The sequence below is a fragment of the Ruegeria sp. CDSA033 genome (genome assembly GCF_059612305.1).
This window is the reverse complement of sequence record NZ_JBXWQI010000007.1, coordinates 1-57066: the sequence shown is the minus strand read 5'-3', so window position 1 is coordinate 57066 and position 57066 is coordinate 1. Positions and strand designations below refer to the sequence as shown.

53 protein-coding genes and 1 pseudogene (1 of these 54 only partly in view) are annotated in these 57066 nt (G+C 57.3%); 24 read left to right on the top strand and 30 right to left on the bottom strand.

The window, feature by feature from the left end:
- From phnK to phnG, 5 genes are all read right to left on the bottom strand, one after another.
- Window positions 1-153 carry the 5' end (the start) of a phosphonate C-P lyase system protein PhnK gene (gene phnK / locus AC2FLA_RS11275; protein ID WP_496722246.1) on the bottom strand. It extends 618 nt beyond the left edge of the window, so 153 of the gene's 771 nt are visible here — the first part of the coding sequence; it begins with the start codon at window positions 151-153; the stop codon falls past the left edge of the window.
- Complete coding sequence (locus AC2FLA_RS11270; protein ID WP_496722244.1) at window positions 150-1010, bottom strand: alpha-D-ribose 1-methylphosphonate 5-phosphate C-P-lyase PhnJ; 861 nt, start codon at window positions 1008-1010, stop codon at window positions 150-152. Before AC2FLA_RS11270 ends, phnK begins: the two co-directional genes overlap by 4 nt.
- A 366-nt stretch (window positions 1011-1376) precedes the next feature.
- Window positions 1377-2468, bottom strand: a complete 1092-nt coding sequence (locus tag AC2FLA_RS11265; protein ID WP_496722242.1) for a carbon-phosphorus lyase complex subunit — start codon at window positions 2466-2468, stop codon at window positions 1377-1379.
- A gap of 3 nt (window positions 2469-2471) precedes the next feature.
- Window positions 2472-3047 (bottom strand): phosphonate C-P lyase system protein PhnH, encoded by a 576-nt coding sequence (phnH, locus tag AC2FLA_RS11260; protein WP_496722240.1) that lies wholly within the window; start codon window positions 3045-3047, stop codon window positions 2472-2474.
- Window positions 3044-3505, bottom strand: a complete 462-nt coding sequence (gene phnG, locus AC2FLA_RS11255) for a phosphonate C-P lyase system protein PhnG (RefSeq protein WP_496722238.1) — start codon at window positions 3503-3505, stop codon at window positions 3044-3046. The genes phnH and phnG overlap by 4 nt, the downstream gene beginning before the upstream one ends.
- 103 nt (window positions 3506-3608) lie before the next feature.
- Here phnG and phnF point away from each other — a divergent pair, with 103 nt between their 5' ends.
- From phnF to AC2FLA_RS11210, 9 genes are all read left to right on the top strand, one after another.
- The gene (gene phnF, locus AC2FLA_RS11250; protein ID WP_496722236.1) at window positions 3609-4319 is read left to right on the top strand and encodes a phosphonate metabolism transcriptional regulator PhnF; all 711 of its coding nucleotides are present in this window, start codon (window positions 3609-3611) and stop codon (window positions 4317-4319) included.
- Between the two features lie 206 nt (window positions 4320-4525).
- Window positions 4526-4780, top strand: a complete 255-nt coding sequence (locus AC2FLA_RS11245; RefSeq protein WP_108860908.1) for a hemerythrin domain-containing protein — start codon at window positions 4526-4528, stop codon at window positions 4778-4780.
- An 8-nt stretch (window positions 4781-4788) separates the two neighbouring features.
- Window positions 4789-5850 (top strand): glutathione S-transferase C-terminal domain-containing protein, encoded by a 1062-nt coding sequence (locus tag AC2FLA_RS11240; protein WP_496722234.1) that lies wholly within the window; start codon window positions 4789-4791, stop codon window positions 5848-5850.
- Window positions 5851-5916: 66 nt separating this feature from the next.
- A complete protein-coding gene (locus AC2FLA_RS11235; protein ID WP_496722232.1) occupies window positions 5917-6993 on the top strand; it encodes a PLP-dependent cysteine synthase family protein in 1077 nt (358 codons plus the stop codon).
- Window positions 6994-7297: 304 nt separating this feature from the next.
- Window positions 7298-8737, top strand: coding sequence for an alanine/glycine:cation symporter family protein (locus tag AC2FLA_RS11230; RefSeq protein ID WP_496722230.1), 1440 nt, complete (start codon window positions 7298-7300; stop codon window positions 8735-8737).
- The gene (locus AC2FLA_RS11225) at window positions 8715-9674 is read left to right on the top strand and encodes a glutaminase (protein WP_496722228.1); all 960 of its coding nucleotides are present in this window, start codon (window positions 8715-8717) and stop codon (window positions 9672-9674) included. Before AC2FLA_RS11230 ends, AC2FLA_RS11225 begins: the two co-directional genes overlap by 23 nt.
- Window positions 9675-9929: 255 nt before the next feature.
- Window positions 9930-11597, top strand: coding sequence for a sulfatase-like hydrolase/transferase (locus AC2FLA_RS11220; RefSeq protein WP_496722226.1), 1668 nt, complete (start codon window positions 9930-9932; stop codon window positions 11595-11597).
- A gap of 62 nt (window positions 11598-11659) precedes the next feature.
- Window positions 11660-12904, top strand: a complete 1245-nt coding sequence (locus tag AC2FLA_RS11215; protein WP_496722224.1) for a DUF3179 domain-containing (seleno)protein — start codon at window positions 11660-11662, stop codon at window positions 12902-12904.
- A gap of 105 nt (window positions 12905-13009) precedes the next feature.
- The gene (locus tag AC2FLA_RS11210; RefSeq protein WP_113790019.1) at window positions 13010-13705 is read left to right on the top strand and encodes an outer membrane protein; all 696 of its coding nucleotides are present in this window, start codon (window positions 13010-13012) and stop codon (window positions 13703-13705) included.
- 20 nt (window positions 13706-13725) lie between these two features.
- Here AC2FLA_RS11210 and AC2FLA_RS11205 read toward each other — a convergent pair whose 3' ends face one another.
- The 13 genes from AC2FLA_RS11205 to AC2FLA_RS11145 form a co-directional block, all read right to left on the bottom strand.
- Window positions 13726-14451 (bottom strand): MbnP family protein, encoded by a 726-nt coding sequence (locus tag AC2FLA_RS11205; RefSeq protein WP_496722222.1) that lies wholly within the window; start codon window positions 14449-14451, stop codon window positions 13726-13728.
- Entirely contained in the window at window positions 14451-15572 is a 1122-nt protein-coding gene (locus AC2FLA_RS11200; protein WP_496722220.1) for a cytochrome-c peroxidase, read from the bottom strand. Before AC2FLA_RS11200 ends, AC2FLA_RS11205 begins: the two co-directional genes overlap by 1 nt.
- Window positions 15573-15587: 15 nt before the next feature.
- Window positions 15588-16886 carry a hypothetical protein gene (locus AC2FLA_RS11195; RefSeq protein WP_472723047.1) on the bottom strand — a complete coding sequence of 433 codons (1299 nt, stop codon included), beginning with the start codon at window positions 16884-16886 and terminating at the stop codon, window positions 15588-15590.
- A 163-nt stretch (window positions 16887-17049) separates the two neighbouring features.
- On the bottom strand, window positions 17050-17607 hold the full coding sequence (gene comE, locus AC2FLA_RS11190) for a sulfopyruvate decarboxylase subunit beta (protein WP_058275427.1): 558 nt from the start codon (window positions 17605-17607) through the stop codon (window positions 17050-17052).
- Entirely contained in the window at window positions 17604-18110 is a 507-nt protein-coding gene (gene comD / locus AC2FLA_RS11185) for a sulfopyruvate decarboxylase subunit alpha (RefSeq protein WP_058275426.1), read from the bottom strand. Before comD ends, comE begins: the two co-directional genes overlap by 4 nt.
- A 48-nt stretch (window positions 18111-18158) precedes the next feature.
- Entirely contained in the window at window positions 18159-18569 is a 411-nt protein-coding gene (locus AC2FLA_RS11180; RefSeq protein WP_058279409.1) for a universal stress protein, read from the bottom strand.
- Window positions 18570-18592: 23 nt separating this feature from the next.
- Window positions 18593-19573, bottom strand: coding sequence for a zinc-dependent alcohol dehydrogenase (locus AC2FLA_RS11175; RefSeq protein WP_496722218.1), 981 nt, complete (start codon window positions 19571-19573; stop codon window positions 18593-18595).
- Entirely contained in the window at window positions 19570-20331 is a 762-nt protein-coding gene (locus AC2FLA_RS11170) for an SDR family NAD(P)-dependent oxidoreductase (RefSeq protein ID WP_496722216.1), read from the bottom strand. Before AC2FLA_RS11170 ends, AC2FLA_RS11175 begins: the two co-directional genes overlap by 4 nt.
- Window positions 20324-21631: a histidinol dehydrogenase gene (gene hisD, locus AC2FLA_RS11165; RefSeq protein WP_496722214.1), complete on the bottom strand. Its 1308-nt coding sequence runs from the start codon at window positions 21629-21631 to the stop codon at window positions 20324-20326. Before hisD ends, AC2FLA_RS11170 begins: the two co-directional genes overlap by 8 nt.
- A 12-nt stretch (window positions 21632-21643) precedes the next feature.
- Window positions 21644-22972: a TRAP transporter large permease gene (locus AC2FLA_RS11160; protein WP_496722212.1), complete on the bottom strand. Its 1329-nt coding sequence runs from the start codon at window positions 22970-22972 to the stop codon at window positions 21644-21646.
- Window positions 22973-22983: 11 nt separating this feature from the next.
- Window positions 22984-23496 carry a TRAP transporter small permease gene (locus AC2FLA_RS11155; RefSeq protein WP_496722210.1) on the bottom strand — a complete coding sequence of 171 codons (513 nt, stop codon included), beginning with the start codon at window positions 23494-23496 and terminating at the stop codon, window positions 22984-22986.
- Window positions 23497-23607: 111 nt separating this feature from the next.
- Window positions 23608-24753 (bottom strand): TRAP transporter substrate-binding protein, encoded by a 1146-nt coding sequence (locus tag AC2FLA_RS11150; RefSeq protein ID WP_496722208.1) that lies wholly within the window; start codon window positions 24751-24753, stop codon window positions 23608-23610.
- Between the two features lie 24 nt (window positions 24754-24777).
- Window positions 24778-24963 (bottom strand): hypothetical protein, encoded by a 186-nt coding sequence (locus tag AC2FLA_RS11145; RefSeq protein WP_113789729.1) that lies wholly within the window; start codon window positions 24961-24963, stop codon window positions 24778-24780.
- A gap of 139 nt (window positions 24964-25102) precedes the next feature.
- Here AC2FLA_RS11145 and AC2FLA_RS11140 point away from each other — a divergent pair, with 139 nt between their 5' ends.
- Entirely contained in the window at window positions 25103-26128 is a 1026-nt protein-coding gene (locus tag AC2FLA_RS11140) for a LacI family DNA-binding transcriptional regulator (RefSeq protein WP_496722206.1), read from the top strand.
- On the opposite strand, the gene AC2FLA_RS11135 is transcribed toward AC2FLA_RS11140, so the two are convergent.
- Window positions 26125-27096: a LysR family transcriptional regulator gene (locus AC2FLA_RS11135; RefSeq protein ID WP_496722204.1), complete on the bottom strand. Its 972-nt coding sequence runs from the start codon at window positions 27094-27096 to the stop codon at window positions 26125-26127. The two genes, AC2FLA_RS11140 and AC2FLA_RS11135, sit on opposite strands and share 4 nt — an antisense overlap.
- Before the next feature lie 89 nt (window positions 27097-27185).
- Window positions 27186-29621: a GcvT family protein gene (locus tag AC2FLA_RS11130; protein WP_496722202.1), complete on the bottom strand. Its 2436-nt coding sequence runs from the start codon at window positions 29619-29621 to the stop codon at window positions 27186-27188.
- A 185-nt stretch (window positions 29622-29806) separates the two neighbouring features.
- On the opposite strand from AC2FLA_RS11130, the gene AC2FLA_RS11125 reads away from it, so the two are divergent.
- The gene (locus tag AC2FLA_RS11125) at window positions 29807-31327 is read left to right on the top strand and encodes a trimethylamine methyltransferase family protein (protein ID WP_496722200.1); all 1521 of its coding nucleotides are present in this window, start codon (window positions 29807-29809) and stop codon (window positions 31325-31327) included.
- Between the two features lie 71 nt (window positions 31328-31398).
- Window positions 31399-32367: an agmatinase gene (locus tag AC2FLA_RS11120; RefSeq protein ID WP_496722198.1), complete on the top strand. Its 969-nt coding sequence runs from the start codon at window positions 31399-31401 to the stop codon at window positions 32365-32367.
- On the opposite strand, the gene AC2FLA_RS11115 is transcribed toward AC2FLA_RS11120, so the two are convergent.
- The 5 genes from AC2FLA_RS11115 to AC2FLA_RS11095 all read right to left on the bottom strand — a co-directional run bounded on the left by AC2FLA_RS11115 (window position 32364) and on the right by AC2FLA_RS11095 (window position 38170).
- Complete coding sequence (locus tag AC2FLA_RS11115; protein ID WP_496722196.1) at window positions 32364-33338, bottom strand: arginase family protein; 975 nt, start codon at window positions 33336-33338, stop codon at window positions 32364-32366. The genes AC2FLA_RS11120 and AC2FLA_RS11115 overlap by 4 nt on opposite strands.
- A 54-nt stretch (window positions 33339-33392) precedes the next feature.
- Window positions 33393-34982: an ABC transporter permease gene (locus tag AC2FLA_RS11110; RefSeq protein WP_282169049.1), complete on the bottom strand. Its 1590-nt coding sequence runs from the start codon at window positions 34980-34982 to the stop codon at window positions 33393-33395.
- A complete protein-coding gene (locus AC2FLA_RS11105; RefSeq protein WP_058275713.1) occupies window positions 34975-36012 on the bottom strand; it encodes a quaternary amine ABC transporter ATP-binding protein in 1038 nt (345 codons plus the stop codon). The genes AC2FLA_RS11110 and AC2FLA_RS11105 overlap by 8 nt, the downstream gene beginning before the upstream one ends.
- 78 nt (window positions 36013-36090) lie before the next feature.
- Complete coding sequence (locus tag AC2FLA_RS11100) at window positions 36091-37041, bottom strand: ABC transporter substrate-binding protein (protein WP_058279528.1); 951 nt, start codon at window positions 37039-37041, stop codon at window positions 36091-36093.
- 256 nt (window positions 37042-37297) lie between these two features.
- Window positions 37298-38170, bottom strand: a complete 873-nt coding sequence (locus tag AC2FLA_RS11095) for a LysR family transcriptional regulator (RefSeq protein WP_496722193.1) — start codon at window positions 38168-38170, stop codon at window positions 37298-37300.
- Window positions 38171-38255: 85 nt separating this feature from the next.
- Between AC2FLA_RS11095 and AC2FLA_RS11090 the strand changes: the two genes are divergently transcribed.
- The 5 genes from AC2FLA_RS11090 to AC2FLA_RS11070 are packed head-to-tail and all read left to right on the top strand — an operon-like array spanning window position 38256 to window position 44025.
- Window positions 38256-39719: an aldehyde dehydrogenase family protein gene (locus AC2FLA_RS11090; protein ID WP_496722191.1), complete on the top strand. Its 1464-nt coding sequence runs from the start codon at window positions 38256-38258 to the stop codon at window positions 39717-39719.
- Entirely contained in the window at window positions 39719-40696 is a 978-nt protein-coding gene (locus AC2FLA_RS11085) for a membrane dipeptidase (protein ID WP_496722190.1), read from the top strand. The genes AC2FLA_RS11090 and AC2FLA_RS11085 overlap by 1 nt, the downstream gene beginning before the upstream one ends.
- Window positions 40693-42378 carry a hypothetical protein gene (locus AC2FLA_RS11080; RefSeq protein ID WP_496722188.1) on the top strand — a complete coding sequence of 562 codons (1686 nt, stop codon included), beginning with the start codon at window positions 40693-40695 and terminating at the stop codon, window positions 42376-42378. The genes AC2FLA_RS11085 and AC2FLA_RS11080 overlap by 4 nt, the downstream gene beginning before the upstream one ends.
- On the top strand, window positions 42375-43004 hold the full coding sequence (locus AC2FLA_RS11075; RefSeq protein ID WP_496722186.1) for a DUF3726 domain-containing protein: 630 nt from the start codon (window positions 42375-42377) through the stop codon (window positions 43002-43004). The genes AC2FLA_RS11080 and AC2FLA_RS11075 overlap by 4 nt, the downstream gene beginning before the upstream one ends.
- A gap of 10 nt (window positions 43005-43014) precedes the next feature.
- A complete protein-coding gene (locus AC2FLA_RS11070) occupies window positions 43015-44025 on the top strand; it encodes an Ldh family oxidoreductase (protein WP_472723036.1) in 1011 nt (336 codons plus the stop codon).
- 18 nt (window positions 44026-44043) lie between these two features.
- On the opposite strand, the gene AC2FLA_RS11065 is transcribed toward AC2FLA_RS11070, so the two are convergent.
- Window positions 44044-45072 (bottom strand): LacI family DNA-binding transcriptional regulator, encoded by a 1029-nt coding sequence (locus tag AC2FLA_RS11065; protein ID WP_496722184.1) that lies wholly within the window; start codon window positions 45070-45072, stop codon window positions 44044-44046.
- A 113-nt stretch (window positions 45073-45185) separates the two neighbouring features.
- Here AC2FLA_RS11065 and AC2FLA_RS11060 point away from each other — a divergent pair, with 113 nt between their 5' ends.
- The 5 genes from AC2FLA_RS11060 to AC2FLA_RS11040 are packed head-to-tail and all read left to right on the top strand — an operon-like array spanning window position 45186 to window position 51123.
- Window positions 45186-46697 (top strand): tripartite tricarboxylate transporter permease, encoded by a 1512-nt coding sequence (locus tag AC2FLA_RS11060; protein WP_496722182.1) that lies wholly within the window; start codon window positions 45186-45188, stop codon window positions 46695-46697.
- Complete coding sequence (locus AC2FLA_RS11055; protein WP_282118880.1) at window positions 46694-47149, top strand: tripartite tricarboxylate transporter TctB family protein; 456 nt, start codon at window positions 46694-46696, stop codon at window positions 47147-47149. Before AC2FLA_RS11060 ends, AC2FLA_RS11055 begins: the two co-directional genes overlap by 4 nt.
- 44 nt (window positions 47150-47193) lie before the next feature.
- Window positions 47194-48153, top strand: a complete 960-nt coding sequence (locus AC2FLA_RS11050) for a Bug family tripartite tricarboxylate transporter substrate binding protein (RefSeq protein WP_496722180.1) — start codon at window positions 47194-47196, stop codon at window positions 48151-48153.
- Window positions 48154-48208: 55 nt separating this feature from the next.
- The gene (gene sauS, locus AC2FLA_RS11045) at window positions 48209-49630 is read left to right on the top strand and encodes an acylating sulfoacetaldehyde dehydrogenase (protein WP_496722178.1); all 1422 of its coding nucleotides are present in this window, start codon (window positions 48209-48211) and stop codon (window positions 49628-49630) included.
- Window positions 49627-51123, top strand: a complete 1497-nt coding sequence (locus AC2FLA_RS11040; RefSeq protein ID WP_496722176.1) for a class I adenylate-forming enzyme family protein — start codon at window positions 49627-49629, stop codon at window positions 51121-51123. The genes sauS and AC2FLA_RS11040 overlap by 4 nt, the downstream gene beginning before the upstream one ends.
- A 61-nt stretch (window positions 51124-51184) precedes the next feature.
- On the opposite strand, the gene AC2FLA_RS11035 is transcribed toward AC2FLA_RS11040, so the two are convergent.
- On the bottom strand, window positions 51185-53197 hold the full coding sequence (locus AC2FLA_RS11035; protein ID WP_496722174.1) for a DEAD/DEAH box helicase: 2013 nt from the start codon (window positions 53195-53197) through the stop codon (window positions 51185-51187).
- Window positions 53198-53775: 578 nt separating this feature from the next.
- Window positions 53776-53892: pseudogene (locus AC2FLA_RS11030) on the bottom strand (phosphonate ABC transporter ATP-binding protein); the annotation flags it as partial.
- A 164-nt stretch (window positions 53893-54056) separates the two neighbouring features.
- Between AC2FLA_RS11030 and rpe the strand changes: the two are divergent.
- Window positions 54057-54746 (top strand): ribulose-phosphate 3-epimerase, encoded by a 690-nt coding sequence (rpe, locus tag AC2FLA_RS11025; RefSeq protein WP_282120770.1) that lies wholly within the window; start codon window positions 54057-54059, stop codon window positions 54744-54746.
- A gap of 25 nt (window positions 54747-54771) precedes the next feature.
- Here rpe and AC2FLA_RS11020 read toward each other — a convergent pair whose 3' ends face one another.
- The gene (locus AC2FLA_RS11020; RefSeq protein WP_496722172.1) at window positions 54772-56124 is read right to left on the bottom strand and encodes a tetratricopeptide repeat protein; all 1353 of its coding nucleotides are present in this window, start codon (window positions 56122-56124) and stop codon (window positions 54772-54774) included.
- 431 nt (window positions 56125-56555) lie between these two features.
- Between AC2FLA_RS11020 and AC2FLA_RS11015 the strand changes: the two genes are divergently transcribed.
- Window positions 56556-56897 carry a RidA family protein gene (locus AC2FLA_RS11015; protein ID WP_058273105.1) on the top strand — a complete coding sequence of 114 codons (342 nt, stop codon included), beginning with the start codon at window positions 56556-56558 and terminating at the stop codon, window positions 56895-56897.
- Between the two features lie 95 nt (window positions 56898-56992).
- On the opposite strand, the gene AC2FLA_RS11010 is transcribed toward AC2FLA_RS11015, so the two are convergent.
- A partial coding sequence (locus tag AC2FLA_RS11010; protein WP_296514147.1) for an EF-Tu C-terminal domain-related protein occupies window positions 56993-57066 on the bottom strand: 74 nt, incomplete at its 5' end.

The following is a 57066-nucleotide window of genomic DNA, read 5'->3' as shown; positions in this document are numbered from 1 at the left end:
GGCCATGCAATTCAACAGCGTCGACTTGCCCGATCCGCTTTCACCCACGATCCCCATTACTTCTCCAGGGAAGAGATCAAAACTCACATCTGAGCAACCGATCCGCGCGCCATAGCGCTTTTCGATGCCTTTGACCTGCAACAAGGGGGTCATGCCGCATTCTCCTCGGCTAGTCGGCCAACATGGCCCGCCTCGCGGCGAGACCGGCAATAATCGGTGTCCGAGCAAACAAACATCCGGTTGCCGGCATCATCCATGATCACTTCGTCCAAATAGCTGTCCTCGGCGCCGCACAAATCGCATGGGTGGTCGGCTTTGGTGGCCTCGAACGGGTAGTCTTCGAAATCAAGGCTGACGACCTTGGTATGCGGCGGAACTGCGTAAATCCGCTGTTCCCGCCCGGCACCAAACAACTGGATCGCGTCCATCTCAAGTTTTGGGTTGTCGAATTTCGGGATCGGCGACGGATCCATCACATAGCGGTCCGACACTTTCACCGGATAGGCATATGCGGTCGAAATAGCCCCGTGCTGGCTGATGTCCTCGTACAGCTTCACATGCATCAACCCATATTCTTCAAGGCTGTGCATCTTGCGTGTCTCGGTCTCACGCGGTTCCAGAAAGCGCAGAGGTTCCGGGATCGGCACCTGATAAACGATGATCTGGTCCTTGTGCAGCTTCGCCTCGGGGATGCGGTGGCGGGTCTGGATGACCGTGGCCTTTTCGGTTTCCTCGGTCGTTTTCACACCTGCCGTGTTCTCAAAAAACTTGCGGATCGACACAGCATTGGTGGTGTCATCGGCACCCTGATCGATCACTTTAAACGTGTCCTCGGGTGTCAATGTAGCGGCTGAAACCTGCACTCCACCGGTGCCCCAGCCATATGGCATCGGCATTTCACGACTGGCAAAAGGGACCTGATAACCGGGCACAGCCAGACCTTTCAGAATGGCGCGACGGATCATTCGCTTGGTTTGTTCGTCCAAATATGCGAAGTTATACTCATTCATTTTGATGTATCACTTTGTTTTTGGTGTTTTTGTGGACGTATTTCTGTTGGGCGCATTGTTATTGGCGCTATTGTTGTATCTTTTCTTTCACTCTCGTCATGCGAAGCGACGACGTCGTGCGCAAAAGCGGGATCCAAATGGCGAATGGAGTTCGGTTGGCGCGCGCGCGGACTCGCCACGCGGTAGAAAACTGCGACGCCCGTAAGGCGGGTTTGGCAATTCGTCAGCCTCGTTTGCCCAAGTGGGGATGCAGACGCAGTCCTGCTCATAAGCGACCCCTTGCACACAGCTCGACCGCCAACGCCTTGACCCGTGCGTGGGGCTGCCAGTCGAGCGGCACACCCCTGATATCGAACACGGCAGCCATCATTCTGCGGCCTCCTTTGGCGTGATCCGCTCTTCGGCCTCACGGCGCAGTTTGCGGACCAGTTCCAGTTCGGACTGAAAGTCGACGTAATGCGGCAGTTTGATATGTTCCAGGAATCCGGTCGCCTGAATGTTGTCCGCGTGGCTGAGGACGAATTCCTCGTCCTGCGCGGGTGCGCCCAGATTGTCTTCGCCCAACTCTTCCCAACGCAGGGCGCGATCCACCAAAGCCATCGCGATGGATTTCCGTTCAGACTGACCAAACACCAAACCATAGCCACGGGTGAATTGCGGGGGTTCCGTCTTGGAACCTTTGAACTGGTTCACCGTCTCGCATTCGGTCAATTCGATTTCGCCGATGTCGATGGCGAAACCCAGTTCCGGGATGTCCATTTCCACTGCAACCTTTCCGATCCGCAACTCACCGACGAAAGCGTGATTGCGGGCGTAGCCGCGTTGGGTGGAATAGGCCATGCCCAGCACAAACCCCTCGTCCCCGCGGGTCAGGGATTGCAGACGCAGGGGGCGGTTCGACGGAAACTCCATCGGTTCGCGGGTCAGATCACCCGGGGTGGTGTCACTGGCGGGTTCATCCTGAATGATGTCCTCGCCCTTCAGGAACTCAGTGATATGCGGCGTCGCCTCGGTGCGGGGTTGCGCCGTAGGCGCCGCCGGAACCTCACCTTCTGCGGCCAGTTTGAAGTCCAGCAGGCGGTGTGTGTAATCAAAGGTTGGCCCCAGCACCTGCCCGCCCGGCGCATCCTTGAACGTGGCCGAAATCCGGCGATCACACGCCATCTCATCAGTCTTAACCGGGTTCGAATAGCCAAATCGCGGCAATGTCGTCCGGTAGGCTCGGATCAGAAAGATCGCTTCGATCAGATCACCGCGCGATTGTTTGATGGCCAGGGCCGCCAAATCGGGGTCGTACAAGGACCCCTCGGCCATCACCCGATTGACCGCCAGACCCAGCTGTTCGCGGATTTGGACGATGCTCAGTTCGTCAATGTCGGTTGCGCCGCGTCTTTCTTCCGCCAACCAGGCATGTGCGTTTTCGATGGCCGTCTCGCCACCCTTGACTGCAACATACATTGCCTAGGCCTCCACACTGATTTGGGTACTGCGAGGCAGGGCCGCCACCCGGTCGCCGCAGGTAAAAAAGAAGTCACATCCAAGCGGGTACAAAGCCGCGTTGACCTGCAATGCCGGGACATCCGGCAGGGACAGCCGCGCAGTGTCTTTGATCCCCGGGCCACATAGAATGGCACCTGCTTGTTGCAGCGCGTCACATTCAACAATCAAGGTGGCCGAGCGATCCGGGTATTCTGCGGTACCGATACGAAATGATCCCAGTGGGCTGAGGTCGGCCCAGCTCCCTACGGCAAAATCTGCACCGGCGGCCTGTGAAAGGGGCGCACCTGTGTGAAAGGTCAGCCACTCGCGCACCGCATCGGTGTTGAACGCGCCCGCCAGATGGACCTTTGTCTCGGGGTCACACAAAGTCAGCAGCAAGGTTCCCGCTGCGATCGACAAGGGCTTTGGCGGTTGCGCACCCTTCAGGTCACGGATTTCTCCGGGTCGGGCCATCACGGTCATAGCGGCGCGGAATGCATGCGCGGCCTGTACAGGTGCGTTCTGAAAACCCCCGGAAAACTGGGTCTGCGCCGTCATGTGTCCTCTCCCCTTACCATGGTGAAAAACTCAACCTTCGTCGCTGCGGCTTTGGAGGCGCGATCTGTTCTGGCAGACTGCATCTGACCCTTGAGCGGCGCGATCACTTGGTCATGAACTGCACCGGCAGCCGAGGTCTGCATCAAAGCATCAATCAACGCGGCCGCCTGGGCCTTGGGCTTGGACCGGCCCTGCACGTATCCATGCCCAACCGTTCCATCCTGCAACACCAGGGAACACCGCGTGACGGTCATTTCGCCAAGGTTGAACCGAGCACCAGTGCCGCCAGTACACCCGCGCACCATGACACCACCCACTTCGGGGCTGCGCAGCCATTCAAAGTGCGGGCGTCCTTCGTACTTATCCCAAAGTGTCATCAGCGCGCTTTCAGGCGCACGCGCCAGCAGGCCCATCCAGCCCTGCCGCGCCGCCTTAGAATTATTTGTTTGATCTGTCATCAAAGCCTCTTGGCCGGGTTGTCTACGTGATCTATACAACTAGACAAATACTACATCCCGATGCCTGGGCTGGCAATCCGCAACCTTGTGAAGATTTGATGACATGAGAAAAACACCTGTCTGGAAAAGCATCGCCCTGAACCTGACATCCGACATTGCGGAAGGTCGGTACAACACTGGCGACCGCCTGCCGACCGAGGCACAAATGGCGGCAAAACACGGGGTCAACCGCCATACGGTACGGCGCGCGTTGTCGGATCTGGCGGACCAAGGTCTGGTGCATGCCCGTCGCGGCGCCGGTGTCTTTGTCGCAGCCCGTCCGACCGATTATGCCATCGGCAAGCGCGTCCGATACCACAAGAGCATCTCGGCCAGCGGTAAGATTCCTGGCAAAAAGATACTTACGCTCACAACGCGCGCCGCAGATGAAACAGAAGCAGAGGCCCTGGAGATCGCTTCAGGCGACCAGGTGCACGTTTATGACGGACTGTCTCTGGCGGATGGGCAGCCAATCGGGCTGTTCCAAAGTGTCTTTCCCGCGAACCGCTTGCCCGGCATTCTTGAGGCACTGTCCGAGACAGAATCGGTAACGAAGGCTTTGCAGCACTGCGGTGTTAAGGATTACACCCGCATCTCAACGCGCCTGACTGCGCGCGCGGCGACGGCAACACAGGCCCTGCACCTGCGACTGACAGAAGGTGCGCCTGTTCTGTATTCCGTCGGCATAAACGCAGATCCCAATGGTATGCCGGTTGAATTCGGGCGAACCGTATTTGCCGGAGATCGGGTCACCCTGACCCTGAACGAGGAATAAACCGCGACATTCCCGCCTGTCTTCAACCTCTTGGCGGAGGTATCATCCCGCTGGGCATTGTCCCAATAACACAAGGGTAGGTCCCTCATGCGTTCGGCGAAGACGTTGTCGTGACGGTTAGCGCGTCAGCTCATGCTGGGTTCCAGACTATGCTGGCACAGGAACGCCTGCCAATCTCGGCCAGTGAACTGGGAGCCCTGAATTGAGTGGGCGGTGACCTTGCCTGCGGACTGAAGGTTTTGGAAAAGGACCATGCCGACCTCGATCTGGTCCTTGACCAATACACACGGACGGCCAATCGTGTGATCAAGCTCATTCAATTGGATGAGGCTCAGGCCCGATCCGAAGTCGGATCTCTGCGCGACACCTCAGAGGCCATCGAGGCCTTTCTGAAACGCCACCTGAGCGATGAGGAAGACCTTGCGGTTCCAATCATCCTGCACCACCGCCTAAGAGGATAAGGCCACGCATGACCGACCATTCCAAACAGGAAGATCAGGCCCATGCCTCAGAACGCCGCGCACGAGGAGAGTTCGTGCGCGGCGTCAGTAGATTTCGACATGCTATCGGCGATCCAGAGTTCCCGGCTGAACCTGGGCGCTATCACCTGTTTGTTGCGCTGAATTGCCCGTGGTGTCATCGGGTGACGCTGGCGCGCAATGTGTTGGGTTTGCAGGACAGCATTTCAATGGATGTGGCCTTCCCCAATCGCACTGGCGAGGACGACCCCGAGGGTCCGAACAACTGGCAATTTTCCCCCGAGCTTGTTGCTTCGGCAACTGGGGCGACGTTGCCTGAATGCACCTTGGAAACCGCAACGGGGCAAGGTTTCAGGTTGGTTCGCGAAATTTACCGGGTTGAAGGCTCAGAAGAACGTTCAGTCCCAATCCTGTATGACAAAATAGCCGGCCGTATCGTCAACAATGAAAGCGCCGAGATCATTCGAATGCTGAATGGCAATGCGGCGCTGCTGGGCAGCTCCTGCAATGAAGCCAACCGGCCCAACCTCTACCCGGATGATCCTGCGCTCCGGGCTGAAATTGACGAACTGAACGAGCAAATCTACGTCGCAATCAACAACGGGGCATACAAGGCCGGGTTCTCGTCTGATCAAAACGTCTATGCCGCCAGTTTCGGGACTTACTTTAAAACATTGGCGCAGTTGGAAGATCGCTTGGCCAGCGATAGCAGACCTTTTCTGACCGGGGACCGATTTACAGAAGCCGATCTGCGCCTTTTCCCGACGCTCTACCGCCACGACCCGGTTTACTACGTGCGTATGAAGCTGAATGGCGCCAAGATTCTTGATTACCCGCACCTCTGGCGTTGGCTTTGTCGCGTCCATGACTTGCCCGGTGTGGCAAACAGCAGTTCGCTGGATCACTGTCGGCAAGGGTACTTTGGTCGAAGCTGGAATGGTGTCATTCCCGCAGGCCCAGTCGTGCCGATGACGTACCCAAAAGCTTATGGGCATCCTGAACTGGCGGTTCAGCACGGGACTTCGTCGGTCACCCCCAAGACAAATGTTTAAAGCGCCGAAGCAGCGAAATTGGTATAAACTGGCACGGATTTTGCCAACCAAAAGAGGGATACCGCCATGGGAATTCGGCAGACTGAGGGACGCAAACGGCTTTATGACAGTGTTCTCGACACCGTAGGTGACACGCCTTGCATACGCATCAACAAGATCGCGCCGTCACATGTCACGGTCTACGTGAAATTCGAGGCTTTCAATCCTGCCGCTTCGGTCAAAGATCGTTTGGCGTTGAACATTATCGAGGCGGCGGAACGCGACGGGCGGCTGAAACCCGGCCAGACCGTGGTCGAGGCAACATCAGGCAACACTGGGATCGGCCTTGCGATGGTGTGTGCTGCCAAAGGGTATCCCCTGGTCCTGACCATGGCCGACAGCTTCTCGGTCGAGCGTCGCAAACTGATGCGCTTTCTGGGGGCAAAGGTCGTGCTGACGCCGCGCGCGCAAAAGGGCTTTGGCATGTATGTCAAAGCCAAGGAACTGGCCGAACAGAATGGATGGTTTCTGGCCAGCCAGTTCGAGACGTCGGCAAATGCCGACATCCACGAGAACACCACTGCCCGAGAAATCATGGCAGATTTCGAAGGTGAGCGGCTGGATTACTGGGTCACCGGCTATGGCACCGGCGGGACCGTTTCCGGTGTCGCACGCGTTCTTCGGGCAGAGCGCCCCAGCACGAAAATCATCCTGACAGAACCCGCCAACGCAGCGATTGTGTCATCGGGTTACACAAACACCCGCAACGAGGGTCACCAGCCGACCGAAAGCCATCCGAATTTTGAACCTCACCCCATTCAGGGCTGGACCCCAGACTTTATCCCATGGGTTCTGCAAGAGGCGATCGACAAGGATTACTATGATGAATTGATCCCTGTCCCCGGTACCGAGGGGATTGAATGGTCCAGACGGCTGGCGTCGGAAGAAGGGGTTTTTACGGGAATATCTGGTGGCTCGACGCTTGCTGTTGCTATGAAAGTGGCCGAGCAAGCGCCACAGGGATCCGTTTTTCTGGTGATGTTGCCAGACACGGGCGAGCGCTATCTCTCCACACCTCTTTTTGACGGGATCGAAGAAGACATGACCGAAGACGAGCGCGTGATTTCGATGTCGACACCTTCGGCACAGATGGCCGCTGAATAGGCAAAGCACACTTCATCTGGACGCTTCTATGACTATGGCATTCGGGACGGCCTGCGCCCCGAATGCGCTTTTCGCAGCGCGCTCACAACCTTCGGAACACGCAGGTCAGTCTATAGTTGAAGCCGCGCAAAAAGTCGTCATCCGAATGAATTCTCATCGTTAAATCAATTGTATATCTCGGGACGTTTCGCCGATTTTCGGGTTTGAAGCTTGACTCGACAACCCTCCCTTCGTGCATGATGGACGAATAAGCATCGTATTTTAGCTGCTTTTTCGAACGGTCTAAGTTCTCAGGAGGCGGACGATGGAAGCAATTGTTAACGGCATTAACTCTATTCTTTGGAACTACGTCCTGATCTACGGATTGCTCGGCGTCGGCATATTTTTCACCATTCGTCTGGGTGCGCTGCAGTTTCTACATTTCGGCGAGATGATCCGCGTCCTTACCTCGTCCAAATCCACTGACAAACGCGGAATTACACCGTTTCAGGCACTGACCGTTAGTCTGGCGTCACGCGTTGGCACCGGAAACCTGGCCGGTGTCGCCGTGGCTTTGACCCTGGGTGGCCCCGGCGCAATTTTCTGGATGTGGATCGTAGCCTTGGTCGGGATGGCCACGGCTTATTCCGAAAGCACACTGGCGCAACTTTACAAGGTCACGTCTTCGAACGGGCGGTTCCGTGGCGGTCCTGCTTTTTACATGGCCAATGCCCTGAACGCGCCCTGGGCCGGGGTGATCTTTTCGATCTGCCTGATCGTCAGTTTCGGCCTGGTTTTTGTCGCCGTCCAATCCAACTCAATCGCTGAGGCGTTCGAAGGCGCGTTCGGGTTGAACAAATTGATTGCTGGTCTGGCGCTGGCGGCTGCGGCTGCTGTGGTCATCTTTGGCGGCATCCGAACCATTGCGCGATTTGCCGAAATCGTCGTGCCGCTCATGGCCGGGCTTTACCTGTTGTTGGCCTGTGTTGTCGTTGTCCTGAACCTGCCACAGGTGCCTGCAATGCTGTGGTCTATCGTTGCAGGAGCCTTTGGCCTTCAGGAAGCCGCAGGCGGCGTCACAGGTGGCGTGATGGCAGCAGCGCTCAATGGTATCAAGCGCGGGTTGTTTTCAAACGAAGCTGGCATGGGCTCGGCCCCCAATATCGCGGCTGTTGCCACACCGGCTCCGCACCACCCGTCGAGCCAGGGTTTGGTTCAGGCGTTTGGCTGTTTCGTGGATACGATACTGGTCGCCACCGCGACAGCATTGCTGATCCTGCTGTCTGGCGCCATCGAACCAGACGGGGCCACCGGTATGCGTCTAACTCAGGATGCGGCAGCGGTCCATCTGGGTGAGATCGGCCGCCATTTTATCGCAATCGCAATCGTGTTTTTTGGCTTTACGTCGATATTGGGCAATTACTCATACGCAGAAAACGCCATGACGTTTCTGAAGCTGGAAGGCAAAGTGCCTATCTACATCTTGCGCCTGAGTTGTCTTGCCATGGTCGTCTGGGGCGCGGTGCAAGCGGTCAGCACAGTGTTCAATTTTGCAGATGCAGCCATGGGCGTAATGGCAACCATCAACCTGGTCGCCATCGTGCTGCTATCGGGCACGGTGTACAAACTGACCGTGGACTATTTCACACAGCGCAGACAGAATCTTGAGCCCCGCTTTGTGGCACGCAAATTCCCTGAATTTGACAAAGGCGTGGATCACTCAGTCTGGACGGAGGAGGCATATGCCGAGACCCAGCGTGGTTGAAACCGGTGAGTTGCAGGTCATTTTGGATGACATCGCCGATCGCGTTGCCGGCATGTCGGAACGCGGGAAGGTCGCCCAATATATTCCCGAACTTGCCAGCGTTGACCTGAACCAGTTCGGCATCGTTGTCGCACCCATTGACGGCGCGCCTGTTTCGGCCGGAAATGCGGACACGCTGTTTTCCATTCAAAGCATTTCCAAGGTTTTTTCACTGACAGAGGCCCTGCAACATGTGGGCGCGACCCTTTGGCAACGTGTGGGGCGCGAACCTTCGGGCGATCCGTTTAATTCAATCGTCCAGCTCGAACATGAACGTGGAATTCCCAGAAACCCGTTTATTAACCCCGGCGCCATCGTCGTGGCCGACGTTCTGCTAGAAGACCGAAGCTCTGATGAGGCGGTCGAGGATGTACTGAACCTTTGCCGGACGCTCGCAGAGGACCCGTCCATTCAAGTGGATAAAGCCGTTGCAGACTCCGAGATGCGGACAGGGTCCAGAAACAGGGCACTTGCGCATTTCATGAAAGCCGAGGGAAACCTAAAAGCGCCGGTCGAAGATGTTCTGTCGCTGTATTTCCGCCAATGCAGCATCGCCATGTCGTGCCGTCAGTTGGCGGTTGCGGGCCGTTATTTGGCCGCCGCAGGCCAGAACCCGGCAGACGGTTCAACCGTTCTGTCCGCGCAGCGCGCGCGCAGAGTGACTGCGCTGATGATGATGTGCGGATCTTATGATGCCTCGGGCGAGTTTGCATTCCGCGTCGGACTTCCTGCCAAAAGCGGTGTCGGCGGCGGCATCCTGTGTATTGTTCCAGGCGTCGCAGCCGTCACAGCCTGGAGCCCGGGACTGGACGCAAAAGGCAACTCTCATCTGGCCAGCATTGCATTTCAGGAACTGGTCCGCGCAACCGGTTGGTCAGTGTTCGGACCAAGTGTTTGACGAACAGAAACACGCCGTTCACCCACGCAGCTGCGCTCATACATTTCGCGTGGTTTTGCGCAACCTTCCGGGGTTCCTCCCGTCAACCGCTAAGACACGTGGCATACGGCCGGCATGTGACGGACTTTCCCATGAAATCGAGAGGTAGCCTCCACCCGGCTTTTGCAGCGTAGCGTTTCAACAGCAAATATAATAATGTTTCAATATGACAAACAGCCTGCGCTGTGGAGTCGGCATTCTGAAGGGGAGATTAGAATGAAATTGCAGTGTGTTTTTGTGTTGTCGATGGGCTTTGCCGCCTTATCAGCTGAAGCGCAGGAAAATCCAATTCAACACGATGCGGAATTCTATATCCTTCAAGCACAGCTTGGATCGCAATGGGCCCAGGATGACGCGGCCGTTGACCAAGCACTGGCTGCGTTTCGGGAAAGTAACGGTGGAAACCCTCCAAATATCGTCAGTGTACTGATCGATGACTTGGGCTTTGGGGATATGGGCATCCCAGAGCTGAATGCAGTACGCGGGTATGAAACACCGAACATTAATGACTTCTCGGATCAGGCCATGCGGATGGTTCGGATGTACACCGAACCATCGTGCACGCCGACGCGCGTGGCACAAATGACCGGACGCCTGCCTGTCCGTATGGGTATGGGGAACACACAAGTTGATATTGCCGGAGAAGGCCTGCCGGGTGGCGAAATTACACTCGCTGAAGTGCTTAAGCAGGCCGGCTACTCCACGAGTCATGTTGGCAAATGGCATATGGGTGACATTTCAGAAAGCTGGGCAATGAATCAGGGGTTTGACTATGCCCAGCATGCGATTCATCAGCAGGGGCAGTTAACCATATTCCACGATGACGCGATTAAGGAGCAGGTTTCCGTAGCCATCAACGATTATGACGACAAGTATACTGTCGACAAGTGGTTCCGCCCCGACGCCTCGGCCATGATGACCGTGATTGAAGGCGTGGCCGGGGGTCCCATCCGCGAAATTAGGATGAAACCCGGCGAACGTTGGAACGCGGCCAAGTATGACGAGATGAACCAAGCCTTCCAAGACAAGACCATGGAAGAACTAGAGCGCTTGGCTGGTGGCGAGGATCAGTTCTTCCTGCAATACTGGCCGATGATCCCACTGGACAACACACGGACCGGCCGGACCGGACCAAAAAGCGCAAATGGCGGCCTTTATGTCGACAAAATGCAGCTACTTGACCAATGGCTTGGAGATCTCTTTGCCAAGATTGACGAGCTTGGATTGGCTGAGAACACCATCGTTATTGTAATGGGCGACAACGGCCATTTTACCAAATATTCACCGCAATCTGGGTTCACACCGATGATCTTCCGTGGCGGCAAGGCCGACACCACTGAAGGTGGCGTACGAGTTGACGCCTTTATCCGATGGCCCGGCATGATCGAAGCGGACGGGCTGCTCAACAGTATCATCCACGTCTCGGACCTTTATACCACCTTGTCGCGCTTTGCCGGTGCTGATGAGTTCATACCGCGCGACCGCCTGATTGACGGAGTGGATCAATCCGCTGCGCTACTTTTCGACGATGAATCCAAATCGCGTCGCGATCACGTGATCATCTATTCGGACAAAAAACCCGAGGCGATCGTCAAGGATCAGCTCAAACTCATCTTGCCGCCTCCGGGCAAGAACCCGATCGCGGCCAAGTTCTTTGACCTCTATCGAGATACTCGTGAAGAATTTTCAGTCTCGACCGAGGTTGGCGCATGGGGCGGCCAGGAATTTGTGCGCATCTTGGGTCGTCACATGGCACGAAAGGAAAAATTCCCGGATGTGCCTCCAGCATATGGCGCGCCCTATGAGGGGATCGAAAACACCCGCCCCGAAACCCAGCTAGCCGTAGATGCGTTTCTCATAAAACGCGCGGCACCACAGCAATAATCCCTGACCGCCCGCAGTTTTCCCGCAGGCGGCCTATTGGAACCCGAAAATAGGATAACCATATGGCAGGAAACATCATTTTCGCTCTGGGTTTAGTCGTTTCACTGGGTATCGGGTTCGTCTATTTCCGCGATCTTGGCGACATTTCGCAAATGGTGCTTAAGGTTAAACGCAAAAACATGATCCGGTTTATCCGGCACGAATACCGCCTGATCGCAGTGGGGTTGAGCGGATTTGCCATCGCTACGCTTGCGCATTTCATTCTGGGCGGCGGCCCATTCTGGCTTTGGCTGGTCGCGGCGCTGCTGGTTCTGGTTTTGTATGGCTTTCCCTATGTGTGGGTCCATCTGGGGCTGAGGAATCAACTCAACACTGCGGCCTACTTTCCCATTTCCGAGGCGCAAAAATTCATCGGCCCGACTGCGCCGGTCATCGTTATTGAAAACAATGGTCACGCCCGCGCGCACCCCGATGCGCAAATCATGCGGCCCCATTTGGCCGGCAATGCCGACGGGTTGGGTGGCGAAGATATCGTCATGACCTTTTGCGCGATGGCCAACCTTGGGCAAGGGTATGCCCCACGCATCGATGGCAACCGGCTGGATCTTGAAGTTCTGGCCCAACATGGCAACAACCTGATCCTGCGAGACAACGAAACCGGGGAACCCATCCAACAGATCTATGGGTTTCGCGAGGCGGATCGCGATACTGGCGCGGATGGGCCCGCCTGCCCTGTGCGCCCCGAAGCAAAGATGCAGCCCTGGCCCACGTATCGGATGACGTTCCGCGGATTTCAAAAAGCGTTTCCCGATGGCGAGGTGTATCTGAACAAGCCCTCGCCGAACCCGTTTTTGCGGCTGCTGGATATGGTGACGGAAATTACGTTTGGCTGGGGGATCGCGCGCCAGCATCAGGAAGATGCGCCCGTCATGGACAATATGGACCGATCGGACGACCGGCTTCCGAATAAGTCCTATGTCTGGGGGATCACGATCGGCAATGATGCCGCCTGCTGGACCGATGATTTCGTGGTCGAGAACGACTGGATCGTAAACGCAAATGTCGGTGGACGAGACGTGGTTGTCAGTCTGGACCCAAAGTACGAAAGCCTTGGCGTTTGGTACAATGACAAAGGCCAGCCAATCACCCGCTGCGATTTCTGGGGGATGTCGGATCAGGGAAAACTGCAACGCGTCGAGACCCTGCGTGCCGGTGTATTCTGGCATGTCTGGTCCGAGTTCTTTCCGGAAACCGATATCAACCGTGTCGGTGCGCGCGTACAACTGTCTGGCGAAGCCGCTGAATGAGTGAGCAATCAGATCAGATTGCCAAATTGGAACAAACGGAGGATCAAAATGGTCTTTAAGAGGGCAATAACAACCGCTGCGTGGGCCGTGGCGACCTGGATTCCAATGACAACTGCCGCTGTGGCGCAGCAGTCCGATTGGTCCTATGAGGCAACAATTTACCTGTTCATGCCTGAAACGGAGGTTACGCAGGAAACAGCCCGCGGCACCGTTGATGGAACGCTGAGTTTCTCTGACGCGCTAAAAAATCTCGATCTGGCCTTCATGGGCGTCTTTGGTGCATCGAACGGGCGCTGGTCACTATTGGCCGACTACAACTATGTGGACGTCTCTTTCAGCAACGACACGCCCGGTCCGGCAAGTTCTGGTCTTGAAACCTCTCTCACAACGCAATTTTTCAGCGGCTATGTTGGGTACCGGGCTTATACTACAGATACGTCCTACGTGGACTTGGTCGGCGGTTTCCGCTGGTTTCGGACGCAGACCGATTTCACCGTCCTTCCCGGAGCAGCCCCCGGCCGGTCCGTCAGTGTCGATGAAAGCTGGACAGACCCGGTCATCGGTGTCCGAGCCCGCGTCGCGTTCAACGACAGGTGGTCCGGCACTGGCTTTTTTGACTACGGCGGCTTCAGCAGCGACAGCGAAACATGGCAGGTCTTGCTGACTGCGGATTATGAAATCAACGACAGGTGGGTGATCCGCGGCGGCTATCGCTATATCTCTTTCGATCACGAGATTGACGGCAACGATTTCACGTTTGACCAATCCGGCCCGTTGATCGGCGCGACCTATCGGTTCTGAGGGGCTTGCACGATCCGAATTCACCGAAACATCGGGGTCATCATGACCGCGTAATTGTCGGCCAGCATGGCGGCGTCTTCGCGGTTGAATTTGACTGATGAGAGCTTACGCAGGTCGACTTGCGTGGGCCCGTCAAATAGCTTTGCAACATCGACGTTCACGTGCAGGTCGACATTGCCATCAGAACCGATATCCGGTGGCAACTGGATATCGACCTCTCGCGCGTTTTCCGAAAACCCAACGTGATAGACCAACGGCGAGACCTCTTCGCCAATCCGCAGCGTTCCTTCCATCACGACGAATTTATAGCCGACCTCCCAATTCCATGCCATTTGACTGTTGGGATCAAGATCCCCGCGCGCTTGGATCGAGCCATTGGCTTCTAGGTCTACGCCGATCATGAAACGGACGTGTTCAATGCTGCCCAGAGGAATGTCGATCAGCCTGATCGAATGGGTTGTTTCCGGATTGTCGAACCGGAGCAGATAATAGCTGTCAGGCTGAGCAAACAGTGCCCCACCCTGCGAGAGGATCAGGTTGCTGAGGTAGAGCCGAAAGTCACGAACCCTGAACGTGCCGGGCCCGCCGGGGTTTTCGTACAAGAACTCATTAAATACCAACGGATCGTCACCCATCTTCGCGTGAAAGGTCAAAGTGATCGACGTGGTGCGCTGAGGACCAAGAGCAAAGTACAGCGCTCCGCTAACGACCAACAGTATCGCAAGCCCCGTCATCCAAATACGCATCAGCCGTCTCCTTCGAAAGGATTGGAAAACTGTGTGTTTGTCAGAAAACCCTCATCCGTCAGCGTGTGCAGGAACGCGATGATGGACTGCACCTCGTCGGACGTCATCCGCAGGCCCACAGTGTCTTGCCCGGCCTCTGGTGCATTGTCGGCCTCAAGGATCAAAGGGCTGAGCGTATCGCTGACGACAATCCCGTCATTGTAGTGATCCATGACCTCTTCTAACGTCTCGAACCGACCATCATGCATGTAGGGCGCGGTTACAGCGATGTTGCGCAGCGTTGGCACCTTGAAGAAACCCTTGTGCGCCGGATTGCCTGTCACGGCCATCAGCCCATCCGGCAGGTCGTCATCGGAATCCAGCCCATTGTTTGAAAACCCATCCAATGCGTCCCGAAACCCGGAAGTCAAAAACTGGCTGTGGCAGTCGATGCAGTTCCCACCACGCAATGAAACCTTTGTGTCCGGATGCGCCATGAACAGTTTGCGGCCATGTTCTTCCTGCGCGCTCAATCGCGCTTCGCCACGCAGAAACCTGTCGTATTTTGATTCTGATGAGATCAGCATGCGCATGAAAGTCGACAACGCGCGGGCCACGTTTTCGGCGCTGATTTCTCCGTATGCCATGCGGAACATCCGGCGATAGTCGCTGGATGCCTGCAATTCAGCTACAAGCTCTTCCAAGTCCTGATCCATCTCGTCCGGGTGTTGAATCGGCATCAGCGCCTGCGCTTCCAACGACGTTGCGCGACCGTCCCAGAAGAACCGCTCTTGGCCCCAAAGAAGGTTGGTCAAACTCATGGAGCTGAACTCCAGCTCTCCGCCCGACAATGCGGGCGACTTTGCCAGACCATCAGTGAAGGCAAGGGCCTGCATATGGCATGTCGCGCAGGACACCTGATTGTTGCCGGACAGGACGGGGTCGTAGAACAGGTGGCGCCCAAGGGCGAAGGCCTCTTCCGTCAGCGGGTTGTCCGGGGGCACAGCAAAGCGTCCAAATACGAAGGGCGCCGAGAAGCCAGCAATCGGCGTTGCCGTGGGCCCGCGTGCGCGGTCCCAGAAGGCCCACGCCGTCGCAGCGATCACCACGGCGACGGCCGCCGTCAAAAACACCCGAAGCATAACGCCCCCAGAGCATTAATGGTGGTGCACAAAACCCGAACCGAACAGCCCTTCAACGTTGTCCACACCTTTGTTGTAGCGCTCTTTGAAATTGACCTCGGCGATACGTTCGCCGGTCTCAAGATCATGGATCGTGATCGTGTGTGCGCTCAGGTCGGCAATGAAATCCACATCCGTTGGGTCGTCATCAGCCGCGTTGCCCAGATTGAGCAGGTTATTCTGAACGGCGATCAGGTCCCGGCCCGAAGCGGACGTGAAAAAGATCATGTGATGTGCACCCGGGTCGGCAACGATGTCCGGCCCGCTGGACACAAGCTCGGGCAGTGCAGCCAGTTCATAGCGCTTCACGACACCCGGTAATCCATGAGAGATGAACAGTTCATCTTCAGTGCCATAGAATTCCAGCGGAACTGCGGTTTCATTGGCCACGCCACTATATATGACTTCGGCTTCACCAAAGGTTTTGGAACCGGCGTCATAGGGGATTTTCCAGGTCTCGAACCCGAACATCGTATTGGCCAGAATGGCCGGTTCAATGTCAGCATGCATGTCAGGCCGTGCGAACAGCACCTCGACCGGTGAAGACGGAAAATCCAACGGCTTTTCGTTTTCCACCACGATGTTTTGGATGGGTTCAAGCGTGTTGAGGTCTATGATCGTCAACACATTTCCCACCCCAGTCGCCATATCGGGATGTATCGTCGAGGTGACCACCATGCGGTCGTCGAACGCAGATATCCCGTGTGGGTACATGATATATGGCTCACCCTCGCCAACTTGGCTTTTGCGTGCTTCGATAATTTTGACCACCTCATTGGTCTGAGTGTCGAAAACACCGACCGAGCCGCCATCATCGCCTCCAGTGCCACCCATGAAGGTCACGAACATATACTCCTGACCGTTCGACGTGGCCCACATGATGTCCTCGCCAACGATCTGCCCTTGGGTATCCAGACAGGTAAAGCCCTCAATCACCGGCGTTCCGCTGGAATCGCGGGACAGTCCAATTTCAGCCAGACTGCAGGATGGGTCCAACCCGGTCGAATAGAGACGCCCGTTCGGGCTGTAGTAGAGGTGATGCAGTGGATGCTGAATGTTAGGTTGCTCAACTTCGCTCAGTAGCTCTCCGAACTGATCAGATTCCGGATCCAGCTCGACAATCGCGATGCTGTGATTTGTATCCAACGTCGGCAAACCGCGCAGCAGAACCATGCCCTGACTTTCCTCGCGGGTCTGAGACTGCGCCGGTGTCAGAGCAACCATCAACAGCCCGGCACTGATAAGCACGCTTTGCGCAAGCATTTTGATTTTCATAATTCCCCCCTTGCGATGAAACTTCTAAAAACGATTTTGAAATTCACCTTACGTAGCGTCATATCACATTCAGGAAACTGCATCAAATTGGGGTGCGGTCGAGCACAAAAAAACGCCGCCCCGATCGGGACGGCGTAAGCGGAATACCTGCAGGTTGACTGCCTTATGACGCTTGGACGGCCTTCATAAAGCGGTCGCGGATCACAACCGGGTCCATCGTGATTACCGGCATCTTGGCATTGCCGCTTTCGCACTTGCTGACGATGATTGTCATTTGGCCGCTGTCGAGCGCTGCCTGCAATGCGGCGCCAGTGTCTTCGGCCTGGCACTCGACCACATTCTCGCACCCACAGGCCTGCGCCACAGCCGCCAGCGATGTCTTTTTGCCCGCGTAAGTCGGCTGATCCCCGGTCGACCCATAAGATCCGTTATCGACAATCAGCAAGATGTAATTGTCAGCCACGTTGTTGGCGATGGTCGGCAAGGTGCCGAGGTTGGTCAGGATGGACCCGTCACCGTCGATTACGATGACCGGCTTTGGCTGAGACAAGGCCAGACCCAGGCCGATGCTTGAGGCCAACCCCATTGTGCCCAGCATGTAGAAATTGGTGGGCTGGTCGTCGATGGCGTGCAGCTCCTGGCTGGGAATGCCGATGTTGCAGACAACCAATTGATCCCGCAGGATCGGCGCGATTTCTTTCAGGATTTCAGAACGGATCATTGGTCGCCATAGCCTCCCCAGAAATTGGCGTCGGTCAGAATGGCGACCGGCTTGTTGCACATGAAGGTGTATTTCAGGATCGCATCCAGCTCCTCGACATCTGCCTGATGATGGAAGTGGTAGGTCGGGATGTTCATCTGTGCCAGAAGCGCCTTGGTATGCACCGCCATCTCGACCTGGCAGGCGACGGGTTCGCGCAACTCTCCGCGGTATGAGATCAACATCGGCAAGGGCATACGGTAGTATTGGATCAACGTTGCCAACGTGTTGATGGTTACGCCGATGGCCGTGTTCTGCATGATGATCGCGGGGCGTTTGCCGCCCATCCAGGCACCGGCGCACAGGCCCATGCCCTCATCCTCTTTGTTCGACGGAATGTGAAAGATGTCTTCACGCGCGTCGATTTCGTCGATGACGCCGGCCAATTGCTTGCACGGAACCGTGGTGACAAATGAGATGTCGTTGGCCACCAGATCGTCGGTGATCTTTTTGTCTATGTTCATGTCCGATATGTTAGTCCTGTATGGGGCGCAATTAGCGCGATTGACGGGTTACAGCCCGCGGTGCACATGCACGGCGCAAGGCGCATGACGGACGACACGCGAGGCGGTCGATCCCAGAAAATAGTCGCTGACGCCCGGTTCGTGCGAACCGATGACGATGCAGTCAAATTTGTTTTGTGTCGCAAAGTCGATCACCGTGCGGGCCGTGTGACCTTTAACAATCTCGGCCTGAACGCCCTCAAGCCCCGAAACTTTTTCCCGCAACAAGGTGCGTGCCGCGCGAAAGCCTTCGGCGACGACATCCTTGTCGAGATAGGCACTGACAGAGCCCTGAGGCATCTCGTAGACATGCAGGGCCACGATCTCGGCCCCTTCCGCCGACAAGGCTTTGGCGATTTCCAAAGTGTGCGGCGAAATCCCATGATCCAGCGCCATTGGGACGAGAATTTTTTTATACATGAATACCTCCGTTTCTGCCTGGACTAGACCCAGGGTGCGAGGATGATCTTAGGTGCGGCCACGGCACCTTTTCGCAAATCGCGAAAGGCGTCGGCGGCGTCAGACAAGGCCCGTTCCTCTATCCAGTCCAACGAGCCCAGTCGGCCATCGAATATCGCCTGCGCGGTCTTCCTGAAATCCTCGGCAGTATAAGTATAGGTGCCGATAAACGTGATCTCCTGCAAGGTCATACGACGTATATCCAAACCGCCAGCATCCTCACCCAACCCAACATGCACGATAACGCCGCCCGGCTGAACGTGATGGGAAGCAGCAGCACGGGTTGCAGAATACCCCACTGCGTCAACAACCAGTGAGAACGTATCATCCGTGGCTTCAAACACATTGAAAGAGCCCAAACTCTGTAAATAGGCGCGCCGCATATCATTCGGTTCGATGATGACAATATCGTCAACGCCGGCCGCTGCCAGTGCCAAAGCTGCCGCCACACCAATCGCGCCGCCGCCAATCACCAACGCATCACGCGCCATTCCCTGATGCAGCGCCTCAAGGCCCAAACGAACCGCGTGCCAGCTAACCGCCAATGGCTCAGCCAGGGCGGCCTGCTGAAATGATACGTGGTCCGGCACCTCAACCAGATTTGCATCTGGCATGGCCACATATTGGGCAAAAGCCCCTTCACGCGGTGGCATCGAGATGATCTGCCGGCTTGGACACAGGTTTTCCCGGCCTGCCTCACACGCTGGGCAGACACCGCAGTTGACCAAAGGATTGATCGTTACGCGCGTACCGTCGCGTGGACCTCCAACAATCGTCCCTGCGGCCTCGTGGCCCAGAATAAGCGGTGCAGGTCGGCGCGCGTCGTGACCCAAATAGGCGTGCATGTCCGAGCCGCAAATCCCGACGGCCTCTACCCGGATCAGTTGCTCACCTATGTCGGGCGCGGCATCTGGCACGTCCTCGTAAGCCAAATGCTCAACACCCTGATAAACAAGCGCTTTCATTTCGCTGTAAACCCTCCATCGACCATCAAAATCTGCCCTGTGACGTAGTCGGACGCCCGTGAGCACAAAAACAGGATCGGCCCATCGATATCCTCCATCTGCCCGTTTCGGTTTATGCAAGTTTGCGCCGCGTTACGGGTTGCCCGGTCGGGGTCATCGAACACGGCCTGCGTCAGCTCGGTCGGGAAAAACCCCGGCCCGATGGCGTTTGCAGTGATGCCGTCGGCGGACCAAGCCTCGGCCATGGCCCGCGTCAGTTGCCCAACACCGGCCTTGCTGGCTCCGTATGCAATACCGCCCGGAAAAGCGCGCGTGGTCTGGAGCGAGGCGAAATTCACGATCCGCCCCCACCCCCGAGCTTTCATCGCAGGAACCAATGCCTGGCTCAGGAAGAACGGCGCGCTCAGGTTCAGCTCAAGCGTCTTGTCCCAGCCTTCGGCGGTTACGTCATCTGCCACTTCGCGCGTGTTAATACCCGCCGCATGCACAATAATGTCCGGCGCGCCAAAACTGGCTGCGACCTCTTCGGCGAGCGATGCCACGCGCGACCGATCGGCCACGTCGGCAACAACTGTGGCCACGCTGTCGCCCCCTTTAGCTTGCAACTCTGCCAATGCTTCCGGTCGGCGGGCTACACCGACGACGCACGCCCCCGCTGAGGCCAACACAAGCGCCGCACGACGCCCAAGGCCCGCGCTTGCGCCGGTCACGCAAGCGACACGCCCAGTCAGATCGAACAACGCGCGTGGATCATTCATCAGCGGTCAGGTTGAACTGTTCGTCAGGGAAATATTTGGCAAGGCGCACGTCTGCAGCCCGCGCATGCCCTTCCATGCCTTCCAGCCGGGAAATACGAGCGGTCGCCTCGGCAATGGATTTCGAGCCTTCGCGTGTAGCGCGCTGCCATGTGACGATCTTCATGTACTTGTGAACGCTCAAACCGCCGGTATAGCTGGCCGCGCCGGATGTCGGCAGAACGTGGTTCGTTCCGGTCGCCTTGTCACCGTAGGACACTGTGGTTTCTTCACCCAGAAACAGCGATCCATAGCAGGTCAACCGACCCAGCCACCAATCCAGGTCCTCGGCCTGAACGGTCAGGTGTTCGGGCGCATAATCGTCCGAACAGGCCGCCATTTCTTCACGATCTGAACAGACGATGACTTCGGCATAATCGCGCCACGCAGCAAAGGCGTTTTCCCGGTTGAGTTCAGGCAGATCCTCGATCAGTGCTGGCACCAGCTCCATGACTTTTTGCGCAAGCTCCCGGTCATCCGTCACCAACCAAACCGGAGAGTTGTAGCCGTGTTCCGCCTGGCTCACCAAATCGGTGGCAACTACATGCGCATCTGCGGAACCGTCCGCAAGGATCAGGCTGTCTGTCGGCCCGGCGATCATGTCGATGCCAACTTTGCCATAAAGAATACGTTTAGCCTCGGCCACAAACTGATTGCCTGGGCCCACAAGAATATTTGCGCTCGGCAGGCCGAACAAACCATAGGTCATGGCGGCCACGCCCTGAACGCCGCCCATGGCCAGAATACTGTCCGCACCGCAGATATGCGCTGCATACACAATCGCAGGCGCAACGCCTTCGCCTGGACGCGGAGGCGAGCAGGCCGTGATGTGGCGGCACCCGGCAACTTTGGCTGTAGTGACCGTCATGATCGCGCTGGCAATATGGCTATAGCGCCCGCCGGGCACATAGCAGCCAGCCGCGTCCACAGGGATGGCCTTTTGGCCAGCGACAAAGCCCGGGACAATTTCCATCTCAACGTCAGACACCGTGGATTTCTGCGTTTCAGCAAACCGGCGAACGTTATCGTGAGCAAACCGAATATCGGCCTTGAGCCTTTCGGGAACAAGCGCGCAGGCGGCCTCAATCTCATCGGCGGTCATCAACACGTTGCCGTCAAACTTGTCGAACTTGACCGCGTATTCCAGCGCTTTGGCATCCCCGCCAGCCTCAATGTCGGCAAGGATTGTCTTCACTGTATCATGCACTTCCGTTGCATGAGATTGAGCCGTTAGGGTCGCCTTTTTCAGATAGTCGCGAGGCATATTCAGTAGGTCCTATTGGTAGATTTCAGGAAGCAAAGTGGTCGAAACCGCCGGAACGTAAGCAATCAGAAGAACTACGATCAGCATTGTTAATACGAATGGAATAGCACGGGCCGCAATCTTCAGAATGGACTCACCCGTAATGCCAGATACGACGAACAGGTTCAGGCCAAGCGGCGGCGTGATAAACCCGACACCCAGCGCGGTAATCATCATGATGCAAAACTGAATTTCGTTCATTCCGATGTTATCGGCCAATGGTTTAAGGATCGGGGCGAGGATCACGATGTTGGGTGTCGTTTCCATAACGCAGCCCGCAGCAATCAGGATACCGATCATCAGCAGGATCAGCAGGTACGGATCGTCGGTCAGCGAAGTGATCGAGGCGACGAACCCCTGAGGCACGCCCATGATCGCCAGCGCCTCGGCCAGGGGGGCTGAAAAGGCAATGATCGGCAGGATCACCCCGTTCACCTTGGCTGAACTGACCAGCATCGACGGAAAATCGGCCAGTGTCAGGGTGCGCATGATGAAACCCATGATGATGGTGACAACCACGGCGGTGGCACCCGCCTCGGTCGGGGTCAGGCGACCCGAGAAGATGCCGTAGAAGATAATTCCGGGCACAATAAAGGCGTACCAGCCGGATTTCAGGGCCTTGCCCAAATTGGCCAGCCACTCGCCCATCGTCAACATGCCGCCACCCTCATAAGCGTAGAGACGGTTCATGATGATGTTGGTGACCAAGATCGACACCAGAATGGCCAGACCGGGGATCAGGGCGGCCAGAAACAGGGTCGACGCAGAAATCCCCAGCACCAGACCGATGATGATGTAGGCAATCGACGGAGGGATCAGGATGCCTGTACAGGCCCCGGCCGCGACCAAGGCGCAGGCGTAGGGGCGCGGATACCCGCTTTCGACCAACCGGTTGATGGTCATGCGACCGACAGCGGCCGCGCCAGCGGCATCCGAACCCGAAATGGCGGCGAACATGCCGCAAACCAGAACGGTGGCCGAGCCAAACCCGCCCTTGGCGAAGCAAGTCAGCGCCTCAGCCACATCCAGAAATTTACGTGACAAACCGGTACGGACCAGCACGTCACCTGTCAGGATAAACAGCGGCACGGCTGTCAGGGCAAAGGCGTCGATCCCGGTAAACAGGCTCTCGCCCACCAGGCTCAGCGGTAGATCGCCCGACATGACCAACATCACGATGGCAGCAGAACCAATCGCCGCCCAAACTGGAACAGCCATGGCGATCAGAACAACGAATAGGATGACGGGCAGGTAAAAATCCCAGCCCAATTCTACGGTTTGATTGAGCGTATTCCAGAGCATCTCAAATCCCCTCAGTCAAACAACTTGTCACCTTCGAAGACGGGCGTGCCGCCGCGAAGGGATTTGATGTCACGCATAAACGATTGGATCAGGCGCCAGATCATCAGCGCAAAACCGGTCGGCACCGCCATCAGGAACCAGACTTTGGACACCCGGAGGCCGTCAGTCACTGACCCGAACTTGGCCGAGACGTGAACCGCCTCATATGACCAGTAAAGCGCGATCACAGCGACGGCGAACATCACAAGATCGCCAAAGATGTACAGCAGAGCCTTGGGACGCGGCCCGAGGTAATGCATGACGACATCAATCCGGATATGCGCCCGTTCCTTGACCGCTGCCGCGGCCCCGATCCAGGCCAGATAGATGAAGGAATACCGGACGATTTCTTCTCCCCAGATCGAGGAATAAGCGAATATCTCGCGCCGCAGAACCTCGATGGCCATGGTGATGACCAGCATCACGTAGAACACCAGCAGCAGCCAGCGCTCAGCGTTGCGATCAATATTTCGGAGTAAGGTCATCGTGTTCCCTCGGCGACAGAACAGTCAGGCGCGGCCTTCTGTTTCGGGCCCTTTCAGGCCTGACTGCTGTTGAGTGATTGCGGACGTCTAAAAGACGCTCGCCGGTTTAGGTCATGCGTCGTGGACGTAGTACTTGCCCTGCGTCCCGGCCGCCTCGACAAGTTTCTCAAAGGCGTCCATCGACCCGGCCAGCTCTGTCTTGAACGGATCCCAATCGGCGTTTTGGTAGCCGCCAACGCTTTCCCACTCGGCCAGTTGATCCGCGTTGAGCGAGTGGAATTCCACACCGGTCTTGTTCAGCTCGGCCATAGCAAAGGCACGGGCCGAGGGAACTTTGGAAAGGTTCTGATGGCTGGTCATTTCCGAACCCCACATGATGCCTTCCTGAACGTCCGGCGGCATCGAATTGAACCATTCGAGGTTACACGAATAAACCTGACTGTCCGGAACGGCCTGCGTAAAGGTCACGTGGCTGAGGATGTCCTTGAAGCCAAACACATACAGCGCTCCGACCGACGGATCGAGCGCATCCGCAACACCCTGCTTGATCGCCGAGGGGGTTTCACCCCATGCAACAGGCGTCGGGTTTGCACCGACCATGCGGTAGTACTGCTGCAGCATTTTCGAGCCGGGTACACGGAATTTCACACCGCTCATGTCACCCGGCGTGATGATTGCATTACCGCCCTGACGCACGGCAACGACGCGTGGGTCGATCACCACATAGAAAAGGGCCTTGAAGCCTGCGGCCTCGACTTTGGGGTGAACTTCGCTCTGCCACGTATCCGAATGCACAAGGTTGGTGAACCGCTGGTTCGACCCGCACAGATACGGCATATTGATAAGGTCTACGGTCGACGCGAACGGGGCGAAGTTGGACAGCGAATGCTGCGCCGCCTGAATGGTTCCGCCCTGCACTTTCTGCACCAATGCACCACCGGCACCCAGCTGACCACCAGGCGCAAGCTTGACGTACACCTTGCCGTTCGTTGCATTCTGGATGTTTTCTTTCAGATCAAGCTGCATGATCGGATAGCTGCGTGACGCGCCCATTACATATGCGGTTGCGACCGTCATGACATGGTCCGCTGCCTTTTCACGCTCACTTTCTTCTTTGGCTGTCTGCGCCACGGCCTCGGACGACCAAAGGACGCCGCCTGCACCTGCGACCAGCGCTGCAGTGAATGACCCACTGGCGCTCAGCTTTAGAAAATTACGGCGTTCGACGGACGCCAGTTCATTTCTGTCGTTTTTCATTTAGTGCCCTCCCAAGCAAAAAATTCAGCCACCCTTTTTTGCGTCGCGGACAGCTTCCCTTTTTAGAATTGCGACAACGAACAGGATCGACGCCGCGAACAGAACCAACATCTCTCCGACGTCACCAAGAAAGGCGCTGTTTGCAAAAGCCCCCAGCGCCACGTTCGCAAAATAGATGGCAAACACGAGTGCGGACGCAGCCAGAAACATCTCTTGGACTCCCTTTTTAGATTCGGCCCAACGTCATTTGTAAGCGCTTACATGCAAAATGCAAGCGCTTACATAGTTACTTCCCTCTCACCGCAGTTGAGTTTAGAGTTATCAGCAAAAGCAAATTGTGAGTTTGGAAATGGCGAAACCCCGGTCGGCGCCGACACTGGATGATGTGGCAAAAATGGCAGGTGTTTCGACGGCTACCGTGTCGCGTTGCCTCAACAGTCCGGACCGGGTGGTCGAAGCGACCCGTGAACGCGTGCAGTCCGCAGTTGATGCGCTTGGGTACACGCCAAACTTTGCAGCCCGCGTAATGGCGGCCAAGCGGTCGTTCACCATCGGCGCGATCATTCCAACCATGGAAAACGCGATTTTTGCGCGGGGCCTTCAGGCCTTTCAGGAGGAACTGCACCAGCGCGGCTATACGCTTTTGGTTTCAAGTTCGGCCTACAAACCGGAAATCGAAGAAGAGCAAATCCGGACCTTGATTGCGCGTGGGGCCGACGGGTTGCTGCTAATCGGGCATGACCGCGCTCCCGAGATTTATGACTTTCTGGACCAGCGGAATATTCCCGCTTTGGTCGCCTGGTCTTATCTGCCGGACTCCAAACTGCCTTCGGTCGGCTTTGACAATCGCGCGGCGATGTTCGACCTCGCCAGTCACGTTGTTAGGTTGGGGCACACTCGGATTGGCGTGATATCAGCTCGCGTTGACGGAAATGACCGCGCCCGTCTCAGGGTTCAGGGCATCCGAGAAGCAGTCGCTGATCGTGGGCTTGAGGCCAACAATCTGACCGTTATCGAAACGTCGTATGAAATCGAAAACGGCGCCAAAGCCTTTAGCGACCTGATGAATGCTGCCACGCCGCCGACAGCAATCCTGTGTGGCAATGACGTGTTAGCCGTTGGTGCTTTGCGACAGGCGCAAAAAATGGGGCTCGATGTACCCGGCGATGTTTCGATCACGGGCTTCGATGATATCGAACTGGCCCGGATCGTCTCCCCGGCGCTGACCACAGTGCATGTCCCCCACCGTGAAATGGGGCATAAAGCAGCCCTGCAATTGATTGAGATGGTCGAAAACCAAACCGCAGGGACTGGCGAACAACTGGCGACGAGAATTGTAAATCGACCGTCGCTTGGTAAGCCCGCGTCGGGCTAAGCCGCTTCGCCCTCCATCGTGCGGAAATCGTCTTTCAACCAAGGATGCTTGGCGCACATTGGGCGCGTAAAATGTTGCCGGATCAGTTTCACCATAACTTTCTGGATCAGTTCCGAGGTCGTCACGGGATACACTTCGGTTGTGAACAGCGACACGGTTCGCACGAAATTTCTGCCGGGAAACGGCATTGCTTTGACGCTGTTATGGAACCGCTGAGTCCGATGAAAACAGGCGGCCGTTGTGATCGCCCAACCGCTACCCTGGGCCACCAAACCGATGATCGACTGGTTGCATTCCAGTTCGAACCTGTTCGGCAAGCTGAACTTGCTACGCGCCAGCTGGATCTCGATTTGCTTCCCGATCACGTAGTCCCGAGAATATCGCAACAGGGGTAGATCCGCGTCCGGGTGAAACAACTCTTCTGGCGACCCTTCAAAACTGTTGGGCAGCACGACCAGAAACGGGTCCCGCATCAACGGGTATTCGATCAATCCTTCGGTTCGTCCCGGCGGTCGGGTGGCAACGCCTACATCCAGTTTGTGTTCCTGCAGCTTGGCGAGGATTTCGTGACTGGGGCGCGTAAAGTGACGAAAATTGCAGCGCGGCAAAGCCTGCGCCAGAAACCGAACCATATCAGGCGCGATCTGGTTGTCGAAATCGTCAATCAGTGCCAATCGCAAGTCGGTCGCGTGTTGCCAATTGCCCGTTCGGATTTCGGCTTCACCGCGTTTTAGAACCGTCAAACCGTCGCGGACATACCGCGCAAAGACCTCGCCCGCGGGTGTCAGGCCCATGGGTCTGCGCCCATGATCGACCAGCTCGATACCAAGCGCGTTCTCCAAGCTGCGCAGGTGGTTCGAGACCGTGCTGATCGACAGACCCGTTTCGGACGCGACCTGTTGAATCGATCCGGATTTGGCGATCAATTGGAAGATTTCCAGCCATCTCAGGCTCAGCGATTTGGACATGTGTGCCAATCATTGTTTCGATTTGCTCGAAACTAGCCAAGCAAAGATTTGACCGCACGGCAATGCTGAATTTGACTTTGGGTTCAGGCTTACGCCTTCATCCGGTCAAAGCCCGGGTCATATGGGCATGGTGGAATGACCGTTGCGCGCACACGCTGACCGCAACTGTCCAGATCCAATTCTCTGCCAATGTCCACAAAGGCGGGATCGACAAATGCATGTGCCAGATTCAACCCGGTGCGGTGACCCCATTCCCCCGACGTGACGGTGCCAACCACCTGATCCGCCTGCATTAGGGACGCGCCGGGATGTGCAGGACCCAGGGAAGCAGAGACCTGAAGTACGGCAAGCTTTTTGCAGGGACCCTCCGATTGCCGTTTCAACAAGGCATCGCGCCCGACAAAATCACCCTTATTCAATCGGACGAACCTGTCCAATCCGGTTTCAAACGGATCGAACTCGGTGATCAGGTCTGCTTTCCAATGAAGAAAGCTCTTCTCCATCCGCATCGATTCAACAGCCCGCGCTCCGAACAGTTTCAACCCGTGCGCCTCACCTGCCTGCCGCAACGCCAGATAGGCCGCGTAGAGCGAGGCGTTGGGCACGTGTATCTCATAAGCCAATTCACCGGAAAAGCTGAGGTTCATGACCGTAGCCGGAGCGATGCCAACGAAGCACTCGCGCACATTGAGCCATGGGAAAACCTCGGCCGACCAATCCCCTCGGGCGCAGGCCGACAACACGTCTCGCGCCTTCGGGCCAGCGAGGACCAATATGGTTTGGTCATTTGTCAGACTGCGCAGTTGAACGTCTTCATCGCCGTGCATGTGCTGACGCAACCAATCCATGTCATGAAATTCGCTTGCGGCGGCAGAGCCATACCAGACGCGCGCCTTCCCCCGGTCGCTGGCCGGTAGATTGGCGATCGTAGCCTCGGCTTTGATCATACCATGATGGTTCAGCAGGTATCCTAGCCCAACACGCCCCTCGCGCCGGGTCACAAGCCCGCAGAACATCCGGTCCAGAAAAGCATGCCGGTCGTTTCCAGTGATTTCGATCCGATTGAACCCGTTCACCTCCGCCAGTCCAACACCCGATTGCACATTCCGAACCTCAGCGGCGACCACGTCAAATGTTTCGTCAAAACCGAAACTATGCGTCGGCGTGAACTCCGGCGAGGGTTTGATATAATCCACCCTCTCCCACCCATTGACCACGGTGAACTCGGCCCCTTCCGCTGCCAGCACCGGTGTCAGAGGTGTGGTCTTGGCGGGACGCCCTGCAGGGCGATGTTCATGCGGAAAGTGGAACCGGAATTCGTTTTGATAATCTTCGATGGCCTTGAGCGCGGTCAATTCGACATTTGCATGACCAGTGAACCGCCGGGGGTCGAGGCACCACGTATCGTAGCACGCCTCACCATGAACGATCTGCTGGGCCAGCAACCACCCATGCCCACCCCCTTCACCCAGCCCTGCGCGCAGACCGATGATACAAAAGGCGTTGCGTTTGCCAGGGATTGGCCCCACCAGCGGAGCCCCGTCGATCGTATAAGTAATCGGCCCATTGACCACGGTGTGAATGCCAACCTCCATCAGCGCGGGCATCCGCGCGAATGCACCCTCCAACACGTCTGTCACGCGATCCAAATCGTCGGGGCAAAGGGCATTCACAAAGTTCGGATCAATCCCGTCCATGCCCCAGGTCTTGCAGTCCTGTTCGTAAAACCCGAGCAACAGCCCGTTCTTTTCCTGCCGGCAATAGTAATCGCTGATCGGACACCGCAGCAGCGGCATCCGGTGACCCGCGTCGCGTATCGCTTGAATCTCTTCGGTCAGGAAGTACTGGTGCTCCATCGACGAAACAGGATGATGAACGCCCATCATGGCGCCGACTTCGTTGACGCGATATCCGCAGGCGTTGACCACGATGTCGCAATCGATGTCACCATGCTCGGTCTGCACAGTCCAGGTGTCGTCGGCGTGCTGCACCAGACCAGTCACGGGTGTATTCCGATAAACTTCTGCCCCGGCCTTGCGTGCCCGGCGCGCCAAGGCCTGACACAGCTGAGCAGGGTCAATATCTCCGTCCAGCGGGTCCCACAGCCCGCCAATCAGGTTGTCGGTTGAAATCAAAGGGTGGCGGCGGGCGCATTCGTCCGCGTCAATCACCTCGAAGTGCACATCCATACCCCGCGCCATGGATGCAAAGTGGCGATAGCCCTGCATCTGGCCTTCGGTGTTGGCGAGGCGTATCCCCCCATCCCCGTGGTGGTAGTTGATCGGATAATCCGGATCGTCGGCTAACTCCTTGTACAATTGGATCGAGTGCGTTTTGAGGCCCACCATCGTCTGGTTCATGCCAAAGTTCGTCACCTGCGCGGCCGAATGCCATGTCGTGCCTGAGGTCAACTCGTTCCGCTCGACCAGCACCACGTCGGTCCACCCCTCTTGCGTCAAATGATAGAGGGTCGAACATCCGGCGATGCCGCCACCTATCACAACGACTTTGGTACGCGACTTCATTGGCTTTGCTCCGTAAGATTTCGTCCAAGTTTTGCGGAAGAAAAGGCTTAGGCGACAACTGCGCAAATGCGGGTGCAGGAAAATCGAAACTGCGATTGCGGATTCTGAAAAAGGCAATTCGCCTTTGATGCCGGGATGTTCCGCCCCTTACGGTGCAGGAAAGTGATAAAAAGGAATTGGACCGGATGTCATCAGAGGGTTCTAAACGCAGCGGCCGAAAAGCGCGGCATGCCCAGCGAGCAGCCAAACCGGTCGTAGACCCCTGCCCACCCGGCCAGAAGGGCGGCGCTTATAAACCTCTGAGCCAACGCGAGATCGAACAGATATACGATACAGCACTGCAGCTGTTGGAACGTTTGGGCATGGGAAACGTGCCAGACAAATTAGCGGCAGACCTCAAAACCGCAGGTGCGCAGGCGGGTCAGCAAGACCGGTTGCTGTTCCCGCGTGAAATGGTTCAGCGCGCAATCGATACAGCTCCCAAAAGTTTCGTGCTCCATGGCCGGGACGAAAACCGCTCGATCGAGGTTGGCGGCGACCGCGTGTATTTCGGCACGGGTGGCGCCGCCGTTCAAACGCTGGACATCGATAGCGGCCTTTATCGCCCCTCTACCTTGGCGGATTTGCACGACTTCACCCGATTGCAGGACACGCTGGCCAATGTCAGCTGGTTCACCCGATGCTGCGTGGCCACAGACGTACCTGATGTATTCGATCTGGACGTCAACACCGCCTATGCGCTGGTGCGCAATACGACCAAACCAGTGGCAACATCGTTTACTCTGGCCGAACATGTCGGCCCCATTGTCGAGTTGCTGGATATCGTCGCCGGAGGGCCGGGTGAATTCGCCAAACGCCCCTTCCTGAAAGCTCATATCAGCCCAGTGATTTCGCCACTGCGGTATGGGGAGGATGCGGTTGATGTCGTCTATGAATGCGTCGCCCACAACATTCCCATGTCGTGCATCACGGCCGCGCAGGCCGGTGCCACGGCCCCGGCAACTTTGGCCGGGTTTTTGGCGCAATCGCTGGCCGAGACATTGGCCAGCCTTGTCATGGTCTACGCGATCAGACCCGGATTTCCGATGGTGTTTTCCAATTGGCCTTTCATAGTAGACCTCAGGACCGGGTCTTTTGCCGGCGGCAGCGGAGAGACGGCTGTTTTGAACGCGGCCTCGGCGCAGCTCACGAACTGGTTAGGTTTGCCCTCGGGCGTAGCCGCCTCCATGACCGACGCAAAGGCTGTCGACGCGCAGTACGGCGTTGAAAAAGGCATGACATCGCTTGCCGCGGCACTGGCTGGGGGGAACCTGATCTATGAAAGCTCGGGAATGACCGCATCCTTGTTAGGCGCAAGTTTCGAGGGGTTTGTTCTGGACAACGAAATGCACTCACACACTTATCGGGCGCTGCGCGGGATTGAGGTGAGCGAGGAAAACCTGGGTTTTGACGCCATCTGCCATTCTGTTTTGGGGGACGGGCATTTCTTGGGAAGCGCGCAGACCTATGCGGCGATGGAGCGGGATTACTTTTACCCCGAACTCGCCGATCGACAGGAGCCCCGCACGTGGCAAAACGATGGTGCCAAAGACGCGTGGTCATCTGCCCGGCATCACGCCAAAGAAGTTCTGGCCAGCCATCACCCAGAATATTTGAGCGCCGAACAGGATGCCGAAATCCGGAAACGTTTCCGCCTTCTGATATAAAAACCACAGAGCATTCCCAACACTTCATTGGGCCGCTAGGGTCCAATGGGAATTGCGCGAAGGATAAGGCCATGACCGATTCATTTTTTCAGCCGGTATCGGCGATGGAGCTGGCCCGGTTTGCCGGCATCCCCTCGTTCATGCGTTTGCCCAGCCTGGACCTGGATCACGAACGGATTTTGGATGTTCAGGTCGGTCTCATCGGCATCCCGTGGGATGGCGGCACTACCAATCGCCCCGGCGCGCGGCATGGTCCGCGACAATTGCGCGACTATTCCACTATGATCCGCGCGATGAACCCGGTCACAGGCGTCGCGCCGTTCTCAATGGTCAATTGCGCCGATCTTGGCGACGTTGCGCCCAATCCGGTTGATATCGAAGATACTCTGAACCGGGTTACGGATTTCTACTCGACCCTACAGGCAAAAGGCATTGTTCCGCTCACCGCTGGCGGGGACCACCTGACCACCCTGCCCGTTTTGCGTGCGCTTGCCGCCGCAGGCCCCATTGGCCTGATCCAGTTCGATAGTCACACAGACCTGTTCGACAGCTATTTTGGGGGCCATAAGTTCACCCACGGCACTCCGTTTCGGCGCGCGGTAGAAGAAGGACTGGTCGACCCCAAACGCTTTGTTCAGGTTGGCATCCGGGGCACTGCGTACAACACCGAAGACATCGAGTGGGGCGAGGGCCAGGGTATCCGCATCATTCGTATCGAGGAACTGTTTGATCGGGGCATCGACGACGTGATGGCCGAGGTGCGCGGTATCGTTGGGCAAGCACCAACCTATTGCACCTATGACATTGATTTTGTTGACCCAACCTACGCCCCTGGCACCGGAACGCCCGAGATCGGCGGACCAAACAGTTTTCAGGCGCAGCAAGTCATCCGGCAGATGTCTGGTGTGAACCTGATTGGCGCTGATCTGGTCGAAGTATCGCCCCCATTCGATCCGAACGGAGGCACCGCGTGGCTGGGCATTTCGCTGATGTTCGAACTGCTCTGCGTTTTGGCGCAGGCTGTGGACGCACGGCGCTAGCTGGCGTTTTCGGCGATCATCGAGATCATTTCGAACATCACCGCAGCTGCCGTTAGCGCGGTGATGTTGTTCGGGCTGTCCTTGGTTGGCATCATGCAAACGACGTCCCCGCCCACAATGTTCAACCCGCGCGCGGCGCGCAGAATGGCGACAGCCTCGTCAATATCGAAACCCTTCTCGCCCGGTTCCAGATTGGACACGGCAGGCGCGACAGTGGGATCAAGGCAATCCAGATCGAACGTGATATAGACCGGGCGGTCGCCCAGAATTTCTTTGGTCTGAGCCACGACATCCGCCAACCCGCGCTGGCGAAATTCACGCATGGTGACGATGTTGTAGCCATAGTCGTAGGACGGCTGCAGCCAGTCCAAGCTTCGCGGATGGCCCCTAAGTCCGATTTGCATGGATCGCGTGGGGTCGACCTGCCCCTGATCCGCCAGATACGCGCCCCAATGGGCCGCTGATTTCTTGGCCCCCAGGAAATGATCGACCTTGGTGAAGACGTCCGTATGCGCGTCCAGATGCAGAAAGCTGACAGGCTCTCCACCCGCCAGTTTACCGCGACCCAGCGCTTGCACGATCCCGCCAGTGATGGAGTGGTCGCCGCCAATCGACACCGGGCGCGCACCGGCTTCATCGATGTCTTTGTAAAAAGCCGTAATCCGTTCGATGCAGTCTTCGTTATCGTTTGCCCGAGGAAATGGAACGTCGCCCACATCTGCAATCTTTGCGCTATTCCACGGATCAATTTCAAACACCGAATGTACCCGCCGCTGTACGGCCGAGACATGCCGCAAAGCACGCGGGCCCAAATGCTGATCCCGCTCGGTTGTGCCGTTGCCTGCCGAATGCGGCACTCCGACCAAAGCGATGTCCTGCCCTTCGGGACCTTGATTGGGGCACCGAAATAGGGTCGGTATCCCCCACCAATATAGATTGTCCATCATAGACTGTTCGTAACGGTCGGTCATCTGCGTCTCCGGTGAAAGAAAAACACCCCCGAAGTGAACCGGGGGCGTTTGCGTTCAGAGTTTCTCGTCTTCTCGGCGGAAGGCACCTTGAACGATACGGTCCATGACCATGGCCAGGAACAGGATGGCGAACCCACCCAGCAGACCCGGACCTTTGGCAGCGTATTGCAGCGCCTCAAGGATTTCCTTGCCCAGACCTCCACCGCCGATCAGCGAGATAATCACCACCATCGACAAGCACATCAGGATGGTCTGGTTCACGCCGGTCATGATCGACGGCAGGGCAAGCGGGATCTCAACATCCTTGAGCAACTGCCATTTCGACGCCCCAAAAGCCACGGCAGCCTCTTTGATGCTTTCCGGAACCCCGCGCATCCCCAGCGCAGTCAGGCGAATGACCGGCGGCATACCAAAGATGATCGTCGCCAGAATGCCCGGGGGGTTACCGGTGCCAAAGAAAGCGATGATTGGGATCAGGTAGACAAACGCCGGCAATGTCTGCATCAGGTCCAACACTGGTTCCGCCGCGCGATAGGCGCGTTTGGATTTACCAAACCAGATCCCCAGCGGAATGCCGAACACAACGCACAGCAACACGGCTGCGCCCACCAGCGCCACCGTTTCCATTGCAACATCCCAGTAGCCCAGCAACGCAATATAGGCCAACGAAGACGCGGTGAAGATTGCCACCCTCGGCCCTGCTGCGCGCCACGCGGTCACACAGATCACCAACATCACAACCGGCCACGGGGAACCGATCAATGCCACCGTCAACGCATCCAGAACAGATCGCACACCCGCCACGATACCGTCGAATACATCCCCGCCGGCTGCGGCGGCCGCATCTATCTGCGCCTCCATCCAGCTTGCCAGGTTTGAGAACAACGTTCCGTTGCCTTCGCCCAATATCATCGCGGAGACTTCCTGCTCGGGGAATGCATCCAACAATGGAAGTGAGGCGTTTACGGTGAATTTGTACACGATCAGCGGGCCAATTGCGGCCACCAAAACAGCACCCAGAACAGTGTTGCGGGTCGAGCGGCCGCTTTCGGTGCTGGCAGGATCTGTCCGCCAATTCGAGTACTGCTTTTCGTACACGCGGTCCGCATAAAACCCTTGCGCAAGCTTGAAAACCAACAACATCAACAGGCCTGTAACCATGATGCCAAACGCCTCAGACTGGGCGGACGCCGCTTTCTCAAAACTGGCATCTGCGGCCTTCTGGATATTCGCCGCCAGCTTGTTGAACCGGTCAATGTCCGCCTTTTCGGTGGCTGCAGTCGCACGTTCCAATAACTCGTTCGCGCGATTCTGCTGACGTTCGGCCCGTTCGGCCAGATCAGCGCCGGGGTTGCCCCAGGCACCGCGACCGATCTGAACCCACGCGATGATTTCCAGGATCAGGAAAGTCCAGAACATCCCCCAGATCGCGCGGGACGCAGACCAGAATGGTCCCAAAACAGCCGCCCAGATGTTGAAGGTATTGGGAATACCGCTGGTCGCGTCATGGATTTTGTGAAACGCGTTGACGTAGTAGTCGCCGTTTGGCCCGGTAAACTCGTGGATCGAGCGGTCCAGCGCCTCGCGATCGACTTCGATATCCGAGGCGGCCGTGACTTTTACTTCCGTGGTTGCATCAGTCATTTTTGCCCCCCTGAATTCCGCGCAGCAAACGCGGTTTAGTGACCACGCCTACATCAGCGCCAGCATCGGTAATGATGACCGGAAGGTCCGTATTGACGGCAAGGTCAATCAACTGGTCCAAATCCGCCCCTTCATCCGCGCGCGGCGCGCCATCGGTCGGGCCAGAGTAACTTTCGATTGGCTCCATGATCGAATGCGCCTTGACCAGTTTCAGCTTGGAAATGCCCTGCACGAACTCTCGCACGTAATCGTCTGCCGGGTTCATGACGATGTCTTCCGGCGTACCTATCTGCACAATGACACCGTCTTTCATGATGGCGATGCGATGGCCTATGCGAATGGCCTCGTCCAGATCGTGCGTGATGAACAGCGTCGTCTTTTTCAATTGCGCCACCAGTGCTTTGAACTGGTCCTGCAATTGCAGGCGGATCAGCGGATCAAGGGCTGAAAACGGCTCATCCATCAGCAGGATCTCGGGGTCCGAGGCCAGCGCGCGGGCAATCCCAACACGTTGCTGCATGCCGCCCGACAATTCTTTGGGCAGGCGGTCTTCGTAGCCCGTCAGGTCTACCAACCCTAATGCGTGATCCGAAACCGCCCAGCGTTTCGATTTCGACACTTTGCGGATTTCCAGCGGGTAGGCGACATTATCGCGAACCGAGCGGTGCGGCATCAGTGCCATGTGCTGAAACACCATCCCGATTTGCATGGCCCGAATGCGACGCAGCTCGGCCTCGGAAATCTTGGAGACATCCTGCCCCAGAATTTCGATCTTTCCGGCGGTCGGTTCGATCAGGCGATTGACGTGTCGTACCAGCGTAGATTTGCCAGAGCCTGACAGGCCCATGATGCAGAAAATCTCGCCCCGTGGCACTTCGAAGGACGCGCCCTGCACGCCAACAACACAATTGAATCTTTCCAGAACTTCAGGCTTTCCGATGCCTTCATTCCGGACGGCTTCCATGGCTTCTTCGGCTTTTGCGCCAAAGATTTTCCAGACATCCGTCAGTTTAACGACTGTTTCGGTCATTTTTGTCCCTTTGGTGCAAAACAGGCCGCCGGGGCTGTCCCGACGGCCTGCCAGAGTTTCAATTCCGGTGGGCGTCAATCAATTTGACATCCAGCCCAGAACGGCATCTTCGTTCGCACCGACCCATTCCTCGGCATAAGCCAAAGGCTCTTGGCCTTCGATCACCAATGCAAAGGTCATCGCCGAAACCGTGTCCGTATCCAGTTTCATGTTGGATAGCATGGTCGCCACTTCCGGATATTCTTCCTCAAGCGACTTTGCGAAGTGCAAATGCAGGTAGGCAAGATCCCAGGCAACACCGGCCTCGGATTTTTCCAGCCAATCCGGATCATCTGTGGGCTGCAGCACGTTCCACTTGGCCGCGTCGTACGCCGGTTCTTCCAATATCTGCATGTCATGCAGGGCAAATACATAGTGCGGCGTATAGCAGAACCCAACCCACGGCTCGCCTGCCTTGATAGCATTGTCGAGATTCGCGTAAGCCACTGTCTCGTCGATTTCTGTCAGTTCAAAAACCTGGTCATAACCGTAGGATTTCGCCCGAATTTTTTCGACATTGGTCGACGCCCATCCCGGCGCACCGATCCATAGCTCACCCTGTCCGTCACCGTTGCTGTCAAACAGCGCGGCATTGTCGGGGTTTGTCAGGTCTTCAATGGACGTAATGCCATGTGCTTCTGCCGTTGCCTTGTCGACGCACATACCCTGAAAGGCTTCAACGCCATTTGCGTTGAACGTAACCGTGCCCTTATCCTTTACGTAGGTATCATGCAGGTTTTGCTGGTTGGGCATCCAAACTTCGGGGTGTACGTGCATGGCACCAGAGTCCATCGCCTCGAACACAATCGGGTTGGTGCCATTCTGAAGCTCAACCTCAAGGCCGAGGTTCTGTTCGATCGCAACTTTCAAAATATGTGCCGTCGCATTTACCGAAGGCCAGTTCGGCACGCCGATCACGATATCAGCAGCAAGGGCGGGTCCAGCGATCACAGCGGATGCGCCTCCCAGTAACGTGGCTAGTTTTTTCATTTGTGTCTCCATGTTGGGCGTCTGCGGCGCTGTTTTTCTATGCCCGAGGGCCGTGGTGCACCTTGCAAACAAAGTCGGAAAGCCGATGCTTTCCCATTTTTGGGTCAGCCGCACGATGCGCCGACCCGGCAAGAAAAATTGAAACATGGCGACGCGTCACCCATCAAGCGTTACGTCCAAGAAGCACTCTAATTCGATATTATCATAGAAATGTTTCGGTTTTGTCGAAAATTGGCCGTGAACTCGTACTCTGCCATCAGGCAGCGCCCAGTTCCAGAATGTAGGCGACCGCCTCTTCGGTCAGATGCTTGAACCGCGCATGTTCACTGACATAGAGGCAGACCTGGCGCTGATCGGGCAAATCCGCAATTTCGCGAAACGCCGTCGCCTCGGGCATGAAACTGGCGACCGATTGCGGCAACACCGTTACCCAATCTCCGGTCTTGACCATTGTGATAAGGGAATGGGTGTTGTGAACAGTAACATCCGCCTGCGCTTCGGATGCCCGGAACTTGGGCGATTGAATCAGATCGCACAGCGCGTTTCGTATAAACGGAAGTGTCAGGACTTCGTCAATTGTTGGCGTATTTGGCTGTCGTATCAAACGGTGATCAGAGGCGCATACCAGCCCAAACCTGTCTTCGAACAACGGAAGCGACCGAACTCCGTTCAGCGCGTGTTGACCTGAGGCGATGCCAATATCCGCTTTACCCTCAACCAGTGCATCCAAAACCTGCTGAGTATCTGTGTCGCGCAATTCGACTTCTACGCCGGGAAAGCGCTCTGTGACATAGGCCAGAACTTTAGGAAAAATCAGCGCCGCAACCGATGGAACGGACGCGATGCGCAGCAACCCGTGCTCTGCTTTTGCTGCGGCCATGATATCCAAGACGGCCTGATCGAATTGGCGGACTTGTTTCAATGCCACTTCGAAAACCTGTAACCCCAACGGGGACAACTGGTTTTTGCGCTCTCCCTCAAAGAGCTTTTTGCCAAGATGATCCTCAAACTGCTTGAGGGTCATCGAGACCGCCGACTGAGTTCGGCCCAACCGGTCGGCCGCCTCGATCAGGTTGCCTGTTTGGGCAACCGTGCAAAAACACCGCAAGGTCTCGATCTTGATCGCCAAGCTTCACCTTTTTTGAAGTTTGCTCAATTTATTTGAGTTTGACTGATATCTACTCAAAAAGCCATTCTGTGCCAGACCAATTTTCATGACTCTGGGGCGCATCGTGACAAAACTGAACCTGATTGCTGGCGAATGGCTGGCGGGCGAGACCGAAATTGAAAACCGCAACCCTTCGGATCTGAGCGATCTGGTTGGCATGTTTGCTCAGGCCAGCGCCGATCAGCTTGAGGCCACATTGGATCAGGCGCGTGTTGCACAGGCAGAATGGGAAGCCTACGGTCCCGAGCGCAAGCAAGCGGTTCTGATGAACATCGGCAACGAGCTGATGTCGCGCGCCGAAGAGCTGGGCACCCTGCTGGCCCGCGAAGAAGGCAAGCCGCTGGCCGAAGGCAAGGGCGAGGTTTACCGCGCCGGCCAGTTCTTTACCTATTACGCAGCCGAATGCCTGCGGCAGATCGGTGAGAACGCCGACAGCGTCCGCCCCGGTGTTGAAATTGACGTACGCCGCGAGGCCGTGGGCGTGGTTGCCATCATCAGCCCGTGGAACTTCCCGACCGCGACCGCGTCGTGGAAGATTGCTCCGGCGCTGTGCTATGGCAACGCAGTTGTCTGGAAGCCCGCGAACATCACGCCGGCCTCTGCCGTGGCCCTGACCGAGATCATCGAACGGCAGGACATCCCCAAGGGTCTGTTCAGCCTTGTCATGGGGTCGGGCCGTTCGATCGGTCAGCGTTTGGTTGAAAGCCCCAAGGTCAACGCGATTTCCTTCACCGGCTCCGTTCCAGTTGGCAAAGGCATCGCCGCCGCTGCGATCCAGAACCTGACCAAAGTTCAGATGGAGATGGGATCGAAAAACGCGCTGGCCGTGATGGATGACGCCGATCTGGATCTGGCGGTGACGCTGGCACTGGGCGGAGCCTTTGGCGGAACAGGTCAGAAATGTACCGCGTCCTCGCGTCTGGTCGTTCATGCCGGTGTGCACGATGCATTTGTCGAAAAACTTGTCGCGGGTGCGCAGGCCATGAAAGTCGGCCACGCGCTGGCAGACGGCGTTCAGATGGGGCCAGTCGTCAGCGAACAGCAGCTGGGCGAAAACCTCGCCTATGTCGATCTGGGCAAATCTGAGGGCGCAGAACTGGCCTGTGGCGGTCAGCGGCTTGAGATGCCGCATGACGGTTTCTACATGTCCCCCGGCGTTTTCCTGAATACCAACAACGATATGCGGATCAACCGCGAAGAGATGTTCGCGCCGTTGACCAGCGTCATCAAGGTCGGCAGCTATGACGAAGCGCTGAGCGTGGTGAACGCAACCAACTTTGGACTGACTTCGGGCATCGTGACGCAAAGCCTTGCGCGCGCAACGCACTTCCGCCGCAACGCGCGCACCGGTGTTGTCACAGTCAACCTGCCGACCGCAGGCACTGACTATCACGTTCCGTTCGGCGGGCGCGGCGACAGCTCGTACGGTCCACGTGAACAGGGTAAGGCAGCTGCTGAATTCTATACCACTGTTAAAACAGCCTACATCAGCGCGGGAACACCGGTCTGATGCGCATCGACGGGCTGCAATACGCCAACTGGTCGGAGAAGATTTTTCGGCAGCTACGTGAAGGGGGCGTGGACGCAATCCACGTCACCATCTCGTATCACGAGAACTTCCGCGAAACGGTTCTGAACTTTGAAAAGTGGAACCGCTGGTTCGAGCAATACCCAGACCTGATCATGAAAGGCCGCTGGGCCAGCGATATCGACATCGCCCGCGAAACCGGGCGGACCGCTGTGTTCTTTGGCTTCCAGAACCCATCGCCCATCGAAGATGATATCGGGCTGGTGGAAATCCTGCACGATCTGGGCGCGCGTTTCATGCAGCTGACCTATAACAACCAGTCGCTGCTGGCGACCGGCTGTTACGAGGCCGAAGACACCGGCATCACCCGCATGGGCAAACAGGTCATCAAAGAGATGAACCGCGTGGGCCTTGTCGTCGACATGAGCCATTCGGCGGATCGCTCGACCATCGAAGCCACCGAGATGTCCGAACGTCCCATCGCCATCACCCACGCCAATCCGTACGAGTGGTCCCCGGCCCTGCGCAACAAGCGTGACGCGGTGATCCGGGCAGTGACGGAAAACGGTGGGATGTTGGGCTTTTCGGTCTACCCTCATCACCTGAAAGACAAGTCCGACTGCACTCTGGAGAGTTTTTGCGAGATGATCGCCCGTACGGCCGACAAATACGGCGCACAAAATCTGGGGATCGGCACCGACCTGTGTCAGGATCAGCCCGACAGCATCGTCGAATGGATGCGCGTTGGTCGCTGGACCAAAGAAATTGACTATGGCGAAGGTTCAGCCAGCAATCCCGGCTTTCCGCCAATGCCGAGCTGGTTTGAGGACAATCGCGACTTCGGCAATATCGAAACCGGGCTGCGCAACGTTGGCATGAACGCCGAAGAAGTCTCGGGCATCATGGGCGGCAACTGGTACCGCTTTTTCGATGAGAACTTTGGACCACGAACTGCATGAACCACGTCAGTACTGATATCCCGCGACGCGATCCTGCGCAGGTTATGCGCCTGTCGCGGCTGGGCTCGCTGCATCAGTGCAGACTCAGCTTCATGCGGCAACTGACCCGGCGTATGGCGCGTGAGAACTGGGCCTTTACGCGCCCTGTTTTTGAGATCGACGAAAACGGCGTCGGCCACGCGGTATATACTGCGCAGGGTCCGGAGCGCGCGTATTCGCTGGTTGCGTTTGCCCATGACCTGCCACCCGAACAACGTTCCGATCGGGTGATCGCTGAGGCGTGGGACGCCACTTTCGCTCTGTTTGACGGCATCCCGACCGACCAAGACATTCAGCGCCTGTCTCAAAACGTTCCGCTGCAAGAGGCAGGGCGCGTCAGCGAAAGCGAGCTTTCGCTGTCCCGTGCGAACCGGTCCGTCCGGCTGTGGGCGCATGTGGTCGACACGTTGGCTGCCGGACAGCAGCCCGACTTGGAGCAGATCCACAAGGTCGGCTACCTGATGCGGACAACTGCGGTCTACGGATCTGGAAAATTCGGCGCCGCGGACCGTGAAAAAACGGCAGGCCGTCCAGAACTGAACGCGCCTTTTCAGGCGGAGATGCTGTCGGTCTACCTGACACGAACCTTTGTCCGCGATCTGGTGCAACACATGGCCCGCACCAAAGGTGGCGCGCAAACAGCAGAGCTGGATCCCGAGATTGCGCAGTGGCTGGGCATCGGCAACTCGACCGGTCTGGGCATGGCTCCGTTCATCGTCAACCACCCGGTGTTGTTCAACAACTGGATCATGGCGCGCGAAGAGGCCCTGGCGCGGGTGCGATCCTTGCAAGCGGCGTCCGAGGATGCAGCCCGGCACTTTCGGGAAATCTATGACCGTAGCAAGCTGTCGATATCGTGGTGGCGATCAGAGCACCCGGTCCAGATTGAAAAGCTTGCGTCACTGAATGCCGATCTTGCGGCCATTACCAGTTATCTGGACCAGAATAACCTAACGCAGGACCACCCGTGGGACAGACTGATCCGATGGTCCGAAACCGCACTTGGCGAAGAAGGGCAGGAACTGCTCGCCTCACTTGTTCTGGAACCCTATGGCGATCTGGTGGATGGCCTGACCGGCTGTATGGCTGACGGGAATGCGCAGGCACAGGTTATCAACGGGGGCATGACCGTCGATCAGGTCCGCACCGCGATTCAGGACCGCTTTGGTTGGGCGTTGGATTTGGAATGGTCGGCAGAGGCAAACTGCGCGCGCGCCTGGTACGTGTCTGAAGAAAAACTGGAACCACGCTTGGGTGAACGGTTCGAGGAACCAATTGCCGAATACGAACAGCCCCTTGCCCCGGCCAGAGACGCCGCGCTGGCTTTCGCGGACCTTGAGAATTGGCAGGATGACAGGTCGATAGCCGAGTTCCTACTGCGCCATCCTGAACACCGTCACACGATCCGGCGTGCGCAGATCGGCCTTGTCGCGCCATATGGCGAGCTTCGCGACAACACGATCAGCGCTGGGGTCATGCCCATCGATATGCTCCGGGCCAAGTTATCCTTTTTTGGTGCTACGCATTTTGACCCACGCTCGGACCGCTGGGTGCGTATCTGCATGTACGCTGGCGCGCCCTACCCCGAAGACCTGAATGCCAAAACCGCAGATCTGTGGGTTTATCCGGAGCTTTCCCAATGAACGTCTCGCTGAATGAGGTCGAAGCCACCGCAAAGCGTGCGACCCGAGGAGCTGGATATAGCTGGGGACTTGCTGAGGAAGCCGCGAAAGCAACGCGCTGGCTGTGCGCGCACGGGCAAAACGGTACCGGTGCTTTGGCTCAGCTGCTGCAACTTGATTTGGCGAGTACACCAAAGACACACACCCCGTCCGATCTGAGCGGCGAATGGCAGAGCGAAAACCAGCTGTGCCCATTGGTGACCGGCGCATTATTGTCTGATTGTGCCCACCGCCTGAATTCATCCCCGATAGCAATAAGAAACGTAGCCGTACCCGCACTGCTGCTTCCATTTGCGGCCAATGCCGCACGCTTTCTAGCGACCTGCGTGAGCGTAGATTATGACCACGCACTAGCGGAAACCGACGGTTTTGACTTGTCCCTGGACGCCCCGATCCCGGACCGGGCACATCAGGTATCTGTGCACCTTGGCGGCCAACTTACCGCCCCCGTCCCGCATCGAACACGGGCTGAACCCGATCTGACCGATTGGGCGGTACTAAACCGGTTCGCCCACCGCACATACGCCCCCGCCACCGAGGAATCCCGCCTGCGCGGGGCCGGAGCGGGCTTATCCGACAACGATTGAAGAGGCCCCAATGATTGAAACCCGTACACTGACCCTTGAGCAGATCGAAGATCTCGCCTTCCGTGCGCTTGTTGCCGCAGGAACCGCTGAAGCCAACGCCCGGCCATTGGCCGTTGCGACGGCTGCAACCGAGGCGGATGGGGTTGCCAGCCACGGGCTGGCCTACATCCCGATATATTGCGAGCACGTGCAATGTGGGAAAGTGGACGGAACGGCCCAACCGGAACTGTCGCGCCCGCGCCCCGGCGCAGTGAATGTGGACGCAGCAACCGGCTTTGCCCATTCCGCAATTGATATGGGTTTTGAGGTCCTTATCCCAGCTGCACGTGAACAAGGAATCGCGGCACTGTCGATCCGCAACAGCTATAACTGCGGTGTCCTTGGCTACCACACATACCGGTTGGCGCAGGCCGGTTTGGTTGGGTTGGGGTTCACCAATGCTCCGGCTTCGATCGCGCCTTCGGGCGGTGCGAAACCCGTCGTCGGAACCAACCCCTTCTCGATCGCCGCGCCCGGCGCGGACGGCCAGCCCGCCCTGCTGATCGACCAAAGCGCCAGCACGATTGCTAAAAGCGAGGTCATGAAACACGCGCGCGAAGGCAAACCGATCCCGGTTGGCTGGGCTCTGGACGCAGATGGCAACCCGACCACAGACCCCAACGTCGGCCTTAAGGGGTCGATGGCACCGTCAGGCGGCTACAAAGGCGTCGGTGTTGCCCTACTGACAGAGATTATGGCCGCAGCCCTGACCGGCGCGACCCTTGGCATTAACGCCTCGCCCTTTTCCGGCACCGCCGGTGGGCCGCCCAAGACCGGGCAGTTCTTCATTGCGATAGACCCGACCGCCACCTCTGGCGATGCGTTTGCTTCGGGGATCAGCGAGTTGGTCGGCGCAATCCGCGCACAGAACGGAGCGCATCTGCCCGGCGATGGGCGCGGTGGCAAGCGCAGGCAGGCACAGACCGACGGTGTTGCCGTCAATGCGGCCACGCTGGATAAGATTGAGGCAATCATAGCCTAGCTATTCTGCCCAGGTCTGTCAGGTCGCCAACGAACGGGTCGTTTGTCTGGCGACACATTCCAAATCACAGCGGATGCTGAAGTGCTTGGGGTCATCCGACGTAATAAAGTCGGTAAATTTCTCACCGGCCAGCGCCCCTATGGTTTCTGCGGGAATGCGGATGGTTGTAAGGCCCGGCTCGACGTCAGCTGAGCCTTTGAAATCTCCGATACCAATTATCGACAGATCATCGGGAACGCTTAATCCAAGTTTTTGGGCAGCAAACAGCGCCCCCTGCGCAATGACGTCATTGCCGCACAGCAATGCCGTCGGACGTTTCGGCGTCGTCAAAAGGGCCAGGGCCGCCTGCTTGGCCTGAGAAACACTGTATGGCGCTTGGGTTTCATGCTCGTCAGGTACGGAAACCCCCTGTTCGCCCAACGCGTCATGCACGGCGGAAAGGCGGTGCTGCGCGCGGTCGTTTCCCTGAGTTTCGGGAAAGATCAACCCGATGTCACGGTGCCCCAGATCTAGCAGGTGTTCGGCCGCCAATCGTCCGGCCAGATGGTTGTCCGCCCCCACACAAGGAAGGGGTGATTCTTCTGAGTAATTCCAGATTGCCAGCGCGGGTATCTTCTGCTGCGTGATCAAGCGGTTGGTGGCTTCGGAATGTTCTAACCCGACCAGCGCCACACCGTCCACACGATGTTCAAGAAACTTGCGAACCATCGCGTATTCCCGATCCAGATCATACCCGTGCGACGCCAGCAACAGGCTGAACCCTGCCTTATCGATCGAATCCGAAAAGGCCTGAATAACCTCGGAAAAAATGGCGTGGTTGATTGTGGGCACGACAAGGCCAATTGTTCCCGACCGTTTTCCATGCATCGTTTGGGCCGCGCGGTTTCGGATATACCCCAATCGCTGCACCGCTTTGTTGATCTTTTTGCGAGTCGCTGGGTTGACCAGATCGGGGTGATTGAAGGTACGTGAAACCGTAGACGGCGACACCTTTGCAGCCTTTGCAACGGCCACAATATCTACCTTACCCTTTTGAAAATTAGCCATAATTTTACCCCATTCGGTCAAATTTATGAAAACATTTGCAATACTATTTTCATGCCCTAACCTAATTTGTCAACAAAGGTAAAAATGCGAACGGACGGGTTGGGAGGCCCTGGATGGAATTCATTTACTACTTCGGAGATGTGTTCACGCCGATGTCGTTCATGCTGCTATTGGGCGGCACGATCGGAGGGCTGATCCTGGGCGCGACACCCGGCCTGTCGCCAACAATGGCGGTGGCCCTGTTAATCCCGTTCACCTTTCAACTTGAGGCCGCGCAAGGTCTGATCCTGCTGGGGGCGGCCTATACCTCGACCGTGGCTGGCGGAGCGGTCAGTGCCATCTTGCTGAAGATCCCTGGCGCTCCGGCGAATATCGCCACCACTCTGGATGGCCACACGATGGCCAAAAAAGGTGAAGGTGCCCGCGCCTTGCAGCTGTCTTTTCTGGCATCGGCCGTGGGCGGCATCTTTGGCGTTCTGCTGCTGATCTTCCTGACACCTGTTTTGGCGCAATGGGCGCTTGCCTTTGGACCATCGCACCTGTTTTGGCTGGCCATTCTTGGAGTGACGGTCATTGGCACGCTGGACTCGGCCTCAGTGGTCAAAGGTTTGCTGTCGGGCTGTATCGGGTTGTGGCTGGCCACGATCGGGTTCGACGACATCATGGGTGCGCAGCGCTTTATCTTTCACCCCGCGTTGGGGGGCGGCATCAACATCATCGCCGCGTTGATTGGCCTGTTTGCGATCCCGCAGGTGCTGACCATGTTCGCCAAGGGCCGCCACAACACAGGTGCCGAAGTGATCGAAGTGCAGCGCCATTCAATCATGGCGGCGTTCAAAGAATTGTTCAGCCGCACCCGCGCGCTGAGCATCGGCACGCTAACGGGCTCGATCATCGGCCTGATCCCAGGTGTCGGTGGGCAGATCGCGGGCCTTGTCGCCTATGACCAGACCAAAAAGTTCTCGTCGGAAAAAGAAAAGTTCGGCACCGGCCATCCCGAGGGTGTGATCGCGGCGGAATCTGCAAACAACGCGATGGTCGGTCCCTCGCTCGTCCCGCTGCTGACGCTGTCCATCCCCGGCAGCCCGACCGCCGCCGTGCTGTTGGGCGGGTTGCTGATCCACGGGATTTTCCCGGGCTCGGACCTGTTTGACAATCACCCCGATGTCGCTTGGACCTTCATCAACTCGATGCTGATTGGGCAGGTTCTGATGTGCATCTTCGGCCTCTATGTCGCCGGTCTTGCGGCCCGTGTTGCACAGGTTCCGCAATCGGTCATGGCCGCCATCGTTCTGGCCTTGTCGGTCTTCGGTGCATACTCGGTTCAGGGCTCCATGGGTGATGTCTATGTCATGGCATGCCTCGGAATCGGGATGTTCTTTTTGGAACGCTTCGGTTTCTCGGCTGCACCGCTGGTACTGGGCCTGATCCTCGGGCCAATCGCCGAGGCCAACTTCATCCAGGGTGGAATGATCGCTGACGCCACCGTTGGTAAAGCCTCATACTTCATGACCGGTGGATTGAACCTGTTCCTGATCGCCGTGGTACTGGCCTCGATCGCCTATTCGGTCTGGATGGAACTGCGCAGCCGCCGCTACACCACCAAAGAGGAGGCACAGGCATGAACCGCTCACAGCACGTATTCGGGTCAGGTCTGGTCTTTGCAGTTGGCCTGTGGGTCGCATGGGTCAGTTACACGCAGCAACCCGCCGAGGCATTCCTGTTCCCACGCCTTATAGCAACGGTCTTTGTGGTTCTGGCCGGATGGACATTTGGCAAAGCGGTCATGGGTCTGTCCAAGGTCGGAAACGGCGTGACGCGGACGATGTTCGTGAACATGCTGCCGGGTCTGATCATCACGCTGATCTACGTATTTTGGGCGGCGAAGACGCTGGGGTTCTACACCGCGACAACCATCGCTTTTTTTACCCTTCTGTCGATCTATGACCCCGCGCCTCACAACGAGGCCAAAACCTGGATCAAACGTGGGATCATCACAGCGGTCTTTGTTGCAGTGATGTACGGGCTCTTTGCCATGCTTTTGAACGTCTACACACCAAGAGAAATTCTGTTCTGAACACGCAAATGCGCGGATGAACCAACTTAGGGAGGAAACGCAAAATGAAACGATTGATTGCAGGGGCAGCAATGGCTCTGACGGGCCTGACAGGCGCGGCAATGGCCGAGGAATATCCCGAACGGCCGATCATGATGATGGTCAGTTACGGGGCCGGAGGCGCGACCGATTTTCAGGCCCGGATCGTCACCATGACATCTGGAAACGAGGATGCGCTGGGAATGCCCATCGCCATCATCAACAAGCCTGGTGCCGGTGGGCGCGTTGGCTGGAACTGGTTCGCAACTCAGGCCGATCCGGACGGCTATACGCTGGGTGCCTACAACGTTCCTCATTTCATCGCCCAGTCGATCAAGGGTGGCGTCGAATATTCGACCGACAGCTTTGAACCCATCGCCAACTGGGGTGCAGACCCGGCCGTGTTCGTGGTTGGTGCCGACAGCGAATTCAACTCGATGGATGATGTTGTCGCCTATGCCAAGGAAAACCCAGGCAAGCTGACCGTATCCGGCGCGGGCCTTTTTGTGGGCCACCACATCGCGGCGTTGCAGATCGATAAGGCAGCCGGGACCAAGATGGCCTACATCCCGACCAAAGGTGGCGGAGCAGCAGCCATGAAGGCCGTCATCGCTGGTGAAGTTATGGGCGGCATCAACAACCTGTCCGATGCGTTCCGCGCACAAGAGGCGGGCAATGTGAAGATTCTCGGCGTTGCTGATCTTGAGCGCAACGCGTTCCTGCCGGATGTTCCGACGATGGTGGAACAGGGGCTGGACGTGGACAACTCCTCGGTCAATTTCCGGGGTGTGATGGTGCCCAAGGGAACACCTCCTGAGGTGATCGAGAGACTGGCAGCAACCGTACCCGAGATGTTCGCCAATTCCCGCGTTACCAAAAAGATGGAAGCAGGTGGCTCGCCCATGCACATCATGACACGTGACGAAGTGATCGAGATGTGGGCGCAGCGCCAGCAGACGCTGAACGAATTGCTGGCGGGTCTTTAACCGACCCCAATCGGGGCGGGCAGAACCCGCCCCGGACAACCAATCGAGGACCAAAATGAACGCTCCAAACGACATAGCCCCCGAAATCGCCGAAGTGGACCGGATCGTGGCACAGGCGCGCAAGGCTCAGACTGCCTATGAGGCAACTGGCAGTCAGGCGCTCTATGACAAGGCGGCGCTGGCGGCAGGTTGGGCGATCATGGAACCCACTCGCAACCAGGCACTGGCTGAACTGGCGGTAGAAACCACCGGGCTGGGCAATGTCCCCGACAAGATCACCAAGAACCACCGCAAGACACTGGGTCTTTTGCGCGACATTGCCGAGGCAAAGACATGTGGCGTCATCAGTGACGATCCTGAAACAGGTATCACAGAAATCGCCCGTGCGATCGGCGTCGTAGGCGCGGTAGTTCCCTCAACCAATCCGGCCGCAACACCGGCCAACAACATCATTAATGCTCTCAAAGGTGGCAATGCTATCGTCGTCGCCCCCTCGCCCAAGGGCGTGGCATCCTGTGAGATGCTGCTAAGCTTCATTCACGCCGAGTTTGACAAGCTGGGGCTGGATCGGGATCTGGTTCAGATGATCCCCGCACCGGGGTCGAAGGCCAAAACCCAACGGCTGATGGAAACCTCGGATCGGGTGATCTGCACCGGCAGTCAGAACAACGTCCACCGGGCCCAGTCCTGCGGCACACCCGCCGTCGCGGTCGGCGCAGGCAATGTCATCGTGATTGTCGATGAAACCGCCGATCTGTCGGCGGCGGCAGCCAAGATCACGGCGTCGAAGTGTTTTGACAACGCAACCTCCTGCTCGTCCGAGAACGCAGTTGTGGTGGTGGATGCAGTCTATGACGACTTTGTCTCAGCAATGGCCGCCGAAGGTGGCGCGCTGGTCCCCGCTTCCGATGCCGCAGGTATCATTGCACGTCTCTGGCCGGACGGGCACCTCAACCGATCCGCGATTGCTCAGGACGCCGACAAGATGCTTGAGGCGTTGGGGATGGCAGACAAAGCGCCCGAAGGCACGAAGTTTCTGGCAGTAGAGACCGATGGGATCGGTCCCGATCATCCTCTGTCTGGAGAGAAGTTGAGCCGCGTTCTGGCGCTGTACCGGGCGTCGGACTATGCGGCTGCCAAGGCCACTGCAGCGCGTGTCCTAGCCCATCAGGGGGCCGGACATTCGGTTGGCATTCACACCAGCGACGACGCACGCGCTATTGAGTTGGGCCGAGAGCTCCCCACCTGCCGGGTTATCGTGAACCAGGCGCATACCTTTGCAACAGGCGGCAGCTTTAACAACGGAATGCCCTTTTCCCTGTCCATGGGATGCGGCAGCTGGGGCGGAAACTCTATCGATACGAACCTGCATTGGCGGCACTTCGTCCAGACTACCAAAATTGTGCGTGAAATAGCCCCACGCGAACCCGCGCTCGAAGATATATTCGGCGCGTATTGGAGGGAGGCTGGCCAATGATGGAACCGCCCAAAGGAACTGTCCGCGATTGGCTGGACCTGAGAGCCGATCAGGGCGGAACCGGGTTTGTTTTTCCCGATGGCGCACAGGATCTGAGCTGGGCTGAATTGCGCGGCTCGGCCAGAAACGTCGCAGGTATGTTGACCAGCCTTGGGGCGCAAAAAGGCGAAAGCGTCGCCCTTATCTATCCCAATTGCCGCGAGGCGCTTATCGCCTTGTTTGGCGTACTCTATGGCGGTTTCCGGGCAACCATGATCAATCTGGTCGCTGGCGACAGTGCCGTGGCCTACGCCCTGGAACACAGCGGCGCACGCTTTGCCTTCGTGCACCCGGATCAAGCCGAGTTGTTCGGCCGAACAGCCAACCCTGCCGTGACCAAGCCTCTGCAGAACGCCGATGCTGGTGCCGCGAATACCCAGCTTTATGACCTGACCCCCGAAGACCATGCCCTTCTCATGTACACCTCAGGCACAACCGGCAGACCAAAGGGCGTCGTTCATACCCATTCCAGCCTTTTGGCAGGCGGCTGGACCACCGCTGTCGCACATGAACTGACCGACACGGATCGCGGTTTCTGCGTCCTGCCGATCTATCACATCAACGGTCTTTGCGTGACTGTGATGGGAACGCTCGTTTCGGGCGGGTCCCTGGCTATGTGCGAACGGTTTTCGGCCAGCCGGTTCTGGGAAAATCTTGGAAAAACTGAAGCAACTTGGTTTTCGGTTGTCCCGACCATCATCTCTCATCTGCTGCAATCTGACACCAATCCGGACGGCCAAACCCGTCTGCGGTTGCGGTTCGGGCGCTCTGCCTCATCCGCGCTGGCACCGGACGTACAACGTGCTTTCGAAGAACGGTTCGATGTTCCCATCGTCGAAACCATGGGCCTTACCGAAACCGCCGCGCAGATCCTGTCGAACCCACTTCCGCCGGGTGTGCGCAAGATCGGCTCACCAGGCGTCGCATATGGAAACGACGCCGCGATCCGGGATGCGAACCAACAGCCCGTCCCGCACGGAACCGAGGGTGAGCTGGTCATACGTGGCCCAAACGTGATGCTTGAATACCTTAAGGATCCGGATGCGACCGCAGGCACGTTTACTGCCGATGGATGGCTTCGCACCGGCGATCTGGCGCGTATGGATGAGGATGGGTACGTCTATGTCACCGGCCGCCTGAAAGAGCTGATCATCAAGGGCGGCGAGAACATCGCCCCGCGTGAAATCGACGAGGCGCTTTATTCCCACCCCGACGTTGTCGAAGCCGCAGCCTTTGCACGTCCCTGCCGCAGCTACGGCGAAACCGTCGAGGCCGCTGTCAAAATCCGGGACGGGTCCGAACTGACGCCCCTGACCCTTTTAGAGATTTGTGAGACCAAGCTGGGTCGGTTCAAATCCCCTGACGAGGTTCACATCCTGCATGATCTGCCAAAGGGGCCATCGGGTAAGATTCAGCGCAACCGGATACTCGAAATCGTTGACGATCAGGGCTGAGCACTAGCGGGACTATGACCGCTGGCGCGCAGCCGGGGCCGACCCCGTGCATTGAACGGCGCTAAGTCTTGCGCCGTTTCGGCAAGGCGTCTCCACCTTTTCCCGGTTTCGCGGTCGCAGCGCGAGCGCGATTTTTCTTGCTGCTGGGTTTTCCCTTGGGCGGCGGCAGGCCTTTGGTAGATTTACCGCCGGGCTTTACGCTCGCGTCTTTACTTTTTCCGGCAGGTGCTTTGTGGGACTTCTTCTTTGCGCTCGTTGCCGTGAATTTAACATCCGGCTCGCTGAGTGACGAGTCGCGGTTCGGTGTCGAGCCATGTTCTTTTGATCGGGTCTGTTTGAAACCGCGTTCCGCTGCTTTACTGGGCTGGCGATCTTCGGGCTTGGGTTTGCGGTTACGGGGCGTCGGGGCATCGTTCCAAACAACGGGGGTGGTGTCCCCTTTGCGCGGGCGCGGTTTACCCTTGGGTGGGCGGTTGGACCTTGGACGCTCAAACGCTGGCACGTCAGGCGCGCCATCCAAGCGCACAACGTCTTTCGAACCTTCGATTTTCATACCCGGTCCAACAGCCGCCAGAAAGCCCGCAACACTGGCTTCGCGGATCTCGACGTAAGACACATCATCGGCAATCCGGATCGCACCGATATCATCTTTGGTCAGATCACCGGCCTTGCAAATCATCGGCAGCAAATGGCGTGGCGAGGCATTTTGGTTGCGACCTTCAGACAAAGAAAACCAAACGCTCGGACCAAAGGCGGCCCGGGGTTTCGGGCGGTCCGCCGTAACCGGGGCCAACTCTTCCGGTGCTGAATGGCGCAATTTATACTGACGTAGATACGCTGCTGCTATTTGCTCAGGGGTAAATTTTTCAACCAGGTGCTGAACCGCGTCCTGTTCGCTTTCGGTAACCTCAACCTGCCAGTCATCCGAGGCGAGCATCCGCGCCTGATCCCGTTCGTTCACCTCATCCGAAGACGGGGCGACGCCCCAATCCGCCGTGAGCTTTGCGAACTTCAGAATACGCTCTGCCTTTTTCCGCGATGACGGTTCGACCACCAGGGCACTGACGCCCTTTCGCCCGGCCCGGCCCGTGCGCCCCGAGCGATGCAATAGCGTCTCGTGACTGTTGGGCAATTCAGCATGGATCACCAGATCGAGGTTCGGCAAATCAATCCCGCGCGCCGCGACATCTGTCGCCACACACACCCTTGCACGCCCGTCGCGCATCGACTGCAACGCGTTAGAGCGTTCACTCTGCGTCAGCTCACCAGACAGTGCCACGACAGAAAAGCCGCGGTTGGAAAGCCGCGTGGTCAGTCGTGACACCATCGCGCGGGTGTTACAGAAAACGATAGCATTGGGGGCTTCGTAATACCGCAATGCATTGATGATCGCGTTATCCCCGTCCCGCGGCGCCACCATCATCGCACGATATTCGATATCGGCATGTTGGGTTTTCTCGCTGACCGTGCTCACCCGTTCGGCATCGCGCTGATAGCGCGTTGCCAGGCTAGCAATGGCGCGCGGGACGGTGGCTGAGAACAGCAACGTTTGCCGCTCTGCCGGAGTTTCATCCAGGATGAACTCAAGATCCTCGCGAAATCCAAGGTCCAGCATTTCATCGGCTTCGTCCAGAACCACAGCCCGGATCGCGGTCAGATCAATGGAACCACGCATGATATGATCGCGCAGTCGACCCGGCGTTGCGACGACAATATGCGCCCCACGCGCCAAAGCCCGGCGTTCATCACGCATATCCATGCCACCGACACACGAGGCCAGAAACGCGCCGGCATCAGAGTATAGCCAGCTCAGTTCACGCTTGACCTGCATGGCCAGTTCCCGCGTAGGCGCAACCACCAAAGCCAACGGCGCACCGGACGCCCCGAACGTCTCATCTTCGCCCAGCAACTGTGGTGCAATCGCCAACCCGAACCCGATAGTTTTTCCCGATCCGGTTTGCGCCGACACCAACATATCGCGCCCTTCCAGCTCGGGCTGTGTCACGGCCTGCTGGACTTGTGTCAAAGTATCGTAACCCTTGCGGGCAAGCGCATCTGCGATGGTCTGTTTCACGGTGGTGTTCTTTGTATCAGCCGGGGGATACGTGCCTTGCGGTATTGCAATCAGCGCATCTTCCAAGGTTAAAGACCGCCTCTTAACGGGAGTCGCTGGCAATGTATAGCCGTGTCTTTCTTTACACCTCTAAGCAACGATGATTCGAAGATGGAGTACTGAGTGTCTTCCCGGTATGAAGGACTTTCCCAACTCATTTCCGACGTTCAACTCACGACATAGTCGGAGCAAGGGCATTGTGCCTGTCCTTGTCCTGCAGCCATTGAGCCAAGTCACCTCAAGCATAGCAGGAGCTGATGTCGCTGAGTATGCGCGATTGTGGACAAAATGGACCTGATCACAGCCTGACGTCTTCAATGCGAGGCCCAACGTGTCGGTCACGTCTTCAGCCCGCATGTTGGTGCGGAACTTCCAAGAGATTATATAGCGGCGGTAGTCGTCCAAGATCGTGCTGGGATAGATAAATTCGGTCTGCCATGCTGGTCGATGGCGGTAGTCTTGTGTGTAACCTAGACAGACCTGCGGCGAAAAAGGGCTAACCGGCTCAAAATCCAAACGTTAAACTTTACGTGCAGGTTGCCCGCGCCGGACCGCCCGATGATGCCAATCATGCAAGGCTTGTCTACGTCCAGCGTCGCGGCATCAACGGCCACGTTGTCGCCAAAGCGCTTGGTCAGTTTTTCTATCCGCAGCACGTGACACCCCCAATTCGTGTTGGCGGTCAGCTACAGGCGGGATTCAACGGCTTTGTGTCGGCACAGTGAAAGTTTTGTAAACACCCCTGCGCACCGAGGGCCTACCCATTGGCGCACATCGCCGCTATACGCTGTGCCAACACGCTATCTATATGAGGCCTTTCATGAGCTTTGACCGCAGCATCAAGATCGCCCCGTCGATCCTGTCCGCAGATTTTGCCAATTTCGGTGCCGAGATTCAGGCCATAGAAGCCCAGGGGGCGGATTGGGTCCATATCGACGTCATGGACGGCCATTTTGTGCCCAACCTGACCTTTGGCCCGCCCGCCGTCAAAGCGTTCCGCCCCCATGTCAAAACGGTCATGGACGTGCATCTGATGATCACGCCGGTTGATCCCTACATTCAGGCCTACGCGGATGCAGGCGCCGATATCCTGACTGCACATATCGAGGCCGGGGCCCATACCCACCGTACTTTGCAGGCGATTCGCGCCGCTGGCATGAAGGCGGGCGTTGCGTTGAACCCCGGCACCCCGGCCGACGCGGTTGAACACTTGCTGGACCTGACCGATCTGGTTTGCGTCATGACAGTGAACCCCGGTTTTGGCGGCCAGAAATTCATCGACATGACCAACAAGATTCGCAAACTGCGGTCGATGATCGGAGACCGTCCGATCCATATCGAGATTGACGGTGGCGTCGACCCCAAGACGGCCCCGCTGGTGGCCGCAGCTGGTGCGGATGTGCTGGTCGCAGGTTCAGCCGTATTCAAGGGCGGTTCGGTCGATAACCCGGACGTCTACGGCGCAAACATCAAAGCGGTGCGTAGCGCGGCGGAATCGGCGACGTCGTAAACATCACTGCATTCGAAGTGACGCGCTAGTTCGAACGTTGCGCGTCACTTGTCGCATCCGGTTGGCGGTTTTTGTACCGAGCACGCATCTTGATCGCTTGCATGAACCGCCCCTCGGCCACCAAAGCAGCCAGAAAGTCGCCAAGGTACTCCTGGTGCAGGCCTGCGGCGGTGGCAGAATCGAACATGCTTTCCGCTGCATCGAACCTGCCTTCGGCCAGCATCACCAGCGCATTCGTATACTGCTCAAACTCTCCATCGGGATAGAGTTCAAGCGCCTGATCAATGGCATTACGTGCTTCATCCGAATGCCCCAGCCCTAACGCAATATCCGCGTGCAGACGGTGGTCAAAGCGGTCGGCACCCTCAAGCGCGACACTGCGTCGAATGTGGAAAAGAGCGGCTTCATACTCGAGGTCGTCCGCCAACAGGCTGGCCCGCCAATAAAACAGATAGCTGCCCGGCCCCACACGGCTTTCCGCCAGCTCCAACACCTCATGCGCCTGTGATCTTTGGCCTAAGTCTGACAGCGCCCGCGCCTTTCGCACATAGCCGTCCGTGTCATCAGGTTCGGCGTCAATCACCGCTTCTGCATCTTTCAATGCTTGTTTGGGCCGATCCAGCATCAGCAGGATAAGGGACCGGCGCGATAGTGCGGTCACGAAATCCGGCTTCAGTTCCAATGCCCGGCTTACATGGTCAAACGCGGCTTCCCAATCGTTCTGCTCGGACAACAGAAAGGCGACTCCGTATTCCGCATATGGATCATATGGATCCAGTTCGCTGGCGGTACTGAACAGGCTCAGCGCTTCGTCCTGCCGGTGATGGTCCACCAATTTCCAGGCCAGTTCCCGCATCGCCCAAGTGTATTCTGGGTTCAGGGCCAGAGCGGTTTGAATCATCTCTTCGAAATCGGCAAAATCCATCTCTCCGGCCCGGCGCGCGCTGGCGGCCAGACCAGCCATGTTGCTTGCATTGGGCTTGCGCGATACGGCTTGCCTAAACAACGCGGTCGCAGCCGCATAATCATCGCGATTGTAATGTACCCACGCCCGCCCCTGCAGCCCAAGCTCGGCATCGGGATTCAAGGCCAGAATTTCGGCAAATGCGTCATCGGCCTGATCCATATCATCGAGATCATAGTAGGCCCATGCCAGCTTATCCAACATCTCAATACGCTGCCGATCAGACGCGCCGACATCACCCAGCCCGTGCTGGCAGATTTCGATGATACGCTCTGGGGTGTCGCTCTGATCCAAACAGGCGGAAACATAGGTTTCCTGAGAGTTCGTAAGGAGAGGCTTGGCTTGTCCTACGCCAGCCACCGCAATCGCTGCCGTTAGGGAAATTCCCGATAATTTAGTTAACAATTTGATCATGCTGCCGAAAACCTGAATGTCTGCCGCAAGAATACTGACAATTGTGAAAAGAAAAAGACCGCCCCAATTGAAGCGGCCAAATAATTCGCCTGTGTGCCGGAAGAAACCCCGCCGCAAATCTTTCAGAGATTTTACGGATGGGCTGTGGGGTTGGCGGTGGCTGTTTTGTTGTAGGTATCAACAGCTCCTACAATCCACGCCGAGGCCACTCAGCGCCGGGATGGAAAAGCCCGTTCGCGTTTGAACGGAAGGTGGCAAAAACTAGCAATCGAGCCGGTACGACTGCGTGATAGATCCACGCGCTTTCAGATCACGTTTGTTTCCTGTGTATTAAATTTCTCTGAAACGCACTCAAACGGTTTCCGTTTGCCATACTGGTGGATTGTGACCATGAACGAACGTATCCTACACCAAAAAACGAGAATACCCCCATGATTGAACGCATCGACACCGGCGAACGGTCCTCCAAAATTGTGAAACATAACGGCGTGGCTTACCTGACCGGGCAAGTCGCCGAGGGCGAGACAATTCAGGAACAGGTCCGGATTTGCCTCGAAAAAATTGACGCCCTTCTCAAACAGGCTGGCTCATCACGCGAAAAGATGTTGCGCGTGACGATCTGGCTAGCGGACATGAAGGATTTTGCCGGATTGAACGAGGTCTGGAATGCCTGGGTTCCAAAGGGCCATGCCCCCGCGCGGGCTTGCGGCGAAGCCAAATTGGCACGCGCCGAGCTGAAGGTGGAATTCATCGTCGACGCGGCCTACGATTAATTCCTTTCTGCGCAACGCGTGCTGACCACAGCAGGAATGCAAACAAAAAAGGGCGTCCCGAGGGACGCCCTTTTCGTTTGATATCTCGAGAGCGATTACTCGACGATTTTCGACACGACGCCGGCGCCGACGGTGCGGCCGCCTTCGCGGATGGCGAAACGCAGGCCGT

Excerpts from the sequence above, each read along its gene's own strand:
- AC2FLA_RS11270 (WP_496722244.1), bottom strand. The coding sequence starts at position 1,010 with ATGAATGAGTATAACTTCGCATATTTGGACGAACAAACCAAGCGAATG.
- AC2FLA_RS11265 (WP_496722242.1), bottom strand. The coding sequence starts at position 2,468 with ATGTATGTTGCAGTCAAGGGTGGCGAGACGGCCATCGAAAACGCACAT.
- phnH (WP_496722240.1), bottom strand. The coding sequence starts at position 3,047 with ATGACGGCGCAGACCCAGTTTTCCGGGGGTTTTCAGAACGCACCTGTA.
- phnG (WP_496722238.1), bottom strand. The coding sequence starts at position 3,505 with ATGACAGATCAAACAAATAATTCTAAGGCGGCGCGGCAGGGCTGGATG.
- phnF (WP_496722236.1), top strand. The coding sequence starts at position 3,609 with ATGAGAAAAACACCTGTCTGGAAAAGCATCGCCCTGAACCTGACATCC.
- AC2FLA_RS11240 (WP_496722234.1), top strand. The coding sequence starts at position 4,789 with ATGACCGACCATTCCAAACAGGAAGATCAGGCCCATGCCTCAGAACGC.
- AC2FLA_RS11235 (WP_496722232.1), top strand. The coding sequence starts at position 5,917 with ATGGGAATTCGGCAGACTGAGGGACGCAAACGGCTTTATGACAGTGTT.
- AC2FLA_RS11230 (WP_496722230.1), top strand. The coding sequence starts at position 7,298 with ATGGAAGCAATTGTTAACGGCATTAACTCTATTCTTTGGAACTACGTC.
- AC2FLA_RS11225 (WP_496722228.1), top strand. The coding sequence starts at position 8,715 with ATGCCGAGACCCAGCGTGGTTGAAACCGGTGAGTTGCAGGTCATTTTG.
- AC2FLA_RS11220 (WP_496722226.1), top strand. The coding sequence starts at position 9,930 with ATGAAATTGCAGTGTGTTTTTGTGTTGTCGATGGGCTTTGCCGCCTTA.
- AC2FLA_RS11215 (WP_496722224.1), top strand. The coding sequence starts at position 11,660 with ATGGCAGGAAACATCATTTTCGCTCTGGGTTTAGTCGTTTCACTGGGT.
- AC2FLA_RS11210 (WP_113790019.1), top strand. The coding sequence starts at position 13,010 with ATGACAACTGCCGCTGTGGCGCAGCAGTCCGATTGGTCCTATGAGGCA.
- AC2FLA_RS11205 (WP_496722222.1), bottom strand. The coding sequence starts at position 14,451 with ATGCGTATTTGGATGACGGGGCTTGCGATACTGTTGGTCGTTAGCGGA.
- AC2FLA_RS11200 (WP_496722220.1), bottom strand. The coding sequence starts at position 15,572 with ATGCTTCGGGTGTTTTTGACGGCGGCCGTCGCCGTGGTGATCGCTGCG.
- AC2FLA_RS11195 (WP_472723047.1), bottom strand. The coding sequence starts at position 16,886 with ATGAAAATCAAAATGCTTGCGCAAAGCGTGCTTATCAGTGCCGGGCTG.
- comE (WP_058275427.1), bottom strand. The coding sequence starts at position 17,607 with ATGATCCGTTCTGAAATCCTGAAAGAAATCGCGCCGATCCTGCGGGAT.
- comD (WP_058275426.1), bottom strand. The coding sequence starts at position 18,110 with ATGAACATAGACAAAAAGATCACCGACGATCTGGTGGCCAACGACATC.
- AC2FLA_RS11180 (WP_058279409.1), bottom strand. The coding sequence starts at position 18,569 with ATGTATAAAAAAATTCTCGTCCCAATGGCGCTGGATCATGGGATTTCG.
- AC2FLA_RS11175 (WP_496722218.1), bottom strand. The coding sequence starts at position 19,573 with ATGAAAGCGCTTGTTTATCAGGGTGTTGAGCATTTGGCTTACGAGGAC.
- AC2FLA_RS11170 (WP_496722216.1), bottom strand. The coding sequence starts at position 20,331 with ATGAATGATCCACGCGCGTTGTTCGATCTGACTGGGCGTGTCGCTTGC.
- hisD (WP_496722214.1), bottom strand. The coding sequence starts at position 21,631 with ATGCCTCGCGACTATCTGAAAAAGGCGACCCTAACGGCTCAATCTCAT.
- AC2FLA_RS11160 (WP_496722212.1), bottom strand. The coding sequence starts at position 22,972 with ATGCTCTGGAATACGCTCAATCAAACCGTAGAATTGGGCTGGGATTTT.
- AC2FLA_RS11155 (WP_496722210.1), bottom strand. The coding sequence starts at position 23,496 with ATGACCTTACTCCGAAATATTGATCGCAACGCTGAGCGCTGGCTGCTG.
- AC2FLA_RS11150 (WP_496722208.1), bottom strand. The coding sequence starts at position 24,753 with ATGAAAAACGACAGAAATGAACTGGCGTCCGTCGAACGCCGTAATTTT.
- AC2FLA_RS11145 (WP_113789729.1), bottom strand. The coding sequence starts at position 24,963 with ATGTTTCTGGCTGCGTCCGCACTCGTGTTTGCCATCTATTTTGCGAAC.
- AC2FLA_RS11140 (WP_496722206.1), top strand. The coding sequence starts at position 25,103 with ATGGCGAAACCCCGGTCGGCGCCGACACTGGATGATGTGGCAAAAATG.
- AC2FLA_RS11135 (WP_496722204.1), bottom strand. The coding sequence starts at position 27,096 with ATGTCCAAATCGCTGAGCCTGAGATGGCTGGAAATCTTCCAATTGATC.
- AC2FLA_RS11130 (WP_496722202.1), bottom strand. The coding sequence starts at position 29,621 with ATGAAGTCGCGTACCAAAGTCGTTGTGATAGGTGGCGGCATCGCCGGA.
- AC2FLA_RS11125 (WP_496722200.1), top strand. The coding sequence starts at position 29,807 with ATGTCATCAGAGGGTTCTAAACGCAGCGGCCGAAAAGCGCGGCATGCC.
- AC2FLA_RS11120 (WP_496722198.1), top strand. The coding sequence starts at position 31,399 with ATGACCGATTCATTTTTTCAGCCGGTATCGGCGATGGAGCTGGCCCGG.
- AC2FLA_RS11115 (WP_496722196.1), bottom strand. The coding sequence starts at position 33,338 with ATGACCGACCGTTACGAACAGTCTATGATGGACAATCTATATTGGTGG.
- AC2FLA_RS11110 (WP_282169049.1), bottom strand. The coding sequence starts at position 34,982 with ATGACTGATGCAACCACGGAAGTAAAAGTCACGGCCGCCTCGGATATC.
- AC2FLA_RS11105 (WP_058275713.1), bottom strand. The coding sequence starts at position 36,012 with ATGACCGAAACAGTCGTTAAACTGACGGATGTCTGGAAAATCTTTGGC.
- AC2FLA_RS11100 (WP_058279528.1), bottom strand. The coding sequence starts at position 37,041 with ATGAAAAAACTAGCCACGTTACTGGGAGGCGCATCCGCTGTGATCGCT.
- AC2FLA_RS11090 (WP_496722191.1), top strand. The coding sequence starts at position 38,256 with ATGACTCTGGGGCGCATCGTGACAAAACTGAACCTGATTGCTGGCGAA.
- AC2FLA_RS11085 (WP_496722190.1), top strand. The coding sequence starts at position 39,719 with ATGCGCATCGACGGGCTGCAATACGCCAACTGGTCGGAGAAGATTTTT.
- AC2FLA_RS11080 (WP_496722188.1), top strand. The coding sequence starts at position 40,693 with ATGAACCACGTCAGTACTGATATCCCGCGACGCGATCCTGCGCAGGTT.
- AC2FLA_RS11075 (WP_496722186.1), top strand. The coding sequence starts at position 42,375 with ATGAACGTCTCGCTGAATGAGGTCGAAGCCACCGCAAAGCGTGCGACC.
- AC2FLA_RS11070 (WP_472723036.1), top strand. The coding sequence starts at position 43,015 with ATGATTGAAACCCGTACACTGACCCTTGAGCAGATCGAAGATCTCGCC.
- AC2FLA_RS11065 (WP_496722184.1), bottom strand. The coding sequence starts at position 45,072 with ATGGCTAATTTTCAAAAGGGTAAGGTAGATATTGTGGCCGTTGCAAAG.
- AC2FLA_RS11060 (WP_496722182.1), top strand. The coding sequence starts at position 45,186 with ATGGAATTCATTTACTACTTCGGAGATGTGTTCACGCCGATGTCGTTC.
- AC2FLA_RS11055 (WP_282118880.1), top strand. The coding sequence starts at position 46,694 with ATGAACCGCTCACAGCACGTATTCGGGTCAGGTCTGGTCTTTGCAGTT.
- AC2FLA_RS11050 (WP_496722180.1), top strand. The coding sequence starts at position 47,194 with ATGAAACGATTGATTGCAGGGGCAGCAATGGCTCTGACGGGCCTGACA.
- sauS (WP_496722178.1), top strand. The coding sequence starts at position 48,209 with ATGAACGCTCCAAACGACATAGCCCCCGAAATCGCCGAAGTGGACCGG.
- AC2FLA_RS11040 (WP_496722176.1), top strand. The coding sequence starts at position 49,627 with ATGATGGAACCGCCCAAAGGAACTGTCCGCGATTGGCTGGACCTGAGA.
- rpe (WP_282120770.1), top strand. The coding sequence starts at position 54,057 with ATGAGCTTTGACCGCAGCATCAAGATCGCCCCGTCGATCCTGTCCGCA.
- AC2FLA_RS11020 (WP_496722172.1), bottom strand. The coding sequence starts at position 56,124 with ATGATCAAATTGTTAACTAAATTATCGGGAATTTCCCTAACGGCAGCG.
- AC2FLA_RS11015 (WP_058273105.1), top strand. The coding sequence starts at position 56,556 with ATGATTGAACGCATCGACACCGGCGAACGGTCCTCCAAAATTGTGAAA.